This window comes from Candidatus Alcyoniella australis, assembly GCA_030765605.1.
Classification (GTDB): domain Bacteria; phylum Lernaellota; class Lernaellaia; order JAVCCG01; family Alcyoniellaceae; genus Alcyoniella; species Alcyoniella australis.
Genome location: JAVCCG010000020.1, coordinates 1 through 57671 on the forward strand (window position 1 = coordinate 1; position 57671 = coordinate 57671).

Genomic DNA, 57671 nt, shown 5'->3' on the forward strand with positions numbered 1-57671 from the left:
ACAGCTCGCGGTCCTGGGCCTTGATCATCAGCTCGTCGAAGTCGAGCAGCGCCATGTCGGTGTCGTTGACCAGGTGCAGCTCGTGCACGCCCTTGATCCGGCGATACTTCGGCTCGGGGCTATGGGTATTGAGCACCGGCACGTGCACGGTGAGCACGTCGCGGTCGCGGCTGGTGGTCGACTCGACCAGCGCTTTGTACGAGGGGCGCAACGCTTCGCTGACCTCGTTGCTCGCGCCGAAGATCACCCGCGCCACCTTGAGGATCTCCCAGAACGCCGGGGGCACGTACATCCCCAGGCCCGAGATCAGCTCGCTGAACTCCTCCCACGACTGCTCGAACGACTGCTGTCCTGTCAGGACCTTGTTCTGCATCTTTACCCGGTTATCGGCAATCAGCGCGATCTATTGTGGTGGGCCGGACCGTACAATGCAACGCAGCGGCAGCTTGCGAGGGTACCAGCACACGCGGAAGCGGAGAGGATCGTCGATCAACGTCTACGAGATTTGAAAGCACCGGCAATCTGCCTAAGCAATATCATCAGCACTTCCCACAGCCGCCGCTTTTGCTGCTTGCCGGCACGGCGCTTGAGACCCAGGGCCAGGCGCAGTTTGCGGTCGTCGTAGATCGGGTCGCGCTCCTGCTCCAGTCGCAGACCCTCGGTGTGGGCTCGCTCGCGGAAACGCTTGTTCCCGATCAGGCTGCGATTGCCCGACTGAGCCACGCGCAGCAGCAACTGTTTGTCGCCCAGCAGCGCCTCGAGCAATTGTTCGAGCATCTGCAACGAGCGCTCGAGCTCGGAAAGGCGCTCGCCCTGGGCTCCCCCGCCCTCGCCGAGCACAAAGCGCACGAAGTCGGCGAGAAACGAGGCGCGGCAGTACAGCTCGAAGCGTTGTTCGGTGTCCAGGCTGGCGCTGTTCATTGTCGAGAGCCGCTGCACGCTCTTGCGAATAAAATCGTAGGCCTCGGCGTCGAGCCGATAAAAACTGCGGCGCAAATCGGGCAGCTCGACAAAGGTCTTTGAGATGTCGGCGAAGTCGTTGCGCAGGTTGAGCTGGAACTTGCGCGCCGCGGAGTCCAGGTCGCTCAGGGTGCCGTCCTCCTCCATCATCTGCTTGAGCTCCGAGGCCACGGGCTCCTGGGAGTCGCAACCGATCTTGAAGGTGTGCAGCTTGATCGTGCCGCCCAGTGCGCTCTTGATCTCGCGGATGTCGAAACGATCGATGCCGTCGGTGACCAGTACGATCTCAGCGTCGAGGTACATGCCGCCACGGCGGATGTCCTCGATCGCCTTAAGCAGCGCGGCGCGGATGTCGGTCCCCTTGCCGCGCGTCTCGGCAAAGAGCACGGCGTTGATCAGCCGGTTGTAATCCTCGCGGCGGCGCGCCGAAACCTGCTCGTAGACGCGGAAGTCAAAGGCGCGGAAGAAGATCCAGGAATCGCCATTGCGCTTGGAGCGCAGGTACTCCAGCAGCAGCGCCTTGGCGTAGATCAGCCGCGAGCGCTCGCGCATCGAATAGGAGATGTCCATCAGCAGGTAGAGCTTTTGCGCCGCGGGATTGAGCCGCTGTTTGTCGCGCGAGGTGCGCACCGGCTTGATCTCGTCGCGCCGCACCCGCGACTGCTTGGGGTCCATCACCCGCACGTACAGCTCGCGATCCTGGGCCTTGATGATCAGTTCGTTCATGTCCAGCAGCGCCATGTCCGTGGGATTGACCTTGTCCAGCTGCTCGACCCCTTTGATCCGCTTATAGACCGGCTCCGGGCTGTGATAGTCGAACACCGGCACGAACACCGGCACCACGTCGCGCTCGCGCTCGTGCTGTCGGCCCTCGATCAGCGCGCCGAAGCTTGGGCGCAGCGCGTCGCTGACCGCGTTGCCCGGGGTGAAAATCACCCGCGCCGCTTTAAGAATCTCCCAAAAAGCCGGGGGGATGAACGCGCCGATCCCGGAGATCAGCTCGTAGAACTCTTCCCAGGATTGCTCGAACGCGGGCTGAGGTGTTTGGTCCGGATTGTTCATGATGGTTCTACTGGAGCGCACACGGTGTCAACTCTCGCGTTATTGCGAGGACACTCTACCCTGTATTGTGGGCGATTTCATATGCCGCGGGCAGCGCGGCCGGCACAGAGGCGGGAAATAGAACAAGGCGGCGCCCGCAGTCGCGGACGCCGCCCGATCGATCGTAGGTTTCAGCCTCGTTTACAGTTTGCCGACGAGGATGAAGCTGATGATCAGCGAATAGATGACCAGGGACTCGATCAGTGCCAGGCCGAGGATCATCGGCGTGAAGATCTTGCCGCTGGCGCCCGGGTTGCGGGCGATGCCCTCAATGGCCGAGGCCATTGTGCGGCCCTGTCCCATGGTTCCGCCCAGGACGGCGATGGCGATACCCAGTCCGGCGGCCAATGCGGCCATGCTCAACACCATCGGGTCGAGCTTCTCAGCGCCCTCTTCCTGGGCCATCGCGACCGTGGAAAACATCAGTACGCCGATCATCGCAGCCAGCATGATCGTCGCAAATCGCTTATTCATTACCGTTCCTCCTTTAATACGCCAGATACCATTATTAACTGTCTTTTTTATTCTTCATGAGCCGTGGCCAGGCTGATGTAGACGCATGCCAGCAGGCAGAACACGAGGGTCTGCACTACCGCCACCACCAACCCCAGCGCGAAAAACGGAACCGGCAGTGGATTGGGAATGGCGATCAACCCGACGAACATCGCCATTACCTTGTGATCACCGAACATATTGCCGAACAAACGCAGTGTCAGGCTCAGCGGACGGGCCAGATGGCTGATGATCTCGATCGGGAAAAGCAGCGGCATCAGCACCCAGCCGATGACGCCTTCCACGCCGCCGGTCGCCATGTGCTTCATGTATTTGGCGAATCCCTGGGCGCGGATTCCCCAGTAGTGGTAGGAGAAGAACACCGTCAGGGCCATGGCCGCGTTGGTGTTGATGTTGTCGGTTGAGGTGTACAGCCCGGGGACCAGCCCCATCACGTTACTGAACAGGATGAAGAATGCCAGCGTCCCGATCAGCGGGAAGTAGCGTTTGTAGTCGGGGCCGATTATGTCGCGCATCAGGCCCAGCACGGCCTCGATCAGCATTTCGACGAACGAGCGCAGGCCGAAGTGGCGCGAAGGAACCAGCTGGTCGCCGCTGCGGCGGATGTCGCGGCCTACGAACACCGAGATCAGCAGCAGGATCGTGAACATGATCGATGCGGCCACCACATGCTTGACGATCTGGTTGACGCCCGGAATGAAGTTGAGCAGCATCAGGCCGTGGGTGTCGTTGGGCGAGGAGCGGAAGTCCTGCAGCGCGTTGCTCACGCCCTGGGAAGCCAGGGCCATCGGCGCGGCGAGCAGGAACAACAGCAGAGCCGTAGTTACTATCGCGATTGTTTTGTGCGTTCTCATCGCTGCCTTTTATCCATTAATGGGGTGCGCTTTATGCGTGCCCCGCATCCTCCCGTTCGGATCATTCCTTGTAGTCGGCAAAGTGGTCCGGGCTTACCGGGCCCTCGTCTAGCTCATCGTCCTCCTCGGACTGCTCTTGCCTGATCAGTTGGATCTGGTAATACAGCGCGTAGATCGTGATCGCGACCAGCAACGAAGAAAAGCCGATTACCATCGGAACCGGGCTGACCATACCGTTGATGATCACGAAGAAGATCACCGCGCATAACGCGGCGAACTTCACCCAGTAGAACGCGCCGAAAATTCCGCTGGCCTGAACCGGGCCGGACAGAATCACCAGGATAATCCGTTTTAAAAGATCAAGATTGATTACCGCCAGAGTGCCGCCGACCAGCACGCTTGTTGCGGCCCGTAGGTTCCACAACCAGAGCGTGATCAAAGCCGTGACAATATAGAGGAACAGCATGATAAATTCAATAGTAGTTACGCGACGTATTTCTTGCTTTGAAATCAATCGCTTAGGTCCTTATCCGAATTGTCGTCCGCAGGCGATTCCATGACTTTGCGCGCCTTACGCGTCGCCATCAGCAGCGCTTTGAACCCCGCTCCCACGCCGGCGATCACCCAAAAGATTGTCAGCCACGGCGAGGTGCCCAGCCAGTCGTCCAGCGCGTTGCCGATGAAGTAGCCGAAAGCCACGGCAATGCCCATTTCCAGGCCGACAGCGCCCAGCGAGCCGGCCTTGCGCCACATGTCTCGGCTTTCATTTTCCACCTGTTCGACAGCTCCTGTGCCCAACCTTCATCGCCGACGGTCTGTGATCTTCTACGCTATTGTGGACCAAAGGTCCAGCATCAACGCCGGCACGCCGGCGGCGGCTATTTATAATCTCGATTGACGAATAATAAATCATCAATGACAATGGGACTCATCCTTTACACGATGCGGGGCATGTCGATGGACATTAGACAGTTGCAGGTTTTCTGCAGCATCGTCGATAAAAAAAGTTTCTCGCGCGCCGCTCGCTCGGTTGGTCTGAGCCAACCCACGGTCAGCGCGCACATCAAGTCGCTCGAGACCGAGCTGGGAACCAAGCTGCTGGACAGGCTGGGCAAGGAGGTTCTGCCGACCAAGACCGGCCAGGTGCTCTACCGCTACGCGCGCCGCGTGCTCAAGTGCCTGACCGATGCCAAGGGCGAAATCGCCCTGCTCGACGGTGCGAGCCACGGCGAGCTGAGCCTGGGCTCTTGCCATCTGCCCGGCACCTACCTGCTGCCCGACGCGATCTCAGACTATAAAAAATTACATCCCCAGCCGTTGATCCGGCTTAACGTGGGCTATTCCGAATCGATCGGCCATGCGGTGCTGCGCGGCAAACTCGAGGCCGGGGTGATCGGCTTTGAGCTGGCCGAGCCCGGATTGCAGTTCGTGCCGCTGGTCGAGGACGAGCTGGTGATGGCCTTGCCGCCGGACCACCCGTGGTGCAATCGCTCGGTGGTCTCGGTGGACGATATTAAAAAGCAGCCGTACATCATGCGCGAACGCGGCTCGGGCACGCGGCGGCTGGTCGACCAGGCGTTGGTCGAGGGCGGCTACAACCCCCGGGAGTTCCGCGTCACCGCGATGTTCAGCGACACCGAGGCGGTCAAGCGCGGGATCAAGGCCGGCCTGGGGATCTCGATCGTCTCGCTTTGGGCGATCGACGACGACGTTGTTCAGGGCACGCTGGGCATGGTCCGCATCGAGGGCATCCACCTGCGCCGCTCCTTCTACCTGGTGACGCACAAGGGACGTAGCGCCAGCAGCCTGCTGGACTCGTTCATCGATTTCCTCACCCAGCGGCTAAACCCGCCCAAGGTGGCGTCCGAACAGCAGGACGCAGCGCATTGAGCCCGATCCCCAAGGGCAATACCGCGCTGATCGAGCAATATCGCAGACAACTGGAATACTCGCGCGGCGGCAGGCTGCACGTCTATCGCATGGTCGGCATCGGCAACCTCGAGCGCGTGCTCGACGTGGGCTGCGGCGGCGGCGCGGTGACCGCGGAGCTCAACCGCTCGTGTCGCGGCAGCGCCGTGGGCTGCGACGTCGATCCGCAGGTGCTCCAGATCGCAGTGCAGGAATACCCCGCTCTGCGCTTCGAACAATGCGCGCCGGACGCGCTGCCGTTTGACGACAGCGAGTTCGACCTGGTTTGCGCCCACCTGACGCTGATGTGGGCCGATGATCCCGCGCAACTGATCGCCCAGATGCGGCGCGTGACGCGTAGCGGCGGCTGGGTCGCGGCCCTGGCCGAGCCGGATTACGGCGCCGGGCTGTACAACCCCGGCGATTGGTTGATCGGCGAGGCCGAGCGCGAGCTGGTGCGCCAGGGGGCCGACCCGCGCATCGGTCGCAAGCTGCCCGAGCTGTTTAAGGACGCGGGATTCGAACGCGTGATCCGCGGCGTGGTTCAATCGGCCTGGGACGAGCAGCGCACGCGCGAGCACGCCGCAGCCGAAATCGAGTCGGTGCGCACGCTGCTCGGCGGCAAGGGCCCGGAGCGCGAGCAGCTTCTCGACCAGTGGGCCGGGCAGTTCGCACAGGCCGCCCAAGAGGGCCGGGCCACAGTCTTCATGCCGTTGTTCTTCGCGGCCGGACGCAAATGATCAGACCTCGGCCCACGGCCCGCGCCGCGTTGATCGCCGCGGTGCTGGTCCTGGCCCTGACACTGTGCGCCTGCCCACCCAAACCGCAGCCCACTGCGGCTCGCAGTGTACTGTTGCTGCCGTTCGTCAACGCGGCCGACCCGGCGCATCCCGGCCCCGAGCGAATGCTGTTGTACGACGCGCTGCAACTACTGCTGCCACAGGTGGACGGCGTATTGCCGCTGGATCTCCAGCGCACGATCGCGGCCCGCAACCGCGCACCCCAAACTCAAACGGTCCCCGCGGACCCGGCGCGGCTGGCGGCCCTGGGACGCGAGTCCGACGCCGACTACCTAATCGTCGGCAGCTATCGCAGCGACCTGAATCATACCGAGCTGGGATTCCTGTTCGTGGATTGCCGCGACGGCCGGCAGCAGCGCTGGTCCGGTGCGGGCTTTCTGGAAAACGTGCACTTGATCGGCGCCGCGGCGATCGTGGAGTTCGCGCGCTTCATCGGCCGCGACCCAAGCCGCGCGCTGTGGGAGCTGGCCAACGCTCCGGACCCACTGACCCTCGCGGAGCACCGGCTGCCCCAGCAATGCCGCAAACTGTTCGTCGAGGGGCGCGACTCGGACGTGGTAAACCTCTGCGACTCGATGCTTACGCGCGATCCGCGCAACCTGTTCGCGCTGACCATGGTCGCGCGGGTCTCGTTGCGCAACGGCGATCTGCAGCTCGCCGGCGAGCTGGTACAAATGGCGATGGGCGTGGCCGAGGAGATTGGCGACGACGCGGCGCGCGCCGAGCTGCTGGACATCGGCGGCCAAATCATGAGCCTCTCGGCCGACCGCGAGGCCGCGGAAATGATGCTGTTCAACAGCCTGGAACTGGCCACCGCGCTGGACGATCGCGAATTGCAGGGCCGGGTAATCTGCGACATGGCCGACCTCTACGCACGCGACGGACGGCTGGACAGGGCCCAGGAGCTGTCCCAGCGCGCGGTGAAACTGCTTGAGGCAACCCCGTTTCACACGCAGCGCGGCGACGCCGAACTCAACCTCGCCGCCGTGGAGATCGAGCTGGGCCGGCCCCGGCGAGCCCTGGCCAGGTTGCGGCTGGCCGACGAAGACTACGTGCAGGCGGACAACAACCGCAGCCGGGCCCTGGTGGCCAAGATCCGCGGCGACCTGCGGCGCGAGGAGGGGGACCTGAACCGGGCGCTGGACGATTACACGCGGGCCCGCGACCTGGCGCTGATCAGCCCCAACCTGCTGCTATTGGCACATGTATACAACGACATGGCCGCGATCGAGCTGCGCCTCGAGCGGCCGGCCGTTGCGGCTTGGCACTTTTCCGCGGCCGAGGGGCTGGCAGCGGCCCTGGGTATGTCCGAGTTGGAGCGCATCGCCCGCCAGGGACGTGAAACCGCCCAATCGCGCCTGGGCCCGGATTATTGATATCGTCCGGACCGGGACACAACCACCGACGTCCTGCCGAACTGGGCGTTCAAATGCCCGGATTTTAGTCGATTAACGTACTTTTCTTCTTCTTGACAAGGCAGGGACGCCATGACAAGGTTATTGTCATTCAACCGTCGACCTGTATAACTGCTCGTGCTGCGTGGGCAGGACGCGCAAGATGCTGTAAGGACGGGGAAGATGGAGTGAAGCAGTATATGCTTGCCCCGGAGGTGCGTGCTGTAAGAATTGAGCGATCAGGAGGATGATAGCCGGTGTTCCACGCATCGCTGACGCGACGCGTTAGGTAGCGCGGACCGGTTGTGTAATTTTTTTCTCTTACGTCTACCCTCATTGCGGATGAGGAGTAGGAGGATTGCGGATGCCGGAGAATAAGACAGGTTCCAAGGAAAAGCACAAGGAAAAATTGGGCGAACTTCTTGTACAGGAAGACTTGATCAGCCCAGAGCAACTCGAGACCGCCCTGGCTGAGCAGAAGGTCTCCGGCGGACGTCTGAGCTACCACCTGAGCAAGCTGGGCTACCTCGAGGAGAGCGAGCTGGCGGACATCCTGTCCAAACAGTACGGCGTGCCGAGCATCAACCTCAGCGAATTCGAGATCGACCCCGAGGTGATCAAACTGATCCCGCGCGAGGTCGTTGAGAAATACAAAGTAATCCCGATATCGCGAGCCGACAGCTCCTTGATCGTGGCGATGGTCGACCCGAGCAACATCCTGGCCATCGACGACATCAAGTTCCTCACCGGCTACAACATCGAGGCGGTGGTCGCCACCGAGGATTCGATCGTCTCGGCCATCGACCGCTACTACGAGACCGACCACGGCACCGACCTCGAGGACGTGTTGCAGGACTTCGAGGACGAGGACCTGGAACTGATCCAGGACGAAGAAGAGTTCAACATCAAGGAATTGGAAAAGGCCAGCGAGGACGCTCCGGTGGTCAAGCTGGTCAATCTGATCCTCTCCGACGCAATTAAAAAAGGCGCCTCGGACATCCACGTCGAACCCTACGAGAAGAACTTCCGCGTGCGCTACCGCATTGACGGCGTGCTGCACAAGGTGATGGACCCGCCGCGCAAGCTGCAAAACGCCATCACCTCGCGCCTGAAGATCATGTCGGCCCTGGACATCGCCGAACGCCGGCTGCCCCAGGACGGCCGCATCAAGCTCAAAACCGCCAAGGGCAAAGAGATGGACTTCCGCGTCAGCTCGCTGCCCACGATCTACGGCGAAAAGATCGTTCTGCGACTGCTGGACAAGGAAAACCTGCAGCTGGACATGACCAAGCTCGGGTTCGAGGAGGAGCCGCTACAGCATTTCAAGGAGGCGATCCACAAGCCGTACGGCATGGTGCTGGTCACCGGCCCCACCGGCTCGGGCAAGACCACCACGCTCTACTCGGCGCTGACCGAGCTCAACACGATCGCCGACAACATCTCCACGGCCGAGGATCCGGTCGAGTACACGCTCAAGGGCGTCAACCAGGTGCAGATGCACGACGCGATCGGACTGAACTTCTCCTCGGCCCTGCGCTGCTTCCTGCGCCAGGATCCGGACATCATAATGGTCGGCGAGATCCGCGACTTCGAGACCGCGGAGATCGCGGTCAAGGCCGCGCTCACCGGCCACATGGTGCTCTCGACCCTGCACACCAACGACGCGCCGGGTTCGGTCACCCGTCTGTTGAACATGGGCGTCGAACCGTTCCTGGTAACCGCCTCGGTGGTGCTGATCGCGGCCCAGCGCCTGGTGCGCAAGATCTGTGAGGCCTGCAAAGAGCCGGTGGACGTCAGTCCGCAGGTGCTCAAAGACATCCAGATGCCCGAGGAAAATATCGAAAAGGCCCAGTGCTACCACGGCGCCGGCTGCATGAAGTGCTCGAAGACCGGCTATAAGGGGCGCATCGCGTTGTACGAGGTGATGCCGCTGCAAGAGGAGCTACGCGAGTTCGTGCTCAACGGCGCGAGCACAACCGAGATCAAGCGCGAGTCGATCCGCCTGGGCATGAAGACAATGCGCCAATCCGGAATCACCAAGCTCCAGGAGGGAGTCACCACCATCGAGGAGCTGGTCCGCGTGACCGCCACCGATTGATGGATCGCTCGACTCGCGCAGCATCCACAGCCTGGGCAATTTTTTGAGGGAGCGTAAATGGCTGACCTACATCAATTATTGAAAATCATGATCGAGCGCGGAGCCTCGGACCTGCACATCACCACCGGCAGCCCGCCGCAGTACCGTATCGACGGCAAACTCACACCGTTGAACATGCCGCAGCTCACGGCCGCAGAGACCAAGCGACTGTGCTACAGCGTGCTGACCGACATACAGCGACAGCATTTCGAAGAGAGCAACGAGCTCGACTTGAGCTTCGGCGTCAAGGGGCTGGCGCGTTTCCGGGCCAATGTCTACCGACAACGCGGCGCGGTGGCCGGCGCCTTCCGCACGATCCCGTTCAAGAGCTTCAGCTTATCCGAGCTGGGCCTGCCCAACGTGGTCAACGAGATTGTCAAGCGCCCCTCGGGCCTGATTCTGGTCACCGGCCCCACCGGCTGCGGCAAGAGCACCACGCTGACCTCGATCATCGACAAGATCAATATGTCGCGCAACCAGCACATCATCACCGTCGAGGATCCGATCGAGTACCTCCACGGACACAAGGGCTGCATCGTCAACCAGCGCGAGGTCGGAGCCGACACCCACAGCTTCGGCGCCGCGCTGAAGTACGTGCTGCGCCAGGACCCGGACATCGTGATGATCGGCGAGATGCGCGACCTGGAGACCATCGACGCGGCGCTGACCATCTCCGAGACCGGCCATCTGACCTTCGCCACGCTGCACACCTCCTCGGCCGTATCCTCGATCAACCGCATCATCGACGTCTTCCCGCCGCACCAGCAGCCGCAAGTGCGCGCCCAGCTCAGCTTCGTGCTCGAGGGCGTGATCACCCAGCAGTTGATCCCCAAGGCCAACGGGGTCGGCCGCGTACTGGCCTGCGAGGTGATGGTGCCCAACGCAGCGATCCGCAACCTGATCCGCGAGGACAAGGTCCATCAGATTTACAGTCAGATGCAGGTCGGCCAGTCCAAATTCGGCATGCTGACGTTGAACCAAAGCCTGCTCAGCCTCTACGAGAAGGGGCTGATCTCGCTTAAGGAGGGCCAGGGCCGCTCGAACGAGCCCGACGAATTTCAGCAGATGCTCGAGGGACGCATCCCGACCACCTCATCGCCGCAAACCAAGAAACAGCAGCGTAGCAACAGTTCCTGATGCAATGATATACTGTGATGCGTTCGAACAGCGCCAGCTAGACAGGGGAACCGAACATGCCGGTCTTTAAATGGGAAGGTAAGAGCCGCACGGGAGCGATCGTCAAGGGCGAGATGGACGCCCCCAACGACGAGGCCGTGATTGCCAAACTGCGCAGCCAGCAGATCATGGCTACCAAGGTCAAGGCCAAGCCCAAGGACATCCAGCTGTTCAGCTTCGGCCAGAAGGTCAAGGAACAGGAGGTCGTGGTCTTCACGCGCCAGTTCGCCACGATGATCGACGCCGGACTGCCGCTGGTGCAATGCCTCGAGATCCTGGTCAGCCAGCAGGAGAACAAGACCTTCGCCCAGGTCTTGGCCGAGATCAAGGCCGACGTCGAGGCCGGTTCGACCTTCGCCCGCGCCCTGGGCAAGCACCCCAAGGTGTTCGACGATCTGTTCGTCGCCCTGGTCGCGGCCGGCGAGGTCGGCGGTATCCTGGACACGATCATGAACCGCCTGGGCGCCTACATCGAAAAATCGATGAAGCTTAAAAAGCGCGTCAAGGGCGCGCTGGCCTATCCGGCGGCGGTCACGGGCGTGGCGGTGCTGGTCGTGGTGATCATGCTGGTCTGGGTTATCCCGGTGTTCGAAAACATGTTCAAGGACTTCGGCCACGCCCTTCCCGGACTGACGCAGTTCTTCGTCGACTTCTCCCACGGCATCCGCGATTATTGGTTCATCCTCATCCCGCTGATTATCGGCATCGTGGTGGCCATCCGCTACGCCCTGCAGACCGAGAAGGGCCGGGAGACCTGGGACAAGATCTCGTTGCGGCTGCCGGTCTTTGGCCCGCTGTTGCAGAAACAGGCGGTCGCCAAGTTCACCCGCACCCTGGGCACGATGATTACCTCCGGCGTGCCGATCCTCGACGGCCTGGATATCGTGGCCAAGACCTCGGGCAATAAAGTTATCGAGAAGGCGGTGCTCACGACCAAAGACCGCATCGCCGAAGGCAAGACGATCGCCGAACCGCTGGCCGAAAGCGGCGTGTTCCCCGGCATGGTGGTCCAAATGATCACCGTCGGCGAGAGCACCGGCGCCCTGGACGTGATGTTGGCCAAGATCGCCGACTTCTACGAGGACGAGGTCGACATGGCGGTCGAGACGCTGATGAGCCTGATCGAGCCGATCATGATGGTCGTCCTGGGCGGCACCGTCGGCACGCTGATGATCGCTATGTATCTGCCGATCTTCAAGCTGGTCTCGGTAATGGATTAAACCATGCCCGCCACGCGGGCGAACATGACCCAAAGCAGCGCGACCGCCGAGCGGGAGATCACCCAGCTGTTATGGTGGTTGGTCTTCCTGCGGGTAATTGTTTCCGTCTTCATCCTCGGCGCGACGTTCCTGCTCGACGAGCCGTTCCACGTCCCGGTGTTCACTGTAGTCGTAGTCAACGTGCTGGCGACCCTGACGCTGGCTCTGCTGATTCCAACCTACGGACGGCGGCGGCTGTTCATCGCGCTGCTGGTCTACTGGGACTTCCTGTTCGTCGCGCTGCTGATCGGCCTGACCGGAATCTCGCGCTCGATTTTCAGCTTCCTGTTCCTGCTGGCGGTGATCAACGCCGGCATCCTGCTCAGCCGTCGTGAGGCGTTCCTCGCCGCGGCCCTGGCCCTGCTGACCTACACCGGCGTGCTGTCGATCGAGGTGCTGGGCCTGACGCCGTTCCCGCTGTGGAACCTGGTCCACTCCTCCGGCGATCCGATCTTGCCCGGCGAGATGATCTACAAGGTGCTGCTGCACGGCATGGCGTTCTTCGTCGCCGCGTTCCTCTCATCGTACGTCTCCGAACAGTCGCGCAAACGGCAGGACGAGCTGATCAAGGCCCAGGTCGAGATCGAGGCGTTGCGCGCGCTGTACGAGAATATCGTCGCCTCGGTGCAGATCGGCATCATCGCCCTGGACCGACAGGGTCTGGCATCGTTCGCCAACTCCAGCGCCGAAGTGCTGCTCGGACTGCGGCCCGGCGGTGTAAAGGGCCGCACGCTGCAGCAGCTGCTGCCCGAGATCGCCGAGCAACAGCCCGAGCGGATCCAGCACGGCGACCAGCACCACCGGCGCCGACTCGTGCTGCAGCGCCTCGATGAAGAGCCGCGCCATCTGCAGCTGTTCCGTTCGGACCTGCGCAACGTCGAGGGTCTGCGCATCGGCCAGATCGTGCTGCTCGAGGATCAGTCGGCCCTGCGCAAGATGGAGCAGGAGGTCAAACGCTCGGACAAGCTCGCCGCCGTGGGAAAAATGGCCGCGGGCATCGCCCACGAGATCCGCAACCCCCTGGCGTCGATCAGCGGATCGGTGCAGCTGCTCAAAGGCGAGCTGGAGCTGGACGACCTCAACAGCAACCTGATGCAGATTGTGGTGCGCGAGGTCGACCGGCTGAACAAGCTGATTTCCGAGTTCCTCGCCTTTGCCAAACCGGCCAAGATCGACGAGGAGATCGTCGACCTCAACCGGCTGATCGACGAGACGATCGACCTGTGCCGCAACGATCCGCTGTATAACGATTCGTTCCAGTTCCGCAAGCGGCTGAGCAAGGGCGCTTATTTGCGGGCCGACGCCGACCAGCTGCGACAGCTGCTATGGAACCTGTTCATCAACTCGATGCAGGCCACACCCCACGGCGGCGAGGTGGTGGTGATCACCACCCTCGAGGGGCGCGCCAGCGACGCGGATCCGCTGCCCAAGGAAGTGCTGATTACCTGCTCGGACAACGGTGTCGGCATCCCCGAGAACGTGTTGCCGCAGATCTTCGATCCGTTCTTCACCACCAAGGAATCCGGCACGGGCCTGGGATTAACGACCGCCTATCGTATAATCGAAAACCATAACGGTACTATTTCCGTGGACAGCAAGCCGGGACTGGGTACGACCTTCAACATCACCCTGCCGTTGGGATAATAAAATGGAACGGATCCTGGTAGTCGACGACGAACTGAGCATGCGCGAGTTCCTGACGATCATGCTGCACAAAGAGGGCTACGAGAGCGGCTCGGCATCGACCGGTGTCGAGGCGCTGCAACAGCTCGAGGCGGAGCGCGGCTTCGACCTGATGATTTCCGACATCCGCATGCCCGGGATGGACGGCATCGAGCTGCTCAAGCAGGCCCAACGGATCGCGCCGGATATGGGCGTGATCCTGATCACCGCCTACGCCTCGATCGACTCGGCGGTGGAGGCGATGGAGCTGGGCGCCTACGACTACATTACCAAGCCGTTCAAGGTCGAGGAAATTCGCCACGTAGTGCGCAACGCGCTGGATAAGCAACGCCTGATGCGCGAGAACCTGCTGATGCGCAATGAGCTGCGCTCGCGCTACACCTTCGGTTCAATCGTTGGCGCCTCGCGGCAGATGCTCGAGATCTTCGATATGCTCAGCCGCGTGGCGGCCACGCGCTCCTCGGTGCTGGTCGAGGGCGAGAGCGGCACGGGCAAGGAGCTGGTCGCCAAGGCGATCCACCACAACTCCGATCGCAAAGACGGGCCGTTCGTCATTATCAACTGCGGCGCGCTTCCCGAAAACCTAATGGAGAGCGAGCTGTTCGGCCACAAAAAGGGTAGTTTCACCGGCGCGATCGCCAACAAGCTCGGCCTGTTCAAGCTCGCGGATCACGGCACGGTGTTCCTCGACGAGATCGGCGACCTGCCGCTGTCGCTGCAGGTCAAGCTGCTGCGCGTGCTGCAAGAGAAGATCTTCTTCCCCGTCGGATCGGTGGAAGCCGAATCGGTGGACGTGCGGATCATCTCCGCCACCAACCGCGACCTGAGCGAGATGATCAAGCACGAGCAGTTCCGCGAGGATCTGTACTATCGGCTCAACGTGATCCAGATCTGCATGCCGCCGCTCAAACAGCGGCGCGAAGACATCCCGGTGCTGGCCAATTACTTCCTCGACCAATACTCCAAGGAATTTGGCAAAAAAATCGTGCGCATCAGCGCCGAGGCGATGAAGGCCCTCGAGGAATACAACTTCCCGGGCAACGTGCGCGAGCTGGAAAACATCATCGAACGCGCCGTGGCCCTGGAAAAATCCAGCGTTATCCTGCTCGAGAGCCTGCCGCCCACGGTAATCAGCGCCGAGGCCAATAAACAAGAGCCGACTCAGGACCAGATCGTCGTTCCCAGGATCGGCGATGTACAGGTCGACCTGGAACAGCTCGTGGGCCGCTTCGAGAAACAGCTGCTGATCCAGGCTCTGGACAAATGCGATGGAGTAAAGATCCGAGCCGCGGAGCTGCTAAATATCTCGCTACGGTCGCTACGTTATCGCCTCGAGAAGTACGATCTGGACACCGGCGACGAGAACTAAAGTGACAATTTTTGTCACCTGGGTGACGTAAATTGTCACTTTTCCCCTATACTTTCTTTACAAGTGTTTGTTTTTTCACATATTATGGGTATACGTCGCGGTGTTTTGAATATATTTGCCGCAATATTTCAGTTGGTTAGGAACTTCACTAAACAATAACGTGAGCAGCCCGCCACTCGGCACGTAGTTTGCTTATTTCATCTGACAAGAATCAATAAACCGTTTGCAGGAGGTATCTCAATGAACCGTAAGGGTTTCACGCTGATCGAGTTGATGATCGTTGTTGCGATCATCGGTATTCTGGCTCTGATTGCCATTCCTAACTTCATGAGCCTGCGCGCCCGTGCGTATGACGCCTCGGCCGTTTCGGCTGGCCGCAATGCCCGCCTTGCCCAGGAAGTCTACTACCAGAACAGTGGTGGTGACCAGGGTGGCGGTTACAGCAACACCATCGATGGCCTGCTGACCATCGACCCGAACCTGACCGACGACGGGGAAGTCAGCTGGATGTTCGGCGCCACCAGCGCCAGCGCCACCGGTTACACCTTCACCACCTGGCATCCGAAGGGTGGCGGCAGCACCAACGTTTGGGAAGACTAATTCAACTCTGTTGATTCGGAAACGAAAAGGGCGGGTTTCGACCCGCCCTTTTTTTATTCCCACCGGGCTCGTATCCACCCGATAATTTAATACTTTGAAATTCAGCGCAGGCTGAGCGATTTAACAAAGGCCAACAGCGCCTCGGGTCCTTTGCCCGCGGGCGCGCTGAACAGCACCGAATCCAATTCCCTACGACCAGTCTGTTTATCGTAGACCCCGCCGCTAAGCGTACTCCAGGCCCGGACCTGGCGCAGACTGCGTAGCCGCTTGGCGCCCCGGAAGTAATAGGCGCGGCGACTACCGCTGGAACGATCGACGTGGTCGCCGAGAAATTCCAGTTGGTACTGCAAGCCGTTGGGGGGCGAGAACCTGATCCAGCCCTGATGCACCGCCGCCTGCCGAGCCAGGCCCGGAATCTGTACGCTGCTGCCGTGCTCCACGCTGAAGCCCATGAAGCGCTCGAGGTCCGTCGGGTCGAGAAAGCCGCGCAGGTCGGCGCGGGCCCGCAGCTCGAGGCGGCAGGCGACCTGGCGCTTGGAGCCGTCTTGGCCCAGCAGCGTGTTGTACTCCTCGGTCGATTCAAGGCGTTCGGTAAAATCGAGCCGCGCCTCGGGCAGCAGCCCGCTGGAACGCAGGGCGCCCACGGCCACGGCATTGGTCAGGCTCAGCACGTTCATCGTCAGATTGCTCAGCAGCCTTGGCACCGGATCACTCCTTTGAACGGGCTGCGGATTATACCCGCGACGATCAAGCTAGTCCATGCCCAATCCGGTCCGGTCGATTTGTGCTCTGCAATTGACCGCAGCGGTGTAGAAACCGAAGATGATGCAGACAGCGAACAGCCATCCAGAAGGAGTTGTTGATGCCGCCTGATCAGCAATATCTAATTGAGAAAGCCGGACTGAGCCTGCCGTTGATCGGCGTTTACGACGCGCCGGAAGTTGCGGCGTTCGAACCGTTGTGTTCGCCCCAGCCCGGCAAGTGGGCCTGCCCGTTTATGTTCTTTAAAAGCTGGCAACGCGGCCAGACCCTGCTGCTGACGCACGAGTGCTATGGCTGCGGCGGAGCCGGCACGTCGCTGTTCGACCAACAGACCCGCACACGCGAGGAGTACGTCGACTTCCTCTACGGCTAAGAGGGGCTCAAGGCCTCCAAGGAGCTGATGGGACGCTGGATCGACGCGCGCCGCAACTACCGGCCGCAGCACGGTCAACTGCTGATCGGGCCGTTGCGCGACAAGCAGTACGAGCATCTCAAGACCGTGACCTTCTTCGTCAACCCCGACCAGCTGAGCCTGTTCGTGATCGGTGCGCACTACACGCCGTTGATCAGCGCACCGTTCTCCTCGGCCTGCGGCCTGCTGCTGCCGCTGTTCGACGATCTAGAGCGGCCCGCGGCGATCATCGGCGCCACGGACATTGCGGTGCAGCGTCACCTGCCGCCCGATATCCTGGCCTTCAGCGTGACCAAGCCGCTGTACGAGCAGCTGTGCGCCTTGGACGAGCACAGTTTCCTTAACAAGAAATTCTGGCAGGACGTACGCAAGGCGCGCTCGCGGGAAAACAAGGACTGACGGCGTTCAGCCCTCCTGCTGAGCCCGGCGCACCTTGCGGTCGGCGATCCATTCGCGCAGACCTGGCGCGAGGCGAGTGACCAGATGGATCAGCTTGGCGCCGCGTCCGGGCAGGATCAGGAAGCGCCGTTTGGGCAGCTCCTCAAACAGCGCGTCGGCCACCTGGTCGGCGGTCATGGTGCCCGCGTTGCGGTTGAGCGCAAGCTGCTCCTTGGGCCGCGACTGGTTGGCCGTGCGCCACAGCGGCGTGTCCACGGCCCCGGGACAGAGCACGCAGACGTTGATCCCGTACTGCTTGAGTTCGGCGCGCAGGCACTCGGAGAATCCGACCACCCCGAATTTGGACGCGGAGTAGGCTGTGGAGCCGAAGACGCCGATCAGCCCGCCGATGGAGCCCAGATTGACGATGTGTCCGGCGCCGGGCTTCATCGCCTCGATCACCGCGGCGACCACGTTGCGCGTACCCAGCACGTTGATCCGCAGATAGGCTTCGAAGCGCCGCGCGTCGATTTTCTCGAAGTAATCCGCGCCGCCGATCCCCGCCGAGTTCAGCAGCAGGTAGGGCGCTCCGAACTCGCGCACGGCGCGGCCCAGCTCGCGGCGCACCGCCTCGTCGTCCGACACGTCGAGCCGCAGCGTCTCCACGCGCTGCGGCGGCGAACGCCGATCCTGCTCGATCTCGCTACGCGCCCGGTCAAAGACCTGCTCGTCGTCCACGGAGAAGATCAAGACGTTGGCGCCGTGCCGCGCGCACCAACGAGCCACGCCCAGGCCGATGCCGCTGGTTCCGCCGCTGATAAAACACCACTTGCCGTCGATCTGCATCGCACCTCCCTTAACCTGGATTATTTTAGTCCAGGTTGGAAACAGCGGATTTTGCCAGCCTGGATGATTCACGCGAATGCGTCAATACGATGAAAATGAAAAAGGGGCTGCGCGGGCAGCCCCTATAACTTGCGAATTGTGGCGGATCAGAAGTAGATGTTCAACCCGGCGTAGGTGCCGAAGTCGATACGCGCGCCGGACCACTGGTCGTCGTCCAGCTCGCTGTTGCCAAAGGCGGTCACGCGGCTGGCGCTGCCCGCGGTGACCATCCCGCCGAGGTCAAACGCCACGTGCTCGAACGGGAAGAGCTTGACGCCGCCCTCAATGCCGCCGTAGGGCGTAAGCCAGGTCGTGGTGGTCTTGCTGTCGCCGTCGTTGAGATCCTCGGCCGTGCTGATCCAGGTGTCCACGCCCACCAGCGGCCCGACATAGGGCATCACCCAGTCGTTGACGTGGAAGTTGTAGTTGTAGAAACCGGCGATGCGAAAGCGCGTGTCGTTGGTGTGATACTCCAAGTCGTCGCCGCCCGCGTCGTACGCGGTGGTCGTGCCGGTATCAGTGCCGCCGAACAGCAGGTGCGCGCCCACGTCGTGATGGCCGTTGATCAAATAGCCGACCTTAACGCCCATGCCGTTGAGCCCCAGCCCTCCGCTGAGGATTCCGCTGGACTCGGTGTCGGCCGGATCGTCGCGCTCGAGGTTGAGCACGCCGTAGTTGAACAGGGTCAGCGCCCTGAGGTCGAGGTGAAACGAGCCGTCCTGGGGTAGTCGCGACTGGGCCATGGCCGCGGCGGGCAGCAGCAGGAGCAGGGATAGAGTCGCACCGATTAGTACTTTGGAAAGCCTCATCGTCAACCTCCGTTATTCATTGAAGTATCAGCTGCGCCCGTATTACATGAAGGCGCAGCACAGCCTATGATATCGATCAGTATGACAATCATTCCGGTAAAAAAGTTCCATTGCCCTTCAGCCGTCTGATAAAATGGTTCGTTTTTAAAACCTATTTTCGTAGCGAGAAAAATATGTCCAGAAAACACCGCCTTGTAATCATGCTCTGCGCCTTTGGGCCGTTCCTGATCGCCACGGGGCTGCTGCAGCTGTTCACGATCCTCGATCTCAATCCGCGCGACCCGGTGTTCGGCGTGGATAAGGGGGACTACGCGGTGTACCGCATCGAGGGCCAGCCCGAGCCCAACGAGTTCACCGTGGCAACGACGGACGCGACAGCGGCGATGTCATTTGTTGCGATCGACGGCGCTGTGCCCCAGCGCTTGTTCAAGCTCGTTGCCAACGGATCGCTGCTCGGCATATCCGGGGACGCCAACTCGATCTTTTGGGTGCCCATCGACAACCCGGTGTTGCGTGCCGCCCCGGAGATCCGCCAGTGGCGAGTGCGCGACGTGGCCGGCTGGTTCGGCGCGCTGGGCAACGACTACGACGTCAAGGTCGACCGCACCTTCATCCTCTGGGATTCGATCCTGCAAAGCCAGGCGAGCTACGCCACATCGCTGTACGACAACGGCGGCAAGCGCGTGGGCGAGATCGTCTTTGACGAGACTTGCGGCCTGGCCTTTAGGCTCAAGAGCTACGTCAACGGCATGGAGGCGCGGTTGATCGACACCAACTTCCCGATCAGCCGCAACCGCAACTGGCTGCACATGCTGCACGCGCTGGTGATCATCCTCGTCGGTCTGATGGCCTGGCGCTGGGCCGCGGCCGGAAAGCCTGTCGAGCTGCTCGGGCGGCGGCACACCGTGAGCCTGATTCTCAGCGGCGCGCTGTGCATTTTCCTCGACACCCAGGTCGATATCTGGGAGCCGTTCCTGTTCTCCAAAGAGGGGATGATCCTGCTCCACGCGCTGGTCGCGCTGGCGCTGACTTTGCTCTGGGGTCGCTTCAGCCTGCCGGCCTGGATCGAGCTGATCGTGATTGTGATGTTCGGCTATGTCGAGCGCACGGGGATCAGTCCGATGGCCGCTTTCTTCCCCGGCATCAGCCTCTCGTGGCTGGGAATGCTGCTGGCCCAGACGCCGTCCGCAACAAAGGAATCGCAGTCGTCGCCCGATTAATCCTCTGGTTCGTCGTCGTCCAGGCCGCCATCGACTAAGTGCAGGGCTTCTTCGTCGATCTCGTCGGGGTCGAACGACTCGTAGAACACCAGGAACGCCATGCTCGGCCGACGGCTGGCTTCGCGCATGGCGAAGTGGACGTTGTCCAGCTCATAGCCCTGATCGAGCATTTGGTTGAGCACGCGTTCGACCTCTTCGTCGGTCACCTTGCTCAGTTCGACAACCCTGATCGGCAGCCTGACCTGCTCATCGTGTCCACCCATGACGTTCCCTCCTTACAACCCGGATTATCGACGAACTCCCGCCCTGGAATCAATCAACTTTAATCACCCGCAGCTCAAGCGGGCTCTGGTCGTCGACCAGCACCAGCTGCTCCCAGCCGCGGCGATAATCGTCGGTGAAATAGAATACCGCGCCGAACTCGTAACGTCCCTTGGTGAAGCCCTGGACGTTTTCAATGTCAAAACCGAAGCCGCCGCGTTGCCCCGGCGCGTCCTCGGGCGGATCGATCGCGCTGTCGTCATCCAGGTAGTGAAAGCGCACGTTGTAGGGCATGTTCAGCATCGGCTCGGACAGGCGGGTGACCAGCAGGAAACCGTTGCGCTCCTGGTGCAGGCAGATCCACCACGGCACCCGCGGTTCGATCCGCAGCTCGGCGTCGGTCATCGCGCCGTCCACGACCAACTCCGGGGTCTGGCGGTTGCTGTAGACCCGGGCCACTCCCAGCTCGGGCGCCAGGTCGAGCCAGGTATAGATGTCCACATCGCTGAACAGCAGGTCGAGGTCGAACGGCACATTCAGGTCGTTGGGGAACTCGGCCGAGTTGCCGTAGGCCGCAGCCTCGCGCACGATCTGCGGGGAGCGCACGCTCCAGAACATCCTTAGGCTGTAGGCGTTCTTGCGCACCACGCGCACCGGGCCGTCGATGTAGCCCAGGCGTCGGCCGAGGATGTCGTCCTCAATGCGCTCGATTGTGAACAGTCCGAGCACTTCGACCCGGGCGCGCAGTTTAATGCGGTCGAGAAAATCCACGCCCCCCGGCGAGCCCATGCTCAGCTCTTGGGTCAGCGCCATATTCTCGGTGGACGATCCCACGCGATAGGTCTGACCGACGATCAAGGTTGTCTCGGGATCGTAGTTCACATAATCGCGATCCGAGCGGCCCAGGTCGCCGGAGGGGTCGCAGGCCAGGCAGAACCAGCCCTCGGCGTTGTTCAGCGAATCGACTGCCTCGATCAACACTGAGCGCGCAGGCAGGATTTCAGAATCAGGACGCGCGCCCGCGTCCGCGGCCATGAACACCAGCTCGTCGTATGTGGTCAGCGGCTGCGCGGGCCGGGGATAGCCCGGCTGCTGCGGGTAAAGCAGCTCGTCCCGGGCGTTGCGGCGGTCGACTTGCAGCGGCACGGGCCCAAGTCCGTCGGAACCGGAGCTGAGCAGCACCAGGCCCTGGGCCGGGCAGCCCAGCAGCGGCGCGACCTGTGAGCCGCGCAGATGCAGGTGGGCGAACGGCCGATTCAGCGGACCCGCGGCTTGATCCGCCAACGCGCCAAGCGGGCAGCAGGCGACTAGCAGCAGCGCTGTCAGCTGGGTGCGGACAAGTATTGAGCGGACCGTCACTTGCGTTTGAGCAGCACTGCGGACCACTCGTTCTCGAACAACCGCTTGTCCGGGATCAGCCCGCGCTCGATATAACGCGGCAGCAGCGGATCGATCTGTTCGCGGGTCAGGCCCGAGAGCGCCAAACAGCGGGTTGCTCGCACGGCCAGCGCGGGAGCCAGCTGGGCCAGCACGCGGTGATTGATGTTGGCCAGCACCAGGTCGTAGGGACCGGGGAATTCTTCGATCGACCCGGCCCATCCGACCTGCACCCCGTTGGCAACCGCGTTCTCGCGGCTGGCGCTCACGGCCTCGGGGTCGGTGTCGCAGCCGTCCACGCGCGCGACCCCGAGCTTGGCGCAGGCGATCGAGAGAATCCCCGAACCGCAGCCCACGTCGAGCACGCTGGTCACGTCGCCGCGGGCGATGCGCTCGTCGAGCAGTCGCAGCATCAGCCGCGTGCTCTCGTGGCCGCCGGTGCCAAACGCCATGCCTGGATCGATCACCAGCAGCTCGGATCGGGGCGCGACCTGATACTGGATCCAACTGGGCCTGATCGCCAGCCGCGGCGAGACCTGCAGCGGCCGAAACGAGCGGCGCACCGCCTCGACCCAGTCGCGGTCAGTGACGTTTTGGCAGCTGATGTTGAAGCGTAGCGAGGGGTCGCCCTCGCGCAGGTCGCTGAGAAAATCGGAGATGCGGTCCAGTCGCTCGCGGCTGGTCGGGTCCTCGGCGCGCAGCCAGATGATCAGCCCGCGCTCGTTCTCCTGTGCGCCGCGGAATCCCAGATCTTCAAGCAGCCCGAGCAATGCGTCGCGCGGCGATTGGGGAAGCTCGATTGTGACCTCGAGAAGTTCCATCTCGATCCAACTCGAATATCAGGTAAGGTCCAGTGAGATGCGCGGTATCAGCCGCAGTCCGGGCACTCGTCCAGGCAGCTCTTATGCTCGGCGCCGCAGTACTCCTTGCACGTCATTCCGTCGGGACTAAACGGGTTGTTCCCGGTTCCGCCGCACTTGTCCGTACAATCATGGTAATCCTCTTCGCACTCGTCGCGACAGCGCTCGCCGCAGGCCAACCCGCAAAGCATCGAGAGCACCAACAACGCGGCCAGACCCGCGAATACGGTCCGTTTCAGAGCATTTTCGCCCATCAACAAGGCCTCAGTTGATCGTCTCGTCGTAGTCGAATTCCACGGAGGTGAGGATCGAGACGTTGTGGGTCCCGGTGTTGACTACAAAGATGTAGTGGTACTCCGGCGTATCGGGGATCGGCGTGGTCACCACGCTGTCGGGCATGCGGCCGACCACGATCGGCTTGATCCCAGCGTCGGTCTGGAACACGAAGCGGTCGCCCTCGGACGACCAACGTTCGCCGCTGTTGATCGTGAACGAGACCTCGTCATAGTCCGAGACGTAACGTCGATCTTCGTCGGCGCGTAGCGACTGGGTGTCGACCTTTTCGTCGTGCTCGCCCTCGTCCCTGATGCTGCGCACGATCCAGCTCTCATTGGGCTGGTCGTAGATCAGCTTCCAGGACAGGGTCTGGGTAATGCAGTCGGTGACCTCGACCGTGGAGATCGTGGTGTCCGATTGCGGTCCCTTGTCGTAGAACTCCGGCGTTGTGGCCGATGCGCCGCAGGGGCGCCCGAGCGCGACGTTGTAGACGTAGAGGTAGCCGTCGGAATTGGTCAGATAGATCAGCGCGCCGTCTGGGCTCGGCCCGAGGTTGCGCGGGATTCCCAGCAGCTCCAGCGTGCGCTCCTCGCCTGTGGCGGTGTCGAGCACGAACATTCGCGGCGGCCCGGAGCTCAGGGCGTAGACCTCGGAGCCGTCGGGATGAACCATCACCTCGCCCGGCGTTCCCACCAGTTGGTACTGCGCGTCGATCGCGTGCGTTTCGCCGTCGATGCGCAGCAGCAGGCCATCGAGGGTCGTAACGTAGATCGCCGAGCCGTCGGGGGCCAAGTCGAACGCGAACGGTTCGTGTTCCAATACGATCTCGTTGCCAAGCTCGTGGGTCTGCGCATCCCAAGGCACTAGGCGTCGGCCGCGCTGGTCCAGCAGCCAGACCACTGCGCCCTCACTGTCGACCTTGGGGCGTCCGCCGCTGAAGCCGATGGCAAAGGACTCGATGGCCCAATCCCCGCTGCTGATGGCGTAAAGGTTGCCCTCCACCGTGTCGGTAACGTAGACCGTGGCGCCGTCGGGGCTGATCGCCAGGTCCTTGGGGAAGTCGCCCACGCCCAGCACCGGGTCCTCGCCCTTGTCGCCCTTGCCCCAGATCACTTTCTGGTCCGAGACGCGGATCACGCTCACCGTGCCGGTGTAGGCGTTGAGCACAAAGACGAAGGCGTGCTCGGCATCGACCGGATCGGGCGTAATCACCGCCTTGGTCGGCGTATCGAACTTGGCCTTCTCGCTGTTAATGTCTCCGCTGCCGCTCTGGCACGAGACCAGCGCCACTAGCGATCCGCCCACCAACAGCAGGCAGGTCAGAAGTACGATCAGCGCCTTGCGGCTCATCGGATCCTCCCCACCTGTTTGCGGGCCACGGAGTCGACGATCGAGAGCGAGTGCGCATAGAAGTTGGGCACCAGCGCGTAGAAGCGGCCGTCCTCGGCGTCGGGCGCGGTCAGCGCCACGTCGTAGGGCCCGCGCCCCACATCGATGCGGGCGATCACGTCCAGGGTCTGGGCGTCGACCACAATCAGGCATTCCGAGTCGAAGTTGGTGACCCAGATCTCGGAGCCGTCGGCCGAGACCGCCACGCCCGAGGGGCTGTCCCACATCGGGATAATGCGCCAGATCGCCTCGTCCGGTTGGTTGGGGATTTTCTCGGTGTCGATCACCAGCAGCGCGTCGGGCACGCGCGAACAGATATAGGCCCAGCGGCCGTCGGGGCTGAACGCGATGCCGCGGGTGTCGTAGCCGATTGTGCGCTCGCCGCTGCTGATCGTGAAGCTGGTGACGAACTCGTTGCGCGCCACGTCGAAGATCACTATCGCCGAAAGCCCCTTATTGGTGACGTAGAGGTAGTCGCTGCCCGGCTGGATCCCGAGGTTGACCACGCCCGAAGCCAGCAGCATGTTGCGCGCCAGCTCGCGTCGGCCCAAGTCGATAATCGACAAATCGCCCGACGAGACGTTGGTCGCATAGAGGTAGACCTCATCGGGGCCCAGCACCAGGTCGAACGGCTCGCGGCCCGCCGCGATGCCCGAGGGGTTGTCGTCCGAGGTGTCCAGGTCGATCCAGCGCAGGTCGGATGGGTTCGAGACGTCGAGCAGCAGGATCTGGTCGCCGGCCCGGTCGGCCACGTAGGCGATCTCGCCGGCCGAGTCGACCACCGCGCGCCCCATGTAGGCCGGGCCCGCGATGCGGTCGAGGATCGCTCCCTTGCCCTGTTCGAGCCGCTCGAGGTCGATGGACATTATCGTACCCTCGCCCGCGTGCGACTGGTCGAAGTTGGCGCTGACCACCAGCGCGTACCTGCCGAAGACAACCACGGAAAGCGGGTTGTCCAGCAGGTCGCCGGTGTCTTGCTGCAGCTCGTCTTCAGTGGCGCAGCCGACGAGCAGCATTGACGCAAGTAGCGCCGCTATCAGAGAAATTCTAAGTTTGCTCACATTCGCTCCGGGTAAACGAAAGCGAATCATGCATCATCGCCCTGGTCAAGTCAAAAGCGGGGCGGCCGTGACCGGCCGCCCCGCACGGTGGATAAGTGGATCGCCTACTCGCGGTCCTGCGCTTTACTCCCGATCTGCTCCATCCGCTGGTCGATCAGGTCGGCCTCGGAGGGGACCAGGTCGGCGAACAACACCATATAGGTCGAGGGCGCGCCCAGGGCCCAGATGTTGTGCAGCCGATAGGAGAAGCCCTCGAACGCCGGCAGCTCGATCTCCTGCAGCGGCTGGGTGATGATCGGCAGCAGCATGTTGACAATGAAGGGCACGAAGGCCTCGAACAACGGGTCGGAGAAGTCGACCACCGGCTCGTTGTAGACGTCGATGAAGATCATCGGGTCGGTGAAGACCAGACCAAGTTTGTTATCCGGGTAGGTGACCGTAACCTCCGTGGGCACGCGCATTGCCAAGGCGATTGCCACGGCCAGCACGTCGTCGTTGAGGTTCTCCGGCGTCTCGTTGACATCGACGTACATCTCGAAGATGTAGTCGCCCATGCGCAATACCGTGTCGATGTCGTCCTGCAGGCCGAAGGAAATGTTCGGCGGCAGCATCGGCGAGAACTTGAAGTAGACCGGCGCGTCCGCCGCGATATCGAGCAACTCCGGCAGCAGCAGCGCCAGGTTGGCCGTGGACAGCTCGAAGGGGAAGCCCCATTCCTGTGCCATCTGGTTGTCCACCATCAGGTCCATCAGGCCCGAGCGATAGACGCCGAACAGCACATGGTTAAGGAAGTCGTCCTCGAGCAGCGCGGCAAAGCCGTACTTGTTGCTGGTGCCGGGCATGGTATCGCTCAGGGTGGGGGCGACCGAAACGGTCTTGAGGCTGCCGGGCATCGGCGAGACGTCAACGCGGCCGTCGACCACCGGCGTTACCTGGCCCTGAAGCCAGACATCGAGCCCGGTGTCGTTGAGCAACACCGACTCGGGATCGGCCTGCACGTTGAACGTGAAGCCCAGCACCTCGAACTGCTGATCCAGCGCCAGGTCGTTGAGGTAGCCCTGCACCAACGGCGGCAGGATATCCCACAGCGCGTCGCTGATCACGTCCTCGATGATCCCCTGGACAGACCACCAGAAGGCGTTCTCCAAGAAGTCGGGGAAGCCGTCGATGTCGAGCGTGAAGCCGACGAAGTCGACGGTGATCGCGTCGAAGTTGATCTGAATCTGACCGCCGGACACCTCGGGGTTGGTGCTGATCTCGGCGTAAATGTCGTCGGCCTTGACCTGGCCGTGGATGTTGACCGGAATCCCCAAGGCGTGGCCCGTGACGTGGACGTCGATCCGCAGCTCGGGCAGGTGACCTTCGATAAACAGCGAGTTCTGGAAGCAGTTTAAGTTGATCCAGATCGGGTTGTAGCGAACGCTGGTGACCTCAACCTTGGCCGCCGCGTATTCGATCCCCCACACCTCGTAGGTCTCGTCGAAGATGATCCCGTTCTCGCCGCGGATCATCTCTTCCAGATCGATGTTCTCGGCGATCAGCTCCTTGGCCATCACCTCGATTTGGTCGAAGCCGGTATCGGTGACCCTGGCTCCGAGCACTCCGGTGAGGTTGGTGCCGATCGGCCAATAGTCGGGCAGGTAGAACACGCTGGCCATGGCGTAGACCGAATTGCCCTGGCTGTCCGAGGCAATCGCCTGGTAGGTGTTGGTGCCCGCCTTGAGCGAGACATCGTGGCTGAAGAAGCCCTCGCCGGTAAGCGAGACCTGGTGCAACACTCCCTGAGGATCCATGATCTCGAAGCTTTCGACCAGCCCCGAATCGTCGACCACGTAGCCCTCGAGGCTGATCTGCTGTTGGTCGGTCCAGTAGCCGCGCGGCGGGAAGGTAAATTCGACCGAGGGCGGCGTGGTGTCGAGTACTTTGATCCCCTCGGTGTCGTCCAGCCAAGTGTCGACGCCGTCCCACTCCATGCGCGCGGTGACCATGTAGAACGCCGGAAGCTCGAAGGTGATCACGTCGCCGTTGATCGTCACCTGTGTGCTCGGATCGACGCTGAGCGTGTAGTCGTATTCAACAGGATTGCCGTAGCTGTCCTCGGCGATCACGATCGCCGCCACGGAGTCGCCCGAGGCGATAATCGATACGGGCAGGATCAGGTCGAGGAAGGCCGGATCCAGCGCGTGGACCACTACCTCCTCCTCGTCGTAGACCGTGCTGCCCTCGGCCGTAGCGCGGATCGTGATTACTCCGGACTTGGTGAGCGTGATGAAATCGCCGCTGACCGACGAGCCGGTGTCGGGAATCACGGAGAGCACGTAGTCGGCGGTAATCGGGTCGCCGCTGGGATTGCGGATCACGACCGTGGCCACCAAGGTCTGGCCGGCGTCGATCTCGTAGAAGTCCAGGGTCAGATCGACCGAGCCGATGGCGTCGTTGTCGACCCTGACCGTCTCGAAGTCCGAGAGCTCCTGCTCGTTCCATTCGGTGACCGCATAGACCGTGTAATAGCCCTCGTTGAAGAAGGTCACGTCGTCGCCGGCGACTTGGGTGTTCTCGCTCGGGTCGACCTCGAGCACCACGGAAGCCTGCTCGGTAACGTCGTCGCCGTACTCATCGTAGACCGTGTAGGTCGCGGTGACCGATCCGCCGGTGATCACCTCCGAGGCGCTGATGTCCATCTCGATGTGCGGCTCGCCGATATCAACGAAGAAACCGATCAGGTCGCGGAACGTGCGGCCCGAGCCGTTGACCTCGGCCACCAGCTTGTGGAAGCCCTCGGGCAACATCTCGATCGTGCCGCTGGCCTGGCCTTTACTCTCGACTGTGAGCAGGTCGGTGACGTCCTCGTCGTCGAGAAAGACCGTCAGCTCGCCGTTGCCGAACTCGATCAGCACCTCGACGTCGTCGGTAAAAAGGGTCAGGCCGTCTTCGGGCTGTTCGATGTTGGCGTACGGCGCGTCTGTGTCGTCATCGTCGTCGTCATCATCGTCGTCGTCATCGTCGTCATCGTTGTCATCATCGTCGAGGTCGTCGTCATCGTCGTCGGAGATTGTGGCTCGACCAGGGTCATCCCCGGAATTACAGCCTCCAAGTACGAGCGACAGGCTCAACAGCAAAAGCGCTGCTACTATTCCAAATCTGGCTAGCGCTCTGATCATCACCTTTCTCCTTGTGACCCGAACCATTTGGGTCAGCGATATACTATTTTACAGCAATTTAAACTACGACAGCTGGCTTAGGCGGTCAAGTGAGCCCCGCGACGTCTCGCTGTTGGTTTAGCTCTTTTTTCAAAGCCCGTGACGTGCTAACAAAGGACAGTCATTGACGCGCGCACCAAGCGCCGTGAAGAACCGTAAGAGGTCAGTCGATGCGGCACCACCCGTTTATTATTCTCGTCCTGATCGCCCTGCTCTTCGCGGCCTGCGAGGCGGACGAGGACAACGGCGGCGCCGACATCCCGCAATCCCAAGACAATTTCGCGTCGGAACCGGCCCTGGACCTCGATCCGCCGTGTCAGGGCCGAGTGTTGGCGATGTTCGACCCGCGCCGGCTAACCAGCAACCTGCCCTACCCCTCGGACCTATTCACGGTTGAGGATCCCGCGACCTACACCGGCAGGCGCCTGGCGCTGGACCAGATCAACACCCCGCTGGTGGACGAAATCGTGCTCGACAACAACTGGCTCGCCGGATTCATCAACCAGACCGATGGATTCGGCGTCTCGAGCCACGTGTTCTTCCCGCTGATCAACGACGATGAGCAGCTCGGCGGGCTGCCCGGCGTGGAGCAATCGGATCAGGCCCAAAGCTCGATCCAGCTGATCGAGCTTAGCGCGGAGGGCTCGACGATCAGCGGTCGCGTGCAATTCGAAACCGTGCACCTGCCGTTCATCGACCAGCTCGAGCTGATCCCGACCTACCCGCTGAAGTCGGCCACGACCTACCTGGCGGTGCTGACCAACAACGTGACCGATTCCCAGGGCAACGGCCTGTGTCCGACCTGGCAGTTCGACCTCGTGCGCTCCAGCCAACCCGCGGCCGATATCCCCGAGACCGCAGACATCGAGCCGGTGCGGCAGCAGTTGGCGCCGTACTTCGAGCTGCTCGAGCAGCAGGGCCTGCCCAGAGAGAGCATCGTTGCGCTCACGCCGTTCACAACCTGCTCGGTGGAGCAGGCGCTGCAAAGCATCCGCGAGCAGTTGGTCCTGGCGGCGCAAGTCGATCCGCCGCAGATCGAAAACGTCAGCGCAGCCTCGGGCGACAGCCGCCAGCACGTGGGCGCTATCGTGCGTGGCACCATCGACGCGCCGGACTGGCAGGACGCCGACGGCCACTTTGTCTTCGACGAACAGACCCACGCACCGATCCAGCAGGGCACCATCGAAGTCCCGTTTGTGCTGAGCATTCCCAAGCCCGACCAGCCCGGCGGTCCGCCGTTTCCAGTGGTGGTGGCGCTCTCGGGCATCAACTCCTCCAAGGAATCGAACCTCTCCTTTGCCGACCAGTTCGCGGCCCAGGGCCTGGCGGTGATCAGCATCGATCATCCGTTCCACGGCGAACGCCGCGTGGAGTCCGGAAGCATGGACCCCTCGGGACGGCTGCTCTCGCTGGGCGAGCCGCTGCGGATGCGCGACAACATGCGCCAGGGCAGCGCCGAGAACCTCTACCTGGTGCGCGTGATCGAAAACCTCGACCTGCTCGACCTCGCGCCCTACGATCCGGTCAATCCCGGAGACGGACTGCCCGACCTCGATCCCGAGCGGCTGCTGCTGTTCGGCCACAGCCTGGGCGCGCTGCTCAACTCGATGCTCTACACCAGCGAGCCGAATTTCATCGCGGCCGCGGGCACGGCCGGCGGCGGCGGCTGGACCAACGAGGTCTTTAACAGCCCGTACCTGGACATCGCAATCGCGGTCTTCAGGCTGCTGGGAATGGACTTCGAATGGCCGCCGGAGAGCATCCGGCTGTTCTTCCTCTGGTACCAGGGGATCATCGATCCGGGCGATTCCAACTCCTACGTGCGGATGCTCAAGCGCGATCCGATCGCGGAGTACGGCCCGCGGCCGTACCTGATGCTCGAGGCGATCGGCGACGGAACCGTGCCCAACGAGGTGACCAACACCTGGGCGCGCTACTGCACGATGCCCTTGATCGAGCCCTACATCGAGTTGGTCGACGGGCTACAGATTGTGCCCGCGCCCACCAATGACTGGGGATTATTTCAATACCCCACCGACAACCACGATTTCTTCTTCGGTGGCGACTACCGCGACTACGCCCGCGAACAGGTGCTGCACTTTTTCACCAGCGTGCTGGAGACCGGCAGCGCCGAAATCGTCAACCCGTTGCCCGAATCCGCGCGATGATCTACTTGGAATGTAAACGCCACCGCTCCCAGGGGCTGCGGCCGCTATCGGTCTGCCTGACGCGCTGCAAGCGGCGCTGCGCCGCGTTCGAGGCGTTGCCCGACAGCCAGGTGCTCGAGTTCATCCGCAGCAATCCGCCGCGCGAACCCTATCCGGGCTATCAACTACGGCTCTTCCCCTGCCCCGCGCCCGAGACCGAACCACAGCAACCCGACCAAGCGTAGTCTGGATTTTTCATGAGGGCTCGTAGCGAGGAGTACAAGATGCCGCAAGAACAAGGAAACCGAGTCGATACTCCGCAGGCGTACCCGCTGTGGTACGTCGAGGACGGATCGGCGAGGATAACGAAGTTATTACGAGTAGATTGTGCCCACAGTAGAAACCTCATGAGTAATCCAGGCTAGCTGGGCAATGCGCAAGCTCACCACTGTCGAAATCTTGGTGACGCTGCTGATACTGGTCTTGCCGTTGCTGCTGTTTCTGCCGATCGATGATCGGCTGCTGATGAACGACGACATGTTCCAGGAGTACTTCAGCCACGGCTTCTGGAGCAGGGCCGTGCTCGAAGGAGGCGAGTTCCCGCTGTGGTGCCCCTACGCCGGGGGCGGCTATCCGCTCTACGCCCATCCCCACGACGCCTCCACCGCGCTGCCGCTGGTCCCGGCGGTACTGCTGCTGGGCGAGGTGCAGGGGATCAGGCTCAACCTGTTGCTGATCTGGCTGTTGGGGATCTGGGGCCTGCGTTGGCTGCTGCTGCACGAGATCAAGCTCGAGGGCAACGCCGCCTGGCCGATCCTGATGTTGTACAGCCTCTGCCTGCCGCTGTGGTTCCAACGGATCGGCGGCAATTACAACGAAACGCTGATCTTCGCGCTGCCCGCGATCCTCGCCCTACAGCGCATGGCCCTGCGCCGACCGGCCTGGCTGCTGGCCGCGGCCGCGCTGCTGGCGACACTGCTGTGCTTCGGCAAGTTCACCGCGATCAGCGCCGGCGCGATCTGTGCGGCCTACAGCCTGCGCCTGGCCTTGGGGCGTGATGCTCGGGAGCGCGGTCAACGGCCCATAGCCCTGGCGCAGTTGGCGCTGCTCGCCGCGCTCTCCATCGGCCTGGCCGCGCTCAAGCTGTTGCCGATGCTCGACCTGCTGGGCCGCGCCAAGCTCGGTGAGCCCTTTGACTACGGGCCGTGGTTTCAGCACACGCTGCGCGGTAGTATCTGTTGCGTATTGGCTACGCTGGGGCTGCTGATGGGGCTACGCACACGCTCCTGGTTCTGGCCCGGCCTGCTTTGCGCCAGTCTGCTGCTCAGCGCAGGCTCGAGCCTGCCGTTTAACTTGGCGCGTTTGCTGTCGCATGTGCCACTGCTGGGGACAGTTTTCAACGATCCGGGCAAGTACTGGTCGATCCCGGTCTGGGTTCTGCTCTGCCTGACCCTGGCCGTGTACTTTAAAACCGCCGGAGCCAAGCACAAATATCGGCTGTTGGCACCGTATATCCTGGTCCTGCTGATACTCCCGCTGCTGGCAATGGGTTACAAGAAGCAGAGTTACATGGAACCAAGTTCTGTGTGCGCAATCGATAAAAACGAATTCTTCCAAGTAGTTGGCCGCGAAATGCCGCGCAACGGCCTGCGCACAAGCAAATCCAACGAGTACTGCAACCTGCTGCGCAACGTGGGCACCATCGACTGGTACTCCGACCAGATCGACCTGCCCGCCGCCACCATCCCGCGTTATTTCGTTATTCCGCCGCAGGACGCTGGACTTTTGCATCATCGGAACGTTCCCCAGCCCGTTGTCCACGACCGGGAGGTAGCCAACCCCGACTATCGCGGTGAGGCCTGGATCGAGCCGGCCGACGCCGGGCGCGTGCTCGAATTTACCATCGGAGTCAACCGCATCGAGGCCCTGGTCGAAATCGAGCAGCCGGGATTGGCCGTGATCAACCAGAACCACGACCCGCACTGGCAGCTCGGCGACGGATCCGCACCCGTGCGTAACGGGCTGTTGTCATCCAAGCCGCTTGACGCGGGTCGTCATCAATTGGTCTGGCGCTATCGGCCGCGACCGTGGCGCAGCGGCCTGCTGATCTCTGCAATCACCCTCTTGGCCGGAATCGCATTGCTCGGAATCTGGGAGTGGAGGAACAGGTGCGCGGCCAGGCGCTAGTGGTCGGCGGCGGCCCCAGCGGGCTGATCGCCGCGCGGCAGCTCGCTCTGCGCGGAGTGCAGCCGCTGGTGTTGGAAGCCGGGTCCGAGCTCGGCGGCGCGCTGGCCTGCACGTTGGTCAACAACGAGCCTGTGGAACGCTTCTACCACCACCTGCTTCCCGCCGACTTGCAGGCTGTCCAGTTGCTCCGCGAGCTGGAGCTGATCGATCGCCTGCGCTGGCTGCCGGGCAACACCGCACTCTGGGACGGCCGCGAGCTCTACCCGCTGAGCGGTCCGCTGGACCTGCTGCGTTTGCCGCTGCTCGAGCCGGGCCAACGGCTGGCCGCGCTGATCGGCATGCTGCGCGCGCGCTTCGAGCCGCCCCGGCAACTGCTCGACCGGCCGCTGGAGCAATGGGTTCCCTTGCGCCTGGGGCCCGGGGCCTGGAAATGCTTGTGGCGTCCGCTGCTGGAAAAACGGCTGGGCAAGAATGCCGGACAGCTCCCCGCCTCGTGGCTGGCCTGGCGTCTGGCCCGACGCTCCTCGGGCGGGGCGCGGCTCTTTGGCCGCTACGGCGTGCTCGACCAGGGTTGTGACGCACTGGTCCAACGTCTGGCCGCCCACATCAAGCACCTCGGCGGCGAACTGCGCTGCGCTCATCCGGTGACGCACATTTGCCGGATACCCCACGGCTGGCGCGCAGAGGGGCACTGGGGACGGGCCGAGGCCGAATCGCTGGTGCTGGCGCTCCCGCCCGCGGCCCTGGCCGCGATCAAGGGCGACCTACCCCAGCGGCTGCGAAACGCCGTAGCGTCCGTACCGACCCTGGCCGCGGCCGTGGCCCTGGTCGAGGCCCAAGAGCCGTTCATCGGCCGCTACTGGACCAACTCGATCGATCCGCAGACCCTGGCCTGCGGCGTCGTGGAGCACAGCGCGCTGGTGGGCGCCGCACGCTACGGCGGGACCCACCTGGCGTACGTGCCGTACTACGCGCAGCCCGACGACCGGCATCTGGCCCTGCCCGACGAGCAGCTCGCCAAACGGCTTTGCGACGATCTGCTGCGGATCTGTCCGGCCCGGCCGCGCATCACGGGCGCGCGGCTGTTCCGTCAATCCCAGGCCCACGCCCTGCGCGATGCAGCTTTCGTCCGCGCAATCCCCGAGCTGAGCCGCAATTTCGACGGCCTGGTCTGGGCCTCGGACGCCCTGGCCTGGCCCGACGACCGCGGCCTGGACGCCTGCGTCATCGCGGCCCACACCGCAGTGACAGCGCTGGGGTAAAGATCGTAAAAACGATTTTTACGTGTAGGCGCTCCTCTCTGGAGCAGCGCTCCGTTTTGGTGAAGATTTACCTAGTCCGTCCTTTGCCGGTCGGGTACCATTGCCAAAACAGGACGTGTCTAAATCGGAGAAAATAATGACTACGAGCTACGGTTTCGTCGGGTTGGGATTGATGGGCGCGCCGATGGCGGCCAGGCTGCTCGACGCGGGTTACGGGCTGAAGGTCTTCAACCGCAACGTCGAACGTACCCAGCCGCTGGTGGCCAGGGGAGCGCAGGCCGTGAAACGGCCGGTGCAGGTCGCCCAGGGCAGCGACGCGGTGTTCATGATGGTCAGCGACGCGACCGCCTGCAACGACATGCTCTTCGGCCACGGCGGGCTGATCGAGGCGACGGATGATCTGCTGGTGGTCAACATGAGCACCATCGGGCCCGAGCAATCGCGGGAAATGGCGACCGAGCTCAATCGTCAGGGTAAACAATATCTTGAGGCGCCGGTGACCGGGTCCACGCCGCAGGCCGAGGCCGGCGAGCTGATCGTGTTCGCCGGCGGCGACGCGGCGGATCTGGAGCGCGTGCGCGAGCCGTTGACCAAGATGGCGCAGAGGATCGAACACCTCGGCCCGCTGGGGCACGGCACGGCGGTCAAGCTGATCAATAATATGGTGCTCGGCGTGCACGTGCAGGCGATGGCCGAGGCGTTGGCCGTGGCCAAGAGTTTTGGGCTGGAGCCGCAAAAGATGCTCGATTTGCTGGAACAGGGAGCCGCGTTCAGCCGCATCCAGCAGATCAAGGGACCCAGCGCGCTCGCCGGCGACTTCGCCCCGCGCTTTCCGCTCAAGCATCAGCTCAAAGATCTCAAGCTCGCCGACGAGTGGACGCGGACGATGGAGGTTCCCACGCCGCTGGTGGCGGCGGCGGCCTGGACCTTTGAACGTGCAGAGCGCGACGGACTGGGCGATGAGGACATGAGCGCGATCTGCCGCTATCTGATGCTCGACTGAGGCTCTCCACTGTTGCTCGACCACGACCGGCTGCCGGTGCTGCACAAAGCGGACGCTTTCAACATCCGCGGAGCATCCGGGGTATGAGCCGAATTTCTCCACGCGCCAAGCTGCTGCTGCGCTGGTCGTTGCGGCTGATTGGCCTGGGGCTGTTCGCCTGGATCATCAGCCGGGTCGACGTCGAGTCGATGGGCGAGCGCCTGTCGACGGCCGATCCCTGGCTGGCGCTGTGGGCGGTGTTGGTCACGGTGTTCGTGCTGGCGGTCAAGGCCTGGCGCTGGAAGCTGCTGCTTAAAAGCTTGGGGATCGAGGTCGAGTACCGCGAGGTGCTGCGGCTCTACGCCCTGGGCTGGTACGGCGGCGCGATCAGCCCCGGCCAGCTCGGCGAGTTCTTCCGCATCATCCCGCTAATCCGTCGCGGCCACCCGGCACAGGACGCGTTCCTCAGCTCGCTGCTCGACCGGCTGCTCGATCTGGCGATGTTGGTGCTGCTGGGATTGGTCGCGCTGTACGTACTGCTCGGCGTGCCGCTGTACTGGCCGTTGGGAATCGTGCTTGCCGCGCTGGCGTCAGCAATCGCGATGGTGGTCTGGATGCGCACCCGCGGCGCGCCGCTATTTCTCGAGCGCTGGGCCACGCGCGCGCTTTCGCGTCTGGGCGAGGACAATGCCGAGCGCTTCCGCGCGCACCTGGCGAACCTGATCAAACGCCCGTGGAGCGTGTTGACCGTGCCGGCGCTGCTCTCGGTGCTGGCCGCGGCGATCATCGCCCTGCGCGCGGTGCTGATGGGCTGGTCGCTGGGGATCGACGTGGCCTGGTACTACCTGTTCCTGGCCGGGGCCGGGGCGAGCCTGATGGCGATCGTGCCGATCAGCATCCAGGGAATCGGCACCCGCGACGCGGCGATGATCTTGCTGCTCGGCGCGGTGGGGGTCGAGCCCGAGGCGGCGCTGAGCTTCTCGCTGTTCTTCTTGGCGCTGATGCTGATGCACGGCCTGATCGGCTGGCTGACCTGGACCTTCACCACGGATAAAAAGGCTCCCGCGTCGCCGACCAACGGCTGACGCGTCCTGCGATTGACCGCCTGAGGCGGCGCGGATATCCTCGAATCGTCAACATTGATCTGCATCCAGAACTGTAATCAAATCGGAGAATCTGATGACAGGTGCCCAAGCGTTGGTCCGTACGCTCGAGCGGCTGGGAGTCCAGCGCGTCTTCGGCATCCCCGGCGCGCAGAACCTCGAGCTGTTCGACGAGCTGCGCGACGCCGCGTTCGATCTGGTGCTGCCGACCCACGAGCTGTGCGCCGCGTTTATGGCCGACGCCACGGGTCGGCTTACCGGCAAACCCGGAGTGTTGGTGGTGGTCCCGGGGCCGGGAGTGACCAACGCGTTGACCGGGCTGGCCGAGGCGCTGCTCGATTCCGCGCCGCTACTGGCGATCTTCTGCGCGGTGCGCTCCGATCTGCCCAAAGCTTTTCAACTGCACCAGATCCCGCAACTAGAGGTGGCGCGTCCGCTATGCAAAGAGGTGCTGCGGGCCGAGCGCGTGGACGAGGTCGCGGCCACAATCGCTCGCGGCTATCAACTGGCCTGCGCGGGCGAGCCCGGTCCGGTGGCGGTCGAGCTACCGTTCAACGTGTTTATGGAGACCGGCTCCCTGGGTCGGATGCCCGCCGCGCCGGTCGCGCCGCAGCTGGACTGGTCCAAGCTCGAGCAGATCGCGGCCCGGCTGCGCGCAGTCAAGCGCGTCGGGATCTACGCCGGGGCCGGGGCGTTCGACGCGTCCGAGGATCTGATCAAGCTCGCCGAGACACTGGCCGCGCCCGTGGCCACAACGATCTCGGGCAAGGGAGTGATCCCCGAGGATCATCCGCTGAGCGTGGGCTTCGGCTACGGAGCGTTCGGCAGCCCGCTGGCCCAGCAGACCTTTGCCGAGGTCGACCTGGTGTTGGCCGTGGCCGTCAAGTTCGGCGAGGTCGCCACGGGCAGCTACGGCATGCCCGACGACAAGCCGTTGATCCACATCGACATCAATCCCAAAGTGCTCGGCGCCAACCTCAAGCCCGAGCTGTCACTTGTCGCGGACGCCGCCGCGGCGCTGGCCGGGCTGCTCAGGATCCTCGGCCGCAAAAAGCGCGAACGGGCGCGGCGGCTCAAGGGGCAAGTCCAGGGCGAGCGCCAAGCATGGGACAAGGCGCTGCTGACCCTGCCCGAATCGCCCACCGACGTCACGCCCGAGCGGCTGGTGGCCACGCTGCGACTGCTGCTCGAGCGCGACGCGATCATCACCACCGACTCGGGCAACCACATGTTCCAGATGGTGGCCGGGTTTGACGTCTACGCCCCGCGCTCGTTCATCGCGCCGGTGGACTACCAGTCAATGGGCTACGGCGTGCCCGCAGCGGTCGCGGCCAAGCTGGCCTTTCGCGATCGGCAGGTCGCGGCCTGCGTGGGCGACGGCTGCTTTTTAATGACCGGCCTGGAGGTGCTGACCGCGGTGCGCGAGTCCGCACCGATCACGATCGTGCTGTTCAACGACGGCAAGCTGGGGCTGATCGCCCAGTCGATGCGCGGACTGTACCGCCGTGAAACCGCGGTTGTGCTGCCGCAGTTGGACTACCGCGCGCTGGCCCAGGGATTGGGGCTGGACTACGTGTTGATCCAAAGCGACATCGAGATCGAGTCGGGCCTGTCGCGCGCCCTGCGCTCCAAGCGCTCTTCCCTGGTCGACGCCCGGGTGAACTACGAGCGAGCCACCCGCTACTTCAAGGGCGTGGCTCGAGCCAACGTCGCGCGCACCGATATGCCCACCTTGCTTCGCATGGGCGCGCGCATGGTGCGACGGATGGTGCTCGGTTCCTGAGCCGATGGCCGGGCCGTCGCAACGCCGCATCCGGCTACTGCTGATCCTGGCCCTGCTGGCGGCCGCGGGCCTGCGACTGATCGACCTGGGAGCGCCGAGTCTGTGGGACGACGAGATGGTCACCGTGCGCTACGCCCAGCACGCGCCGGGGGCGATCGTCGGCATCTCGGCGTTCATCGACGTCAACCCGCCGCTGTACTACGTGCTGTTGCACTATTGGCAGGCGATAGCCGGAGACGGCGAGTACGCCTGGCGCGCGCTCTCGGCCCTGCTGGGGCTGCTGCTGGTGCCGCTGTTGTTCGTGTTCGGACGGCCGCTGGTGGGAACGCGCGCCGCCTTGATCGCGACCTGGATCGTCGCCTTGAGCCCGCAGCACGTCTACTCGAGCCAGGAGGTGCGCTCGCAGACCGCCCTGGCGCTGCTGGCGCTGCTCGCCGGGTGGACGCTGATGCGCATGGAGCGCGACGGCCGCGCGCGCTTGGCAATCCTGGCCGCGGTGCTCAGCGCAACGGCGCTGTGGACCCATTACTACATGTTGTTCATGATCGCCTGCTGGATCGGCTACGCGGGCCTGCGGCTGCTAGGCCGGGCTTGGGACCGCCGCCGGATCGTCGCCGGTCTGGTCTACATCGTCCTGACCGGTCTGCTGAGCCTGCCGGTGCTGCTGATCCTGTTGATCCAGCTTCAGGGCGGCCAGGGCTGGCGGCCGCAGCAGTCGCTGCTCTACGTGATCGCCGGCTGGTGCCTAAGCCTGACCAGCGGTCTGCTGCCCTGGGGCGCGTCCATGCTCTGGGGCGACCTGGGGGCCCGCGATGCGGCCCACGGCCCGCTGATGCTCGGCGCGGCGTTCGCAATCGGAGCGCCGTTGATGGCGCTGCTGCTCTACGGAGTACGCAAGCTGCGGCGACCCGAGGCACCGCCCGAGGCCGCGTTCCTCGCCTGGTGGGCTCTGGGCCCGGCGTTGCTGGTGCTGTGCGCCTGCCTGTTCACGCCGCTGTTCGATCCGCGTCACGCGTTGATCGCGCTGCCGCCCTCGGCGCTGCTGATCGGGCTGGGCGCGGTGCACGTGCTGACCAAGCCGCGCCGCGGACTGCGCCTGGTCGGCGCGGCGCTGCTGGTCTGGCTGGGCCTGCTGGCCTGCGCATCCAACGTACAGCTGCGCCTGGCCGACGCCTGTTCGCGTCAGGATTGGCGCACGCTGGTCCAGGGAGTCGTGGAGCGCGCGCAGCCGGGCGATCTGATGCTGGCGCAGATGGAATCCGCGACGCTGTGCCTGGACTACTACAACGCGGACCGCGTGCCGTTGCGCTGGATCTTCGAATGGTTCCCGCGACCCGACGCGATCGAGAACAATCCGTTGGCAATGAACGCTCAACAGCGCGAGCAGTTGATCGTCAACGCGGCGGCCGACGCGCTGGAACACGAACGGATCTGGCTGCTGGACTACCACAACCGCGCCTTTGATCCCTCAAATCTGCTCGAGCGCCTGCTGCTTGCCGACTACGTCACGCTGGCGAGCGAACATCGCATGGCCGGAGCGTACCGCTACGGCATGCTGTTGCTTTCGCGGCGGCCCGCGGACGTGACGGACGCGCTGCACGACCGCGTGGTGTTCGAGGGCTTCGACGGCCCTGCCCTGCAGCTCGACGAGGGCTGGTTCGCGCCCGAGCGCTGGACCTGGGCCGCCAGCCGCGCCTGCGTGCTGTTGCCCGCGGATCGCGCGCCGGGCACGCTTACGGCCGAGGTCTACGTGCCCTACGAGCTGCTCGGCGAGCGCCCGCTCGAGATCGGGCTGCGCACGCTCGAAGCCCAAACCAGTGTGATCGCCCGCGGCCCGGACGTGCTGACCATCGAGCTGCCCATCGCCGGGCGTCCGGCAACGTCGATGTTCTGGGCCTGCCTGGAAAGCGAACGCTCGTTCGTGGCCGCGCAAGACGCCTCGGGCGCTGCGCGCTCGCTGTCGGTGGGCAGCATCGGCTGGCAATGAACGCCATTGTTAATCCGCGATTCGACGCTTGCTTGACAAACGAACATCGGTCTGGATTGTGTGAATCGAGGTTCCCAAGATGAGATGCCGTTCCCCAAAGATCAGATTCAATCTCAGCCGCAGCCCATTGGTAATGTTGGGGCTGGTCGCGACTCTGTGGCTGTGCGGCTGCGGTCTGAGCGAGGTGGAGAAGTACTACCCACTGGGCGCGGGATACAACTGGACCTACGAGACCACCTACGACGATCCGGAATTTCCGCCCAAGCGCAGCACCGACATGATCGTCGAGCGTAAGTGGAACGACTACCACTTCGACAACGGCCTGGTGCTCTCCAAGACCCACCTGGGGCTGCTCACGCGCGAGGCCTATTACCTACTGCAGGGGCCGCTGCGCGTGGGGCACAAGTGGGGCGCGGGCCACATCGAGGTCGAGATCACGGCCGTGAACAAGCGCGTCACGGTCCCGGCCGGCGTGTTCGACGATTGCCTGACCACCGAGTTCCGCGCCGTGCGCCAGGGCGTGACCTTCATCACGCTTACCGACTATTGCCGCGACGTGGGTCCGGCAGCCTACGAGCTGTACCGCCAGGAGCCCGGCAACGAGCGCCGCATGCTCCAGCGTAGCGTGCTGCTGGCCTTTGGTTACGGCGAAGACCTCAAGCAGTGAGCAACGGTTCACCAACGAACGCCACGTCGCGCCGCGTACAACGCGCGGCGAACGCTGGAATGGCTGCGCTGCTGCTGATCTGGTCGGCCTCCTGCCTGTTCTACCTGCGACGCTTCGCCTTTGTGATGACCGACATGACCATGGAGCACACCACCCAGGTGGCGGGGCTTTGGCACCTGGCGCATAGCTTCACGGGCAACGATCGTCTGTCCGCGCTGTTGCAGGTCGGCAGCTACTACCCACGACTGCCCGGGCTGTTGGGGCTGGCCGCGTTAAGCTTGTTCGAGCCCGAATCGATCTGGTCGCTACGGGCGTTGAGCCTGGCCTGGACCGCTCTGGGAGCGGTCGCGCTGTATTTGCTGACGCGGGATCGCGCCGGGGGCATGGCCGGGATTGCGGCCGCAACGCTCTGGCTCTCGATGCCGCTGGTGCTGTGCGAGGCGCGGGCCTACACCTGGCAGACGCAGATGACGGCCTGCGGCGCCTGGTCGTTGCTGCTGTTCTCGCGTTCGCGCGGTTTCACGCGGCCGGGCCTGGCCGCCCTCGGCGGAGTGTGCGGCGCGCTGTGTCTGCTCTCGGTGCGCGGACTGCCCTACCTGCTGCTGGCTCCTCCCGCCGTGGCGCTGGCGTTGCAGGCCCTGGTGCAAGCCCGGCGCGAGGGGCGCGTGGGGCGCGCGTCGGCCGGGATGCTGATCGGCGGCGCCTTGTGCCTGCTGCCCGCGCTGCCGTTCACCCTGAAGTACTTGTTGACCTGGGGCCACCGCCTGGGCTGGCAGACCTTTGGCCAATACCCGCAAGGCGAGACCCAAGGCGCCAGCGCGCCGCTGTTCTACATCAGCGGGTTCTTCACCCACGGTGCAGGTCCGCTGTTGGGCACTGCAATCGTTTTGGGCCTGATCGCGGCCCTGGCGTTCCGCCGACTGCGCGACCCTTGGATCTGGGTCTGGGCGCTGCTGCCGATCCTGGCGCTCTCGACCTTCGGCACCAAGATGGTGATCTACATGGTGGTGGCGCTCCCCGCCTTCGCCGTGCTGGCCGCGTTGGGCGCGGCCGCGCTACCTAGGCCGCGACTGCGCAACGTGGCACTGCTGACCCTCACCGGCTGCGCACTGCTGAGCCTGGGCTGGTACAACTTCGCCGCGCCCGCACTATCGCCCGTGGATCCCTCGCAGCCCGCCCCTGAATTGCAGCGCCGAGCCAACCTCTATGAGATCGCCAACTACGCCCTGGCCGGCGATCCCACGCCCGCGCGGCAGATGCTCTCGCTGCTCGAGCAATCCCAACCCACTGCCGTGGCCCTGTTGGCGGGCTCGGGCGACGACGTGGGCTTCGGCGGATTGGCGGTGGAGCTGCAGTACGCCCACCCCGCGCTGCCGCTGATGATTCTCTACCCGTTCGTCGACCTCTATCCCCGAGAACTGGGCCGGATGTGGGTCGTCCGGAGTTCGGAGGCGAATCAGCCCGCGGGCCGCCAGATTGCGCAGCTCGGACGCTGCCTGGACCGGCTGAAGATCAGGGTCTACAAGGTCGAGCAGGTCCAGCAGGTTCTACGTTTTCTGTTTTCGTTGCCCGTGGAGCCGCTGGGCAGCGTGCGCCTTGGTCCGGCGCGCTTTGAGCTGCCGGTGGTCGCCCTGGCGCCGCATGCCCAGCCGTCGGACTCCACGCGGCTGATCTGGCCGTGCAAGCGCGCCTCGATCTGCCTGGCCGGAGGTCGGATTGTCGAACGTTAGCCGTTCGCGATTGTACGCGGCGCTGGTGCTCGCCGCGCTGATCGTCGCGGCCGTACTCTCGCTGCAGATCGGCGCACACAACCAGCTGCGCGCCGCGGGCAACAACGAGCTGGAGAACATCGAGCTGAGTCTGGAGCTGACGCGCGCCGCGAGCCAGGGGCGCTGGAGCGACGTGCTCGGGCGTTACACGGGCACGGGCCAGGCGCGCTTCCTGCCGCTGACCGCCGACGCGTTCTTCGGCATCGGCTGGCTGATCAGCGGCGAGAGCTTCCTCTCGATCCGCAGGCTCAACGCCTTGGCTCTGGCGCTGATGCTGCTCTCGTGCTACTTGCTGGCCGCCACGCGGCTCTCGCGGCCCTACGCCCTGCTGGCCTGCCTGCTGCTGGCCTGCATCCCGCTGGTCAACGTCACGGCGCGCTTCGTCAATCCCAAACCGCTGGCCGCGGCCGCCGTGACCTTGGCCCTCTGGGCGCTGATGCGCTCGGACGATCTGCGCAACGCACGCTGGTCGGCCCTGGCCGGAGCGCTGTGCGGGCTGGCCCTGCTTAGCGAGCGCGGGCTGCCGCCGATCCTGTTGGGTTTCCCCCTGGCGCTGTTCGCAATCCGCGGGCTCGTTTGGCGCGGGACGCGCGCCAGAGCCCTGGCCGGAATCGCGCTGTTCGGCGGCTGCGCGCTGTTGATCGCCGGGCCGAACCTGAGCAATTACCTGGCGGGCATCGAACGCGTACTGAACCAGGCCTACTTCGGCACTCCGGGCGGGGACACGGCCCACGCCGCGGACCCTGCCTACTACCTGCACGCCTTTTGGAACGAGCTGCTGACTCCACCGCAGGCGCTGATCTATGTGCTGCTCGTTCCGCTGAGTCTGCTGGGTAAACGCCGACCCTGGGAACTGTGGTTGTGGCTGATCCCGCCATTCTTCGTGCTCTCGACGTTCAACACCAAGCTGCCGTATTACATGTTCGGGCTGCTGCCGCCGCTGGCGATCCTGGCGGCCCACGGCCTGAGCAACATCCCGTGGACGCGGCCGCGACGCGCACTTTCGATTCTGGCCGCGCTGATCGCGGTCTCGAGCCTGGCACTGTCGCTGTACACCATGCCCCGGCCACCGTGGTTCTGGCCCGCGCCGGGCGTGTCGCCGCAGCTGGCGCAGCTGTGCGGGGGGTGCTGGGCGCAGGTCGATTACCCCTCGCGCTTCAACGGAACCGGCGAACGGATCGTGGACGAGGCCCGGCGGGTCAAAGCCGCGGCCGTGCTGTTCGACGTCAGTAATCAGGATGAACGCACCAGGGCCTGGGCCGCGGTGGTCGGACGCAGGCTGCCTCGCAAGCCGGTGCTGATGGTGCTCCGCAACGACCCGACCCCCGATATCGGCGAGGTCGGACGGGTGTTATTGCTCGTGGGGAATGCGCACGAGCCGTTGATCCAGATGCTCGGCAGACCACCGCTGGTCAACTCCGCCGCGGTTTTCGATGATGAAATCGGTCAGGCTTTACGCGCTGAGATGAAGAAATGGAATGTCATTCAAGAGCTTTTACTGCGTTACGACGCCGGCCGGACCATCAAGGTTCAGGTGCTTGAATCATCGGGGTTTTAGCAAACTTTTAATGCTGCGGGTGCTGATCCACCTTGACACCTCGGGGCATACGACCTTACGATAATACCACTGGGGCGAACAATCAGAGGCTTGCTTTGTGTGCCTTTAACAGAAGCAAAGAGGAGAGAAGATGAAGATCCTACGGAGCCATAGTTTACTCTTACTGCTCCTGATCCTCGGCATGCTGGCCGCGTTCCTTGTCAGCAGCTGCGGAAGCGGAGACGACGACGACGACGACGATACGGGTGATGACGACGACGATGATGACGACGACGACGATGACGACGACGACGACGACGAACAGTACGCTTCCCTGATCTGTACGCTTCCCGACCCCGAGGGGATCGGTGACAACGTGTTGGTGGGCGGCGGAGACATCGACGGCACGATCGCGGTCTACGTCTACAACGACGCGGATTGCGAGCCGATCGAGGGCGCGACCGTGATCCAAGGCGCCGAGACCTACACTACCGATGCCGACGGCAAAGCCACGGTCGACGTAAGCAAGGCCTCCGAGCTGGTCACGGCGATTGCCGACGATTACGACGCCTGGAGCTATCAGGCCGACGCTGCGGTGATGAAATTCCGCCTGCGTCCCCAAGTTTACGGTCGCAGCTATACCGATTCGTCGACGGGCCAGTTCAAGGCCGGCGGCGCGGTGCTGCCGCTGGACAACCCGACGATCAACGGCATCCCCGGCATCCTGGCACTGCTTGACGACTTCATCTACGCCGGCGCCGCGATCCCGGGCGTCTCGCGCAACGACATCCTCTCACTGGATTTCGACGGCTTCATGGCGCAGTCGGAGTTCAACCTGACCATCGCGGGCGAGGCTCCGGTAGAGATCCCCAAGAATGTCTACATACCGAATTTCTCGCTTGACGCCTTCGAATTAGTGGTCAACGGCGGCAACGAGAGCTTCATGGTTCCGGTCTGGAACAACGCCGAGGTCTCGCCGATCGAAGGCCTGATCCTCGAAGTCGATGTGGGCGGCCTGCTGCAGGGCGTCAACATCCTCGACCTGATCGCAGCGTTCACCGCGCCCGATCCGGACTTTGTCGAAATCCTGCTTCCGCTGATCGGACCGCTGGTCAACGCCGGCCTGAACTTCCGTTACGTCGGCGCCGACCCGGTATGGGACGGCAGCGGCGCGCCGGACATTGAGGTGCTGGACACCCAGGCCAAGGCTACGGCCGCAGTCAGCATCAGCGGCGCCAGCGCCTCCTACGACTACATCGGACTGATCGCGGCGGAGATCCCCAACCGCGCACTGCTGCCCACGGGCGTAGGCCTGGCTGACAGCGGCTCGATGTTGTTGGATTACACCGAAGTACCCGATGCCAAGTACCTGGTCGCGGTGCTCAAGACCGACCTGCTGGCCTCCGATTTCGAGGATTTCCATGTCAGCGCGGCGATCAAGCACTTCGACAGTGTGGCTGACATCGCCGGCGGCGTGGTCTTCAGCGAGTCGGACTTCCTGCCGGTGTTCGGCGACAGCTCGAACTATACCGGCGGCACGCTGACCTGGTCGCTTGCCGACAAGGAAGCCCCTGACGCCTACTTGGTAATCGGCGCTCCGGTATGTGATAGCTGCCCGATGTTCTTCGCCGCGCTTCCGGGCTCGGCCACCAGCTACGATATCCCCGACGACCTGGGAATCACTCCTGATGAAGAGGATCTGATGTTTGTACTGGGCTTCAACATGCCCGAGGGCTTTGACGCCAACCTGTACAACCCGGCCAAGATCGTCGGCTACGACTTCACCTCAATGAACGTCTGGACCAACGTCGACATAGTAGGACTGCTCGCAGACCTAATCGGCGGCTGATTCAGCTCTATAATCGATTCAACCTGCGCCCGGCACCTTGCCGGGCGCTTTTTTTCTCTTCGACGGGAGGGAGACCTCGGTCACATTTTATTTACATAACATGGTTTTTAATGTAGATAAGGCACAAAGCGTTGAATGCTTAGTATTGCGAACCTGGCGGACACGACGAGGGGATCGGTTGAACGTTCTGGCCATTTTACTAATGATCGTACTGATACTGCTCGTTCTGTTCTTGGCAGTGGTGTTGGTATGGTTCATGGTCGGGAGCATCCCCTCGGGCGAGACGCAGGTGCAAAAACGCGTTAAACGCTCCTCACAGATGCGAAAAAAGGGGGATGCCGGCCGCGCCGAGAGTATTCTCTACCTGACCATTAAGGGTAATGGCTGGGATTACCAGAGCTTCCTTATGGAGGTCCGGCGCAATCCTTCGGCGAACATCGTTAATCTTGCTCCCCGTTTCAACCAGCTGACCCGCAGGCTGCGGCTGACAACGCCGGACATTGAGTTCACCTGGGTCTGGCCCGCGTTCCTTGAGCTCGGTGAGGTCTTCGTCGCCCAGGGACGTTATAAAAAGGCCGGCCGCCTGTACTACGACCTATTGGGTTTTATCGAGGACCTTTCAGAGAAACTCAACCGCGAATTTTTGGTCGAGGCCCGTCAGGTCTGCTACGAGGGAGCGGGCAAGGCCTATGCCGAGCTCGGAGAGTTCGAGCAGGCCGTGGCCTACTACGGCGCGGCCTACGTCGAACGAATTCACCTGCTTAAACTGCGCGATTTCAACATCACCTTACAGGACGAATACCCGCTGAAAAAACACGAGCAAATCGCTTCGATCCTGCAAAACGTCGGACGCAACGAACAGGAAGAAGACATTTATACGCTAATCAACTCCTACGCCAGGCTCGACATCTCGAGCTTTGACCCGGTGCACGCCCAACGCAACGTGGAGGCGCTGTTGCGCGGAATCTCCAACGGCCAGGCCCGCGAGCGCGAGGTCGCCAAGATGCTGCTCAAGGGGATCATGGACAAGGTCGGCCAGGACGAATCCGATTCAGCCGGAGGACAGCAACCGGCACAGGCGCGGCACGGCGAGCAAAATAAGAAGGCTGACGATTCGGGAAAGAAAGAGAAGAAAGAACCTGGAGACGATATCATCTATCTCTGATTCATTAAGATACATGAGAAACGCGGCGGGCGGAGATCCTCATAACGTTTTTAAATAGGAACCGTGACAATACAACCTGCGCTGGGCGATAAATACCGCATCGACCGCCGGATCGGCGTCGGAGGGATGGCCGAGGTCTTCCTGGCCACGATTTTAGGCGCCGAGGGGTTCGAGCGCCGGGTGGTGCTTAAAAGGATCCTGCCGCAGTTCAGCGGCGACCCCAAGTTCCAAAGCTATTTCATCGGCGAGGCCAAGACGGCCGCGGCTCTGGATCACGAGAACGTGGTGCGGGTCTTTGATTTCTTCTGCGCGGACAGCGAGCTGACGTTGGTGATGGAGTACGTCGACGGCTGCGATTTGGCGCAGCTGATGAACCTCTGTTTTTCCGCCGACCGCCGCATCCCGCTGCCGATGGCGCTGTTGATCGGCCGCAAGCTGTTGCGCGGCCTGGCCTACGCCCACGCGCGCGCGGGCGAGGACGGGACGCCGCTGGGGATCGTGCACCGCGACATCACGCCGCGCAACGTACTGCTCGGCCGCGGCGGCGAGGTCAAGGTGACCGACTTCGGCATCGCGCGCTCCAAGAGTCTGCGCGGCGCGACCCAGGCCGGGGCGCTGCGCGGCAAGATCAGCTACATGTCGCCCGAGCAGGCCCACGGCGACCTGGTCGACGCGCGTAGCGACGTCTACTCCGCGGCGCTGGTAATCTGGGAGCTGATTTGCGGAGTGCGCGCCTTTGACGCACCGGACGAGATCCAGTTGCTCGAGCTGGTGCGCCGGCCCGAACTGCCCGCCGTGGGCAGCCTGCGCGACGATCTCCCGCCGGGGCTCGAACCGGTCCTGGAGCGGGCGCTGGCCGCCCTGCGCCAGGAGCGTTACGCCGACGCCGGCGCGTTCGAACGCGCCCTGAATAAGGTGATCAACAACGCCGGATTGCAGCCGGACGAACAGCGGCTGGCGCAGTTCGTCTGCGAGCTGCTCGACGAGGCAACACCGCCGCCGCTCAGCGGCCGCCGCACCGCCACCTTGATCGGCCGCGAGATCAGCGGCGCGCTCACCCCCCCGCGTTCCAAGCGGCCCCGGAGACTGACGCGCCCAAGATCGACGGCGCGGACCGCGATCGCTCTGGCGCTCGTCGCGCTGATCGCGACCCTTTGCTATTCGCTGCTTCGCCCCGATCGGCCCGTTGCGACGGCGACCGTTGCGGCGCCACAGTGGATCGAGCGCGCCCAGGCCGCGCTGCTCAGCGTGCAGACCGACCCGGCCGGCGCACTGGTGCTGATCAACGGCGCGCCGTTGGGCCTCAGCCCGATCGACGCGCTGCCGGTGCTGCCCGGAAAGAGCATGATGATCGAGGCGCTCAAACCCGGCCACCTGCCGGGTTCCCGGCGCGCGAACCTCGTCGCGGGTAAGAATCGCTCGATCACGATCGATCTCTGTGCATATGGGGACAGCCGCTTCTATTAAGCGGCAACGGCCCTTTTTAAAGACGCTTGGCAAGCGGCGTCTGAATAATTTTCAGGAGGTTTTCTATGTCCCGCAGTGTAACTATCCAAAAAAACCCGTTCGAGGTAATGCTGCAGCAGCTCGACAGGGCTTCCAAGCTGCTCAACCTCGACAAGGGAATTATTAACATCCTCTCGCATCCGATGCGCACGCTCCAGGTCTGTTTCCCGGTAAAGATGGACGACGGGCGCATCGAAATGTTTACCGGCTACCGTTGCCAGTACAACGATGCGCGCGGCCCGTGCAAGGGAGGTCTTCGTTATCATCCGGACGTGACCCTGGAGGAGATCACCGCTCTGGCGGCGTGGATGACCTGGAAGACCTCGGTGGTCAACATCCCCTACGGCGGCGCCAAGGGCGGCGTGGTCTGCAATCCGCGCGAGATGTCGCTGGGCGAGCTCGAGCGGATGACTCGGCGCTTCGCCGCGGAGATCAGCTTCTTTATCGGCCCGGAGAAGGACATTCCCGCGCCCGATGTCTACACCACGCCCCAGGTGATGGCCTGGATCATGGACACCTACTCGATGTGCCGCGGCTACTCAGTGCCCGGCGTGGTCACGGGAAAGCCGCTGTCGATCGGCGGATCCAAGGGGCGCGACAAAGCCACGGCCCGCGGCTGCGTGTTCATCATCCAGCAGGCGGCCAAGGAGCTGGGCATCAACCTGGACAACGCCAGCGTGGCGATTCAGGGCTACGGCAACGCCGGCGCTGTGGCGGCCGAGCTGATGGACGCCATCGGCGCCAAGGTGGTGGCGGTCTCGGACAGCCAGGGCGGGACCTACAATTCCAAGGGGCTCGACCCGGCGGCGCTGCTGGCCCACAAGCAGCAGCGCGAGCGCGGTACGGTGGCCGACTGGCCCGACGGCGACCGGATCACCAACGCCGAGCTGCTCGAGCTCGACGTCGACGTGCTGATCCCCGCGGCGTTGGAGAACGTGATCAACAGCGACAACGCCGAGCGCATCCGCGCCAAGCTGGTGGCCGAGGCGGCCAACGGCCCGACCCTGCCCGAGGCCGACGACGTGCTGTTCGACAAGGGCGTGATGGTGATCCCCGACATCTTGGCCAATGCCGGCGGCGTGACCGTCAGCTACTTCGAGTGGGTCCAGAACCTCAACTCCTTCTTCTGGGAGGAGGACCGCGTCAACTCCGAGCTGCACAAGGTGATGACCTCGTCGTTCTACGAGGTCTACGAAACATACAAGAAGTACAAGTGTGACATGCGACAAGCCGCGTACATTTTGGCGATCCAGCGGGTGGCCGAGGCGACCGTGGCCCGCGGATTCTTCCCCTGATCCGAGGTTAACCGCAGTTGCAGACGCCGGGCCCGCGCCCGGCGTTTTTCTCATTGATCGACGATTATCGTCCCAGCAGCCGCAGTAGCTGCAGCACCAGCCGCAGCTTGAGCGGATAGGGACGCAGCAGCGCGCGACCCTGACGGCGCACGGACAGCAGCGCGGCCACCCGGCGGCGGCTGCGGCCGACCTCGAGCAGCGTGGCGCGCTCGATGAACAGGTTGCACAGCGGCGGATGCTGACGCGCGGCCAGCGCGTGCTCGATGGACGCCGTGACCGTAGTAAAACCATCGAGGTCCGCCCCCTCGAGCTGCAGCGCCTCGGAGTCGCAGAGTTCGACGATCCGGCCGTCGTCCTTGGTCAGCAACAGCGAGGCGTGCAGTCCGCTTGCGCCGTCCTCGAGCACGAACAGGCCGATGCTGCTTGCGTCGGGCCAAAGCATGTTGAACACCCGCTGCACGCGGCGGAAGCTCGGCAGCCGCAGCCGCCGCGGCGGCTTGGGCCAGTACTGCACACGGCTGCGCACTGTTGCCGTGGCGTCGCGCACTAGACCGAGGATCTGCTCCACGTAGTCGGCCCGCGGGTCAAGTTGCGATTCCGCGGCAGTGAAAACCGCGCCGATGTCCTCGGGGCAAAGGCAGATCACCAGCTCGGCGTCGTGCTCCTGGGCCGCCAGGTCGAGGCGTTCCAGGTCGGGCCGCACGCCGCGCAGCACGCCGCGCTGGGAGTGCAGCGCCTTGAGCACCTCGCCGTCGCGTTGCAGCAGCAGCAGAATCTTGCGTCGGCGACGGCTGCGACCGCCGGAGAACAGCGCTACGAGGTTGGCCCACTGCCGACCGTCCAGCGGTCCCATCAGCATCTCGGGATGGATCACGACCCCACCTGAAACATCCGCACGCTGTAGGCGTCCAGACCCACGCTCAGCTCGCCGCGGCCGCCGAAGGTCTCGGAGCTGAAGCAGTCCTTGAGCAGCACCAGCTTGCCCTCAGGCGCGGCCAGGCGCGTGACCCGCGGGCGGTCCGTGGGATTGACCACGAACAGCACTCCTCCGCTGTGCTCGCCCCAGGGGGTGTGCAGCCAGACGTCGAGGCGGTGGTCCGAGGGAGCGAACGGCCGCGAGGTGCCCGCGAGTTCCTCGATGGCCTCGATCAGGTCGATCACCCGCGGGAACGGCTCGGAGCCCATCTTGGGCAACAGCTCGGGGACCAGCACGACGCTCCCATCGCCGACCTTGAACAGCGGCACGTCGGGCTCGGTGAGCAGCATGCGCTCGGGCCGCCGCAGCAGTTGACCCAGCTCGCCGCAGTCACGCATCCGCTCGTCGCGGTCCGGGATCTCCGGGCCGATCACCAGCGTGCCGCCGGACTCGGCAAAGGCGCGCAGCGAACGCTGGGCCTCGGCCGAGAGGAACTCGAAGGTCGGCGCGGCGATCACGCGGAAGCGCGCCAGGCGCTGCGGATCGAACTCGGCCTGGGTGATCTGCGCCGGAACTTTCAGCCACTGCAGATGTGCGTACCACGAGTCGAGCTCGATCTGCGAGTCGATGGGCACGCAGTAGTTCAGTCCGGCTTTGCGTTCGTCGCACAGCTGCTCGGCGTCGAACAGCCCCTCGCTCACCAGGGTCGGCACGGGCGAGAACAGGTTGGCCGCGTGGGTCAGCCGACCGTAGTCGCGGCTCAGCGCCAGGCCCCACTCGACCCGCGGGCGCATGCGCAGCACGCCGGTGCGCTCAAGCACCGCCAGCAGCCGCCGGAAGAACTCGTAGTGCTCGGTGCGGATGCGGCCGTTGTTGGTAATCGGCGCGCCATACCAGCGATCGCGGTCGGCGATCATGTAGAAGTTGATCCCCTTGATCCCCAGCGCCAGGGCGGCCAGCGTCATGAAGCGCTGGTCCTCGAGGGTCAGCGGCGGCCACGCCAGATAGCAGCCCGAGCCGAACTCGGGGATGAACGGGAAGCGGCTCTGGCCGCAGAGGGTCAGCATTCGCTTGCGCAGCAGCGGATACTGATGGCGCTGCAGATACGAGTCGACCCCGGCCGCGTCGTGGGTCTGCTCCACCCGCGGCACGTTCAGCGGCGGAGCCAACGCGCCGGGCGGGAAGTTGTGGAACGTAACCAGGCCGCGCACTCCGCGCTCGCGCCACATCCGCAGCAGCCGGTCCAGGGACCCTGCGATCAACTCCTCCTTGAACTCGACCCAGTCCAGGTACCCGGGCAAGTCGCGCAGCTCGCGCGGATCGTAGCGCTTGGGCATCGGCACCTTGTCCTGATCGTTTCCGCCGCGCCGCCCTCCGGCGAACTTCTCCCAGCTGTGCCGCGCGTCGGGATGGTAGTCCAAATCGTAGGGCGCGGTACGGAACAAAAACGAGCATTCGTTGTCGCTCTGGATGGCGACGATCGGGCCCTCGGGCGCCATCTGCCGCCGCAGGATCGGGGCCAGCGCGTCGAAGTACAGTCCGAGCTCGAGGTAGAACTTCTCCGAGGCGTAGCTCGGGATGTAAAACGCTTTGGGCGGCACCGGCATGGTCGCCGGCGCGTCGCTGGCGGTCCAGGCCCTGATCTCTGGGTCGTTGAGCACGCGCTCGGGATAGCCGAAGAGGGTCAGCTCGGCGTTGATGTGCGGGCCGGGCCGCACCAGCACCCACAGTCCGCGTTCGTGGGCCAGGTCGAGAAACCGCGACAGGTCGCGCCGCGGGTCGAGCTTGCCGAAGTCGAACTCGCCGCGCCGGATCTCGTGCACCGACCAGGGGATGTAGGTGCAAATCAGCTTCAGCCCCATCCCGGCGATGCGGTCGAGCACACCGGGCCAGTCCTGGGGATTATGGCGCCAGTAGTGCACGTCGCCCGAGACCAACGGCCGCACCTCGCCGCCCGACTTCAATCCCTCGGGCGTGAGCTCGACGATCCGGCGCTCAACCATCGCGCCTCATCGACTGGCTGATCTTGGAGCAGATGATGTCAATCGCCACCTCGTTGTCGCCCCCCTCGGGCACGATCAGGTGCGCCCGCCGCCGCGTGGGGGCCACGTAAAGCTGGTGCATCGGCCGCACCTGGCCCAGGTACTGCTCGATCACCGACTCGACGCTGCGTCCGCGCTCCCTGACGTCGCGCACCAGCCGCCGAATGAAGCGGATGTCGTCGTCGGTGTCCACGTAGATCCGCACGTCCATCAGTTGGCCCAAACGCTCGTCGGCCAAGGCGAGGATCCCCTCGATGATCAGCACCTCGCAGGGCTCGAGCAGCTCGGTCTTTGCAGTGCGCGTATGCTCGAGATAGCTGTAGACCGGACGCTGCACCGGCCGCCGCTCGAGCAGGGCGTTGAGATGCTCGATCAGCAGCTCGACGTCGATGGCGTTGGGGTGGTCGTAGTTGGTCGCGGAGCGCTGCTCCAACGGCAGGCGGCTCTGGTCGCGGTAGTAGGCGTCCAGGGGGATCAGCGCCACGCTCGCGCCTGCCAGGCGCTGCAGGATCTTTTTTGCGATGGTGGTCTTTCCCGAGCCTGTGCCACCGCCGACGCCGATGATCAAGGTCTTGCCCACGCCGCCTCGCCTTCATATTACTGATTGCCGCTTTCTAATCCTGCGTGCTAAATTATGCCATACTTAATGATGTATCCCAACGCGCACAACACAGCCACACGTACGTATAGCGTCCTGATATTGGGGAGCTGTGCGCAGGATCGCGAGCGCATCGCCCGGCTGTTGGAACTGCCGATCAGGGTCGAACGCGCAGCGGACGTTAAGGGCCTGACCGAGGCCCTCGACCGCGGCCCGATGGACATGCTGGTCTACGTCGATTCGCAGGGCACCGAGGGCGGCGACAGCGCGTCGAGCGAGACGGACCGCGCGTTGCGGCTGATCCTGCGCGAGTCGTCGTCCCGGGTCGAAAAGCTCGCCTTTGTGCGCGACCCCTACTCCGGTCCCGCGGGGATCTGCGCGCTGCCCTGGGGCATGGACGACGAAGAGGTCTCCCTGGTGCTCAATCAATGCCTGCTCAAGGCGCGCTGTGCGATCAAGCCCGCGATCCCGCCGTTGCACACCTCGATCGAGTTCTGCGACATGGACGAGGTCAAACGCCTGGCAGCGCTGAACTCGCAACAACTGAGCAAGCTGGCGCGCTCGCGCGAGCTGCTGCTGCTGATCGGCGAGACCGGCGTGGGCAAGCGCACCATCGCCAAGCTGATTCACCGCCACTCCGGGCTGCCCGGATCACTGGTCGAGATCGATCTGTCGTCGGTGAACGAGGAGCAGGCGCGCGAGGTGCTTTTCGGCCGCACCAATCCGCGTAGCGGCGCGCTGGTCCCCGAATTGGGCGTGTTCGACCTGGCCGAGGAGGGCACGCTGATCGTCAACCTGATCGACCGGGCCTCGGTCGAGCTGCTCTCCGAGCTGACCCGCTGCGCCCTTGAACAGCGCTACCGCCGGCAGAACGGCCGGCTCTACTGGCCGGCGCGCTGCCGGATGATCTTCATCTCGCACATCACCCTCGGCGAGTTGCAGACGCTGACCAAGCTTCCCGAGCCGCTGCAGGCCGCGCTCAAGGCCGCGGCCTTTTCGGTTCCGCCGCTACGCGAGCGGATGGACGATCTGGGCGAGATCGCCGAGGCGATCTACGGCCAAGTGCGGCGGATGATGGGCAAGTCCGAAGCGCGGCTGCCGGCCAAGCTCTACAAGCTGCTGTCCAACTACTTCTGGCCGGGCAACATGCTCGAGCTCGCCGGCGAGATGCAGTACCTGGCCTCCCTGCCCTGGGAGCCCACCGAGGAGGACGTCTTTCCCTGGATCAAGTTCCCGATCCCCTCCCTGCGCAGCAACGGCGAAAACGGGCTGCTGCAGGAGGCGATGGACTGGTTCGAGGCCGGCACAATCAAGCGCGCGATGTTCTTCAACGACAACCGCGTCGACCTCACGGCCGAGGCGCTGGGCATGCCGATCTCGACCTTCAAATACCGCCTGGCGAGGTTGCGCAAACGCACCGATGTTAACCGCAAGGCGGACCAAGATTGAACAACCTCGTGGAGCGGGGCTGGCTGCTGATCAGTAAATCCGCAGGCCCGGTCCTGGCCAGCTTCGCCTTGAGCGGCCGAACGCTGATCGGGCGTGCGCGCCAGGCCGAGGTGTTTCTCCCCGACCTTAGCGTCTCACGTCGTCACGCATTGATCGAACTGACCCCGGACGCGGTCAGGCTGCGCGACCTGGGAAGTAAAAACGGAACCACGCTCAACGGCCGACCGGTCTCTAGAGCCCAGTTGGCCGAGGGCGATCGGATCGGCGTGGGTTGCTTTGTCTGTGAGTTCCGCTCCAGCTCCGCCTTGGGCACGCTGGTGACCGACGTGCTCGACGAGGGGCAACGGGCACGGTTCCCCAGCGCCCCGCCGCCGGAATCGGCGATGGTCGTGCGCTTGGCCCAGGCCCTGGGACGCGAGCGCGATCCGGGCCGCATCGCCCGGGCCGCGCTTGAAGAGATGATGCCGCACTGCGGTGCGCAGACGCTGCGGCTGGGATTGCAGCTCAACGACGGCGATCGCCCGGGCCCGACCCTCAGCGCACGGGACGGGATAATCGACGAGCGCGGCCCGGCTCCCCAGACCAACGAGCTGATCGCCGGCATGCTGCGCCAGGGGCGCAGCCTGTTCGTCTCATCCGAGGACGACGGCGTAGCGGCTCAAGGCGGGCTGTTCGTGCCGATCCGCCCCGGTCGCGAACTGCTGGGCGTGCTGCAGGCCGAATATCCCGCGGCCGCGGAGCTGCCCGAGCACGACCGCGAGCTGATCGAGGCCGTGACCGTGCTGTTGGGGCTGGCCCTGGAGGGGCGCGCGGCCCAGGGCAAGATCAAGGGGCCCGACGACGGGCGGATCGTCGGCTCCAGCCCGACCATGGAACGCCTGCAGCGTCAGATCGAACACGCGGCGGAGGGCTGCCTGGAAGTATTGATCACCGGGGAGACCGGCGTGGGCAAGGAGCTGGTGGCGCAGGCCCTGTTCGAGCGCTCGCCCCGGCGCGGCCGTCCGTTCGTGGTGTTCAACGCGGCCTCGCTGCCGGCCCACGTGGCTGAGAGCGAGCTGTTCGGCCACTCCCGCGGCGCGTTCACCGGCGCGGTGGCCGCGCGCGAGGGGCTGTTCGAGGCGGCGGACGGCGGTACGCTGCTGATCGACGAGGTCGGCGACGCGCCGCCCGAGATCCAGGCCAAAGTGCTGCGCGCGGTGGAGACCGGCGAGTTCCGCCGGCTGGGCGAGACCAAAATGCGGCACACCGACGTCTGGGTAATCGCGGCCACCAACCGCGACCTGCGCCGACTGGTGGAACAGGGGAGGTTCCGCGAGGACCTGTACTACCGCCTGGCGGTAATCGAGCTGCGGGTGCCGCCCCTGCGCGAACGGCCCGAGGATCTGCCCAAGCTGATCGAACACTTCCTGGCCGCCGAGTCGGGGGTTCGCGGCCGACGCCCGCGGCTAAACCACGAGGCGCTGGAGTTGCTGCGTGGCTATAGCTGGCCGGGCAACGTGCGCCAACTGCGCAACGCGCTGCGCCGGGCCGCGGTCATGACCGACGATCTCGAGCTGCGGCCCGAGGACTTCGACTTGCCCGATGCGGGGGAGTTCGCCGCGGGCGGACCGCAGCCCGGGGACAGCCTGTCGGCCGCGGTCTCGGCCGTGGAACGCGCGTTGATCAACCGCGTGTTGGGCAGCTGCGTCTGGAACAAGAGCGAGGCGGCACGCCGACTGGGCATCACCCGCCAGACCCTCGACCGCAAAATCGAGGCCTTCAAGCTGACTGCAGACCGCTGATCAACGCTTTTCTTGACAGTGCCAAAACCGGTGCTATACTTCGCAAAAACCCCTCGATGAAACAAATAATCGCCTGCATACCGGCTCGCTACCAGGCAAGTCGTTTCCCCGGAAAATTGTTGGCCACGCTCGGAGACAGGCCGGTTATCGCCCACGTAGTGCAGCGTGTGCAGCGCGCGCGCTCAGTGGGCGAGGTGATCGTGGCCACCGACGACGAGCGCATCGCCGACGCCGTGCGCGGACTGGGCGCGACGGTCAAGATGACGTCCCAGTACCACCAGTCGGGCACCGACCGCGTGGCCGAGGCCGTGCGCGACATCCCCTGCGGAATCGTGGTCAACGTCCAGGGGGACGAGCCGTTCATCGAGCCCGAATCCATTGACCGTGCGGTGCACCCCTTGATCGTCGATCCCAATTGCCAGCTCTCCACGCTGGTGCGGCCGCTACGCGATCCGTGCGAGCTTTGCGATTCGTCGGTTGTCAAAGTCGTACGCGACGCCGACGATTGGGCGCTGTACTTCAGCCGCTCGCCGATTCCGTTTTTTCGCGACCTGTACCCGGAGCCCGGATGCGGGTTGCCCCAAAGCGTGCCCGACGGCGTGTGGGCGCACATCGGCCTCTACGTCTATCGCAAGCGCACGCTGCTCGAGCTGGTCAACTGGGGACCGTGCGATTTGGAAAAGGCCGAAAAGCTCGAACAACTACGCGCGCTGTATCACGGTCTGCGCATTCGCACGGTACCGGTACAAGGCGCGACGATCGGCATCGACACCCCCGATGATTTAAAGCGGGCCGAGGACATCCTGGCTGCGGGGGACTGACAAATACAACAATGGGGCCAATGCTCCGAGGGCTCCAAGATCTTAAAAAGGACGGAAAGGGTAGATGGGCAAGGACAAGACTAAGTATATTTTCGTTACCGGCGGCGTGGTCTCCAGCTTGGGCAAGGGAATTGCCGCCGCCTCCCTCGGCGCGCTGCTCGAGGCCCGCGGACTACGCGTC

At 63.8% G+C, this 57671-nt stretch carries 49 protein-coding genes and 1 pseudogene (1 of these 50 running past the window's edge); 31 read left to right on the forward strand and 19 right to left on the reverse strand.

The features are described from left to right. From P9M14_02375 to P9M14_02400, 6 genes are all read right to left on the reverse strand, one after another. A partial coding sequence (locus P9M14_02375) for a hypothetical protein (protein ID MDP8254573.1) occupies positions 1–373 on the reverse strand: 373 nt, incomplete at its 3' end. A gap of 116 nt (positions 374–489) precedes the next feature. After that, positions 490–2022 (reverse strand): vWA domain-containing protein, encoded by a 1533-nt coding sequence (locus P9M14_02380; protein ID MDP8254574.1) that lies wholly within the window; start codon positions 2020–2022, stop codon positions 490–492. Between the two features lie 180 nt (positions 2023–2202). Then, positions 2203–2535: an ATP synthase F0 subunit C gene (locus P9M14_02385; protein MDP8254575.1), complete on the reverse strand. Its 333-nt coding sequence runs from the start codon at positions 2533–2535 to the stop codon at positions 2203–2205. A gap of 47 nt (positions 2536–2582) precedes the next feature. After that, a complete protein-coding gene (gene atpB / locus P9M14_02390) occupies positions 2583–3428 on the reverse strand; it encodes a F0F1 ATP synthase subunit A (GenBank protein ID MDP8254576.1) in 846 nt (281 codons plus the stop codon). Between the two features lie 61 nt (positions 3429–3489). Continuing rightward, positions 3490–3894, reverse strand: coding sequence for an ATP synthase subunit I (locus P9M14_02395; GenBank protein ID MDP8254577.1), 405 nt, complete (start codon positions 3892–3894; stop codon positions 3490–3492). A 44-nt stretch (positions 3895–3938) separates the two neighbouring features. Continuing rightward, complete coding sequence (locus P9M14_02400; protein MDP8254578.1) at positions 3939–4202, reverse strand: AtpZ/AtpI family protein; 264 nt, start codon at positions 4200–4202, stop codon at positions 3939–3941. Positions 4203–4385: 183 nt separating this feature from the next. Between P9M14_02400 and P9M14_02405 the strand changes: the two genes are divergently transcribed. The 9 genes from P9M14_02405 (at position 4386) to P9M14_02445 (ending at position 15754) form a co-directional block, all read left to right on the forward strand. Beyond that, on the forward strand, positions 4386–5318 hold the full coding sequence (locus P9M14_02405; GenBank protein ID MDP8254579.1) for a selenium metabolism-associated LysR family transcriptional regulator: 933 nt from the start codon (positions 4386–4388) through the stop codon (positions 5316–5318). After that, positions 5315–6076 carry a methyltransferase domain-containing protein gene (locus tag P9M14_02410; GenBank protein MDP8254580.1) on the forward strand — a complete coding sequence of 254 codons (762 nt, stop codon included), beginning with the start codon at positions 5315–5317 and terminating at the stop codon, positions 6074–6076. The genes P9M14_02405 and P9M14_02410 overlap by 4 nt, the downstream gene beginning before the upstream one ends. Continuing rightward, positions 6073–7512, forward strand: coding sequence for a hypothetical protein (locus P9M14_02415; protein MDP8254581.1), 1440 nt, complete (start codon positions 6073–6075; stop codon positions 7510–7512). Before P9M14_02410 ends, P9M14_02415 begins: the two co-directional genes overlap by 4 nt. A gap of 382 nt (positions 7513–7894) precedes the next feature. Next, entirely contained in the window at positions 7895–9628 is a 1734-nt protein-coding gene (gene pilB, locus P9M14_02420; protein MDP8254582.1) for a type IV-A pilus assembly ATPase PilB, read from the forward strand. 57 nt (positions 9629–9685) lie between these two features. Then, positions 9686–10804: a type IV pilus twitching motility protein PilT gene (locus P9M14_02425; protein MDP8254583.1), complete on the forward strand. Its 1119-nt coding sequence runs from the start codon at positions 9686–9688 to the stop codon at positions 10802–10804. Between the two features lie 56 nt (positions 10805–10860). Then, complete coding sequence (locus tag P9M14_02430; GenBank protein ID MDP8254584.1) at positions 10861–12063, forward strand: type II secretion system F family protein; 1203 nt, start codon at positions 10861–10863, stop codon at positions 12061–12063. A gap of 3 nt (positions 12064–12066) precedes the next feature. Then, complete coding sequence (locus tag P9M14_02435; GenBank protein ID MDP8254585.1) at positions 12067–13746, forward strand: ATP-binding protein; 1680 nt, start codon at positions 12067–12069, stop codon at positions 13744–13746. A gap of 4 nt (positions 13747–13750) precedes the next feature. Then, positions 13751–15154: a sigma-54 dependent transcriptional regulator gene (locus P9M14_02440; protein ID MDP8254586.1), complete on the forward strand. Its 1404-nt coding sequence runs from the start codon at positions 13751–13753 to the stop codon at positions 15152–15154. Between the two features lie 240 nt (positions 15155–15394). Further along, complete coding sequence (locus P9M14_02445; protein MDP8254587.1) at positions 15395–15754, forward strand: type II secretion system protein; 360 nt, start codon at positions 15395–15397, stop codon at positions 15752–15754. 101 nt (positions 15755–15855) lie between these two features. Here the strand turns inward: P9M14_02445 and P9M14_02450 are convergent, their stop codons facing one another. Further along, complete coding sequence (locus P9M14_02450; protein MDP8254588.1) at positions 15856–16458, reverse strand: hypothetical protein; 603 nt, start codon at positions 16456–16458, stop codon at positions 15856–15858. 158 nt (positions 16459–16616) lie between these two features. Here P9M14_02450 and P9M14_02455 point away from each other — a divergent pair, with 158 nt between their 5' ends. After that, entirely contained in the window at positions 16617–16889 is a 273-nt protein-coding gene (locus P9M14_02455) for a hypothetical protein (GenBank protein MDP8254589.1), read from the forward strand. A 15-nt stretch (positions 16890–16904) separates the two neighbouring features. Next, positions 16905–17327 (forward strand): annotated as a pseudogene (locus tag P9M14_02460) (DUF169 domain-containing protein). Positions 17328–17333: 6 nt separating this feature from the next. Here P9M14_02460 and P9M14_02465 read toward each other — a convergent pair. Together P9M14_02465 and P9M14_02470 are read right to left on the reverse strand one after the other, a co-directional pair. Beyond that, positions 17334–18152 carry an SDR family NAD(P)-dependent oxidoreductase gene (locus tag P9M14_02465; protein ID MDP8254590.1) on the reverse strand — a complete coding sequence of 273 codons (819 nt, stop codon included), beginning with the start codon at positions 18150–18152 and terminating at the stop codon, positions 17334–17336. 146 nt (positions 18153–18298) lie between these two features. Then, positions 18299–19000 carry a hypothetical protein gene (locus P9M14_02470; GenBank protein ID MDP8254591.1) on the reverse strand — a complete coding sequence of 234 codons (702 nt, stop codon included), beginning with the start codon at positions 18998–19000 and terminating at the stop codon, positions 18299–18301. Positions 19001–19173: 173 nt separating this feature from the next. Between P9M14_02470 and P9M14_02475 the strand changes: the two genes are divergently transcribed. Next, positions 19174–20220, forward strand: coding sequence for a hypothetical protein (locus P9M14_02475; GenBank protein ID MDP8254592.1), 1047 nt, complete (start codon positions 19174–19176; stop codon positions 20218–20220). On the opposite strand, the gene P9M14_02480 is transcribed toward P9M14_02475, so the two are convergent. The 7 genes from P9M14_02480 to P9M14_02510 form a co-directional block, all read right to left on the reverse strand. Next, positions 20217–20483, reverse strand: coding sequence for a hypothetical protein (locus tag P9M14_02480; GenBank protein MDP8254593.1), 267 nt, complete (start codon positions 20481–20483; stop codon positions 20217–20219). The two genes, P9M14_02475 and P9M14_02480, sit on opposite strands and share 4 nt — an antisense overlap. A 49-nt stretch (positions 20484–20532) precedes the next feature. Next, the gene (locus tag P9M14_02485; protein MDP8254594.1) at positions 20533–21840 is read right to left on the reverse strand and encodes a hypothetical protein; all 1308 of its coding nucleotides are present in this window, start codon (positions 21838–21840) and stop codon (positions 20533–20535) included. Next, the gene (locus P9M14_02490) at positions 21837–22679 is read right to left on the reverse strand and encodes a 50S ribosomal protein L11 methyltransferase (protein ID MDP8254595.1); all 843 of its coding nucleotides are present in this window, start codon (positions 22677–22679) and stop codon (positions 21837–21839) included. The genes P9M14_02485 and P9M14_02490 overlap by 4 nt, the downstream gene beginning before the upstream one ends. A 47-nt stretch (positions 22680–22726) precedes the next feature. Continuing rightward, positions 22727–22972, reverse strand: coding sequence for a hypothetical protein (locus tag P9M14_02495; GenBank protein MDP8254596.1), 246 nt, complete (start codon positions 22970–22972; stop codon positions 22727–22729). Positions 22973–22982: 10 nt separating this feature from the next. Continuing rightward, positions 22983–24344, reverse strand: a complete 1362-nt coding sequence (locus P9M14_02500) for a hypothetical protein (protein MDP8254597.1) — start codon at positions 24342–24344, stop codon at positions 22983–22985. Further along, positions 24341–25444 (reverse strand): YncE family protein, encoded by a 1104-nt coding sequence (locus P9M14_02505; protein MDP8254598.1) that lies wholly within the window; start codon positions 25442–25444, stop codon positions 24341–24343. The genes P9M14_02500 and P9M14_02505 overlap by 4 nt, the downstream gene beginning before the upstream one ends. A gap of 104 nt (positions 25445–25548) precedes the next feature. Continuing rightward, entirely contained in the window at positions 25549–28557 is a 3009-nt protein-coding gene (locus tag P9M14_02510; GenBank protein MDP8254599.1) for a hypothetical protein, read from the reverse strand. 257 nt (positions 28558–28814) lie between these two features. Between P9M14_02510 and P9M14_02515 the strand changes: the two genes are divergently transcribed. The 15 genes from P9M14_02515 to P9M14_02585 all read left to right on the forward strand — a co-directional run bounded on the left by P9M14_02515 (position 28815) and on the right by P9M14_02585 (position 49883). Beyond that, the gene (locus tag P9M14_02515) at positions 28815–30812 is read left to right on the forward strand and encodes a hypothetical protein (protein ID MDP8254600.1); all 1998 of its coding nucleotides are present in this window, start codon (positions 28815–28817) and stop codon (positions 30810–30812) included. After that, entirely contained in the window at positions 30809–31036 is a 228-nt protein-coding gene (locus P9M14_02520; GenBank protein MDP8254601.1) for a hypothetical protein, read from the forward strand. Before P9M14_02515 ends, P9M14_02520 begins: the two co-directional genes overlap by 4 nt. Positions 31037–31223: 187 nt before the next feature. Then, positions 31224–32978 carry a hypothetical protein gene (locus P9M14_02525; GenBank protein MDP8254602.1) on the forward strand — a complete coding sequence of 585 codons (1755 nt, stop codon included), beginning with the start codon at positions 31224–31226 and terminating at the stop codon, positions 32976–32978. Further along, complete coding sequence (locus tag P9M14_02530) at positions 32960–34240, forward strand: FAD-dependent oxidoreductase (protein MDP8254603.1); 1281 nt, start codon at positions 32960–32962, stop codon at positions 34238–34240. The genes P9M14_02525 and P9M14_02530 overlap by 19 nt, the downstream gene beginning before the upstream one ends. A 136-nt stretch (positions 34241–34376) precedes the next feature. Further along, entirely contained in the window at positions 34377–35243 is an 867-nt protein-coding gene (locus tag P9M14_02535) for an NAD(P)-dependent oxidoreductase (GenBank protein ID MDP8254604.1), read from the forward strand. 83 nt (positions 35244–35326) lie between these two features. Further along, positions 35327–36307 carry a lysylphosphatidylglycerol synthase transmembrane domain-containing protein gene (locus P9M14_02540; protein MDP8254605.1) on the forward strand — a complete coding sequence of 327 codons (981 nt, stop codon included), beginning with the start codon at positions 35327–35329 and terminating at the stop codon, positions 36305–36307. A 94-nt stretch (positions 36308–36401) separates the two neighbouring features. Next, a complete protein-coding gene (locus P9M14_02545) occupies positions 36402–38108 on the forward strand; it encodes a thiamine pyrophosphate-binding protein (GenBank protein MDP8254606.1) in 1707 nt (568 codons plus the stop codon). Positions 38109–38112: 4 nt separating this feature from the next. Beyond that, a complete protein-coding gene (locus P9M14_02550; GenBank protein MDP8254607.1) occupies positions 38113–40095 on the forward strand; it encodes a glycosyltransferase family 39 protein in 1983 nt (660 codons plus the stop codon). Positions 40096–40174: 79 nt separating this feature from the next. Next, positions 40175–40762, forward strand: coding sequence for a hypothetical protein (locus P9M14_02555; protein ID MDP8254608.1), 588 nt, complete (start codon positions 40175–40177; stop codon positions 40760–40762). 59 nt (positions 40763–40821) lie between these two features. Beyond that, positions 40822–42492, forward strand: coding sequence for a glycosyltransferase family 39 protein (locus tag P9M14_02560; GenBank protein ID MDP8254609.1), 1671 nt, complete (start codon positions 40822–40824; stop codon positions 42490–42492). Further along, positions 42479–44089: a glycosyltransferase family 39 protein gene (locus P9M14_02565; protein MDP8254610.1), complete on the forward strand. Its 1611-nt coding sequence runs from the start codon at positions 42479–42481 to the stop codon at positions 44087–44089. Before P9M14_02560 ends, P9M14_02565 begins: the two co-directional genes overlap by 14 nt. Positions 44090–44219: 130 nt before the next feature. Continuing rightward, entirely contained in the window at positions 44220–45917 is a 1698-nt protein-coding gene (locus P9M14_02570; GenBank protein ID MDP8254611.1) for a hypothetical protein, read from the forward strand. Between the two features lie 178 nt (positions 45918–46095). Beyond that, the gene (locus P9M14_02575; GenBank protein ID MDP8254612.1) at positions 46096–47082 is read left to right on the forward strand and encodes a tetratricopeptide repeat protein; all 987 of its coding nucleotides are present in this window, start codon (positions 46096–46098) and stop codon (positions 47080–47082) included. Between the two features lie 63 nt (positions 47083–47145). Next, the gene (locus P9M14_02580; GenBank protein MDP8254613.1) at positions 47146–48549 is read left to right on the forward strand and encodes a serine/threonine-protein kinase; all 1404 of its coding nucleotides are present in this window, start codon (positions 47146–47148) and stop codon (positions 48547–48549) included. A 65-nt stretch (positions 48550–48614) separates the two neighbouring features. Further along, complete coding sequence (locus P9M14_02585) at positions 48615–49883, forward strand: Glu/Leu/Phe/Val dehydrogenase (protein MDP8254614.1); 1269 nt, start codon at positions 48615–48617, stop codon at positions 49881–49883. Positions 49884–49947: 64 nt separating this feature from the next. Here P9M14_02585 and P9M14_02590 read toward each other — a convergent pair whose 3' ends face one another. From P9M14_02590 to udk, 3 genes are read right to left on the reverse strand one after another with little or no spacing between them, the layout of a single operon-like run. Further along, positions 49948–50736, reverse strand: a complete 789-nt coding sequence (locus P9M14_02590; GenBank protein MDP8254615.1) for a hypothetical protein — start codon at positions 50734–50736, stop codon at positions 49948–49950. 17 nt (positions 50737–50753) lie between these two features. Continuing rightward, positions 50754–52802 (reverse strand): beta-galactosidase, encoded by a 2049-nt coding sequence (locus P9M14_02595; GenBank protein ID MDP8254616.1) that lies wholly within the window; start codon positions 52800–52802, stop codon positions 50754–50756. After that, positions 52795–53421 (reverse strand): uridine kinase, encoded by a 627-nt coding sequence (gene udk / locus P9M14_02600; protein MDP8254617.1) that lies wholly within the window; start codon positions 53419–53421, stop codon positions 52795–52797. The genes P9M14_02595 and udk overlap by 8 nt, the downstream gene beginning before the upstream one ends. 120 nt (positions 53422–53541) lie before the next feature. Between udk and P9M14_02605 the strand changes: the two genes are divergently transcribed. The 4 genes from P9M14_02605 to P9M14_02620 all read left to right on the forward strand — a co-directional run. Next, on the forward strand, positions 53542–54888 hold the full coding sequence (locus tag P9M14_02605; GenBank protein ID MDP8254618.1) for a sigma 54-interacting transcriptional regulator: 1347 nt from the start codon (positions 53542–53544) through the stop codon (positions 54886–54888). Next, entirely contained in the window at positions 54885–56669 is a 1785-nt protein-coding gene (locus tag P9M14_02610; GenBank protein ID MDP8254619.1) for a sigma 54-interacting transcriptional regulator, read from the forward strand. The genes P9M14_02605 and P9M14_02610 overlap by 4 nt, the downstream gene beginning before the upstream one ends. Positions 56670–56725: 56 nt before the next feature. Then, the gene (gene kdsB / locus P9M14_02615) at positions 56726–57490 is read left to right on the forward strand and encodes a 3-deoxy-manno-octulosonate cytidylyltransferase (GenBank protein ID MDP8254620.1); all 765 of its coding nucleotides are present in this window, start codon (positions 56726–56728) and stop codon (positions 57488–57490) included. A gap of 64 nt (positions 57491–57554) precedes the next feature. Then, a protein-coding gene (locus P9M14_02620) for a CTP synthase (protein ID MDP8254621.1) crosses the window boundary here: on the forward strand, positions 57555–57671 show its 5' portion. Its footprint extends 1512 nt past the window's final position; 117 of the gene's 1629 nt are visible here — the first part of the coding sequence; it begins with the start codon at positions 57555–57557; its stop codon lies beyond the right edge, outside the window.

Coding starts and splice junctions, on each gene's coding strand:
- P9M14_02380 (MDP8254574.1), bottom strand. CDS start 2,022: ATGAACAATCCGGACCAAACACCTCAGCCCGCGTTCGAGCAATCCTGG.
- P9M14_02385 (MDP8254575.1), bottom strand. CDS start 2,535: ATGAATAAGCGATTTGCGACGATCATGCTGGCTGCGATGATCGGCGTA.
- atpB (MDP8254576.1), bottom strand. CDS start 3,428: ATGAGAACGCACAAAACAATCGCGATAGTAACTACGGCTCTGCTGTTG.
- P9M14_02395 (MDP8254577.1), bottom strand. CDS start 3,894: ATGCTGTTCCTCTATATTGTCACGGCTTTGATCACGCTCTGGTTGTGG.
- P9M14_02405 (MDP8254579.1), top strand. CDS start 4,386: ATGGACATTAGACAGTTGCAGGTTTTCTGCAGCATCGTCGATAAAAAA.
- P9M14_02415 (MDP8254581.1), top strand. CDS start 6,073: ATGATCAGACCTCGGCCCACGGCCCGCGCCGCGTTGATCGCCGCGGTG.
- pilB (MDP8254582.1), top strand. CDS start 7,895: ATGCCGGAGAATAAGACAGGTTCCAAGGAAAAGCACAAGGAAAAATTG.
- P9M14_02425 (MDP8254583.1), top strand. CDS start 9,686: ATGGCTGACCTACATCAATTATTGAAAATCATGATCGAGCGCGGAGCC.
- P9M14_02430 (MDP8254584.1), top strand. CDS start 10,861: ATGCCGGTCTTTAAATGGGAAGGTAAGAGCCGCACGGGAGCGATCGTC.
- P9M14_02435 (MDP8254585.1), top strand. CDS start 12,067: ATGCCCGCCACGCGGGCGAACATGACCCAAAGCAGCGCGACCGCCGAG.
- P9M14_02440 (MDP8254586.1), top strand. CDS start 13,751: ATGGAACGGATCCTGGTAGTCGACGACGAACTGAGCATGCGCGAGTTC.
- P9M14_02445 (MDP8254587.1), top strand. CDS start 15,395: ATGAACCGTAAGGGTTTCACGCTGATCGAGTTGATGATCGTTGTTGCG.
- P9M14_02455 (MDP8254589.1), top strand. CDS start 16,617: ATGCCGCCTGATCAGCAATATCTAATTGAGAAAGCCGGACTGAGCCTG.
- P9M14_02465 (MDP8254590.1), bottom strand. CDS start 18,152: ATGCAGATCGACGGCAAGTGGTGTTTTATCAGCGGCGGAACCAGCGGC.
- P9M14_02470 (MDP8254591.1), bottom strand. CDS start 19,000: ATGAGGCTTTCCAAAGTACTAATCGGTGCGACTCTATCCCTGCTCCTG.
- P9M14_02475 (MDP8254592.1), top strand. CDS start 19,174: ATGTCCAGAAAACACCGCCTTGTAATCATGCTCTGCGCCTTTGGGCCG.
- P9M14_02480 (MDP8254593.1), bottom strand. CDS start 20,483: ATGGGTGGACACGATGAGCAGGTCAGGCTGCCGATCAGGGTTGTCGAA.
- P9M14_02490 (MDP8254595.1), bottom strand. CDS start 22,679: ATGGAACTTCTCGAGGTCACAATCGAGCTTCCCCAATCGCCGCGCGAC.
- P9M14_02495 (MDP8254596.1), bottom strand. CDS start 22,972: ATGGGCGAAAATGCTCTGAAACGGACCGTATTCGCGGGTCTGGCCGCG.
- P9M14_02500 (MDP8254597.1), bottom strand. CDS start 24,344: ATGAGCCGCAAGGCGCTGATCGTACTTCTGACCTGCCTGCTGTTGGTG.
- P9M14_02515 (MDP8254600.1), top strand. CDS start 28,815: ATGCGGCACCACCCGTTTATTATTCTCGTCCTGATCGCCCTGCTCTTC.
- P9M14_02520 (MDP8254601.1), top strand. CDS start 30,809: ATGATCTACTTGGAATGTAAACGCCACCGCTCCCAGGGGCTGCGGCCG.
- P9M14_02525 (MDP8254602.1), top strand. CDS start 31,224: ATGCGCAAGCTCACCACTGTCGAAATCTTGGTGACGCTGCTGATACTG.
- P9M14_02535 (MDP8254604.1), top strand. CDS start 34,377: ATGACTACGAGCTACGGTTTCGTCGGGTTGGGATTGATGGGCGCGCCG.
- P9M14_02540 (MDP8254605.1), top strand. CDS start 35,327: ATGAGCCGAATTTCTCCACGCGCCAAGCTGCTGCTGCGCTGGTCGTTG.
- P9M14_02545 (MDP8254606.1), top strand. CDS start 36,402: ATGACAGGTGCCCAAGCGTTGGTCCGTACGCTCGAGCGGCTGGGAGTC.
- P9M14_02550 (MDP8254607.1), top strand. CDS start 38,113: ATGGCCGGGCCGTCGCAACGCCGCATCCGGCTACTGCTGATCCTGGCC.
- P9M14_02555 (MDP8254608.1), top strand. CDS start 40,175: ATGAGATGCCGTTCCCCAAAGATCAGATTCAATCTCAGCCGCAGCCCA.
- P9M14_02560 (MDP8254609.1), top strand. CDS start 40,822: ATGGCTGCGCTGCTGCTGATCTGGTCGGCCTCCTGCCTGTTCTACCTG.
- P9M14_02570 (MDP8254611.1), top strand. CDS start 44,220: ATGAAGATCCTACGGAGCCATAGTTTACTCTTACTGCTCCTGATCCTC.
- P9M14_02585 (MDP8254614.1), top strand. CDS start 48,615: ATGTCCCGCAGTGTAACTATCCAAAAAAACCCGTTCGAGGTAATGCTG.
- P9M14_02590 (MDP8254615.1), bottom strand. CDS start 50,736: ATGGGACCGCTGGACGGTCGGCAGTGGGCCAACCTCGTAGCGCTGTTC.
- P9M14_02595 (MDP8254616.1), bottom strand. CDS start 52,802: ATGGTTGAGCGCCGGATCGTCGAGCTCACGCCCGAGGGATTGAAGTCG.
- kdsB (MDP8254620.1), top strand. CDS start 56,726: ATGAAACAAATAATCGCCTGCATACCGGCTCGCTACCAGGCAAGTCGT.